The organism is Streptococcus pseudopneumoniae (assembly GCF_001074975.1).
Taxonomy (GTDB): Bacteria; Bacillota; Bacilli; order Lactobacillales; family Streptococcaceae; genus Streptococcus; species Streptococcus pseudopneumoniae_D.
In genome coordinates, this window is the sequence record NZ_JUUO01000133.1 from 1 (window position 1) to 57,671 (window position 57,671).

A 57,671-nucleotide genomic window follows, 5' to 3' on the forward strand; every position below is an offset into this window, starting at 1 on the left:
TACAACAAAGTAGGCTCCATAATATCCATAGGGGATTTACCCACTACAAATATTATAGAGCCTACTTAAATACTTTTTCCGGGCAATAATGTAACTGGTAAGAAGTAACCTGTTGTGGCGACTTCCTTGCCTTCGATCTTTTGTAAGAGAAGATCAACCGTTAGGCAGGCAATCTCTTCCAAGGGTTGCTTGATAGTAGCCAGTTGAGGGTAGTAATTCTCGATGAAGTAGGTACCATCATAGCCAATGACTTTAAGCTCTTCTGGGACAGAAATTCCTAACTCTTGAGCGATTTTAATGACCAGAATAGCTGTTAAGTCATCTGAAGCAAAGATGGCATCTGGTTTTTGTCGGGTCAAGATATTCTTGATTTCCATTTCTTTCCTGACTGGAGAAAAGTCACTGGAAACATTGATAATAGGAGCTTTGGGGAGTACGGATGCAAAACCAGCGTGGCGTAGTCCAGTTGGCGAATTAGAATTGTCATTCCCTGTAATCATGATGATAGACTGGGCGCCTGTCTTGACCAAGGTTTGGGCGGCTAGGACCCCACCAGCATAGTTGTCAGAGGAGACGACAGGAATGTCTGGTGACAGATTTCGGTCAAAGGAAATAATCGGTGCCGTCACACGATTGTAGTCTTCGATTCCCAAGTTGTGACTACCCGAAATGATGCCGTCCACCTGATTGGCTTCCAACATTTCGAGGTATTCACGTTCCTTCTCAGAATCGTGCTCACTGTTGCAGATGATGGTCTTGTAACCATTCTTGAAGAGTTGGTGTTCCAATTTATCAATCAATTCAGCATAGAAAACATTGGAAATATTTGGGAAAATCAAACCGATTAACTTAGCTGATTTTCCTTGCAGGCTACGAGCTAAATTGTTGGGCTTATAGCCCAATTCCCGCATGGCTTCATTGACTTTTTGGATGGTTTTCTCAGATAGATAACCTTTTTTATTGATAACCCGAGAAACGGTAGTAGGGCTGACGCCTGCAAGTTTGGCGACATCAGTTAGTTTTGCGACCATAATCTAATTCATAGTATCTTCCAGTTGGGTTTCCAGATTTGATGAGAATACCATTTTGGTCTGCATGTGGGAAGACACGACCAGAAAATACTTTTTCTCCTTTGTTGATGAAAATTTCAAAGACAGAGTTATCGATGAAAATCGTAGCAGTAGTGGCCTGATTGTCGATTGGGCAAGAACGAGTTGTACCAAATTCTTGGGCGTACTGTTCACCAGCTTGGCTACGATCCACTGTCACTTGACCATTTACAAGGTCAAAGTTGATGGAAAGTCCCTTGCCTTCTTTGTCAGCAAGTAAGACAATCTCGCTCTGGCTATTGGCTTCCAAGTTGAGTTCGAGTTCGTAAGTGTTATTGGTTTGAGCACGATTTGAAAACACCTCTTCAGAGGCACGAAGGTCCTTGATAGCTGCGACTGGGTATTGGTAGAGTTTGCCGTCTTTGATAGTGAGTTCCTTGACCAAAGAGAAGGTTCCTTGGTGGTCAAAACAGTCAGATGGATATGAAACATCAGGCAAGCCAAGCCAGCTAACAGCTAGAGCACGTCCATCAGGAGCGTTGAAGGCTTGAGTTGCATAGGCTTCGAAACCATAGTCCATATTTTGAAGTTGAGACACATCTACCATTTTGGCATTTTCAGGGTCAAAGGAAGCCCCAATCTTAAACATATTTGGATAGATATTGTCGTAGTCTAGAACTTTCTTATCCAATCCTTGTGGGCAGTAGAGAAGGACAGGTTGCTCCCCGAAAAAGACCAGATTTGGACATTCCATCATGTAGGCAGTACGGTCGTTAGCAAAGTCAAGGTCACCAACCTCCTGCCAGTTTGTGTAATCGTTGTCTACAGCCTTATAAAGACGAACGAAGCCTTTTTTCTCTAAGTCCTGACCACCGACGATAGCATAGTATTGACCTTTAAAGTTAAAAATTTGTGGGTCACGGAAGTGGTCAGTAGAGTCTGCTGGCTGGTCAATCAAGATCTTGTCAATCTTGGTAATCTTGCCATCCTTATCAATCAAAGCCCCAATCTGGTAAGGGTGACGGATCCAGTTTTCATCACGGACATTTCCTGTATAAAATAAGAACAAGTTATCACCAAACTGCATGGCAGAACCAGAGTAGGCACCGTGGCTATCTAATGGAGTGTCAGGCAAAACTTTGACTCCAGTTTCTCTAAAGTGAACCAAGTCATCACTTTCCAATTGTACCCAAGATTTTAAACCGTGGGCTGCACCGAAAGGAAAGTTCTGATAAAAAACAATCCACTTGCCATCAAAGTAAGAAAAGCCATTTGGGTCGTTTAGAAGTCCTGTTTTTGGCTCAACATGGTAATGAGTATGCCATGGAGATTGTACCATATTTTCCTTTATATGTTGAATTTCTTCTTGCGTCCAATCTTGATAAAGTCTGTAACGACGCTCAGTTGTCCATTCCATTCATTCATTCCTCCAATAATCTTATCACTTTTAATAGTAACCGTTTTCGGTAAAAAATGCAAGCCATTTATGTTAAAAAAGAGAAAAATCTGTCGAACGTTTATCATAAAAAGAAACCAGAAAATCAATCATCTATCTACATAAAATTGAAAGAAAGTGAAACAAAACCCTTTTTAACTCACATTTTAAACTATTTTTTTAAAGAATCTCTTAAGAAACCCTCAAAATCTATCAAAAAAAGACCTTACTCTAAGAAACAAATATTTTTTCTGCAAAACGCTTGACATATTTTTGAAAGATGATAAAATAATACTCGTAGGGCGAGTAAAATCGCTTTCATACAAGAATAAATTTTTTATAAGGAGATTTTTGCAAATGAACAATCAGGAAATTGCAAAAAAAGTCATCGAAGCCTTGGGCGGACGTGAGAATGTTAACAGTGTAGCTCACTGTGCAACTCGCCTCCGTGTTATGGTAAAAGATGAAGCGAAGATCAATAAGGATGCTATCGAGAACTTGGAAAAAGTTCAAGGTGCTTTCTTTAACTCAGGTCAATACCAAATCATCTTTGGTACAGGTACAGTTAACAAGATGTACGACGAAGTTGTAGCTCTTGGTTTGCCAACATCATCTAAGGATGAAATGAAGGCAGAAGCGGCTAAACAAGGAAATTGGTTCCAACGTGCCATCCGTACTTTCGGTGACGTCTTCGTTCCAATCATTCCAGTTATCGTAGCAACTGGTCTCTTCATGGGTGTTCGTGGTCTCTTGAATGCTCTTGGGGTGGCACTTCCAGAAGATGTGACAACTTACACTCAAATCTTGACTGACACAGCCTTCATCATCTTGCCAGGTTTGGTTGTGTGGTCAACCTTCCGTGTATTCGGTGGTAACCCAGCTGTTGGTATCGTTCTTGGTATGATGCTTGTTTCTGGCTCACTTCCAAACGCTTGGGCCGTTGCTTCTGGTGGTGAAGTGACTGCTATGAACTTCTTCGGATTTATCCCAGTTGTTGGTTTGCAAGGTTCCGTTCTTCCAGCTTTCATTATCGGGGTTGTCGGAGCTAAATTTGAAAAAGCTGTCCGCAAGGTTGTTCCAGATGTGATTGACCTCTTGGTAACACCATTCGTGACACTTTTGGTTATGTCTATCCTTGGACTATTTGTCATCGGACCAGTCTTCCACGTTGTTGAAAACTACATCCTTCTTGGAACAAAAGCTATTCTTAACTTGCCATTTGGTCTTGGCGGTTTCTTGATTGGTGGAGTTCACCAAGTTATCGTCGTATCAGGTGTTCACCACATCTTCAACTTGCTTGAAGTTCAATTGCTTGCTGCTGACCATGCTAACCCATTCAACGCTATCATCACAGCTGCTATGACTGCTCAAGGTGCTGCAACTGTAGCAGTTGGTGTGAAAACTAAAAATCCAAAACTTAAAACACTTGCTTTCCCAGCTGCTCTTTCTGCCTTCCTAGGTATTACTGAGCCTGCTATCTTCGGGGTTAACTTACGTTACCGTAAACCATTCTTCCTTTCATTGATCGCTGGTGCAATCGGTGGTGGATTGGCATCTATCCTTGGTCTTGCTGGTACTGGTAATGGTATCACAATCATCCCAGGTACAATGCTTTATCTTGGTAACGGACAACTTCCACAATACCTTCTTATGGTAGCTGTATCATTTGCCCTTGGTTTTGCCCTTACTTACATGTTTGGTTATGAAGATGAAACTGATGGAGAATCAACTGTAAAAAAGCCTGAAGTTAGCGAAGAAGTAGTAGAAACTGCATCTAAGCTAGCAGACCAAACAATCCAAACACCAATCGTTGGTGATGTAGTTGCCCTTTCAGATGTTAACGACCCAGTCTTTTCAAGCGGAGCTATGGGACAAGGTATTGCTGTGAAACCTAGTGAAGATGTTGTTTATGCACCAGCTGATGCTGAAGTGACAATCGTCTTCCCTACAGGTCATGCTTATGGATTGAGAACAGCAAACGGAGCTGAAATTTTGATCCACGTTGGTATCGACACTGTTTCAATGAACGGTGAAGGCTTCAACCAAAAAGTTGCTCAAGGTGACAAGGTTAAAGCTGGAGATGTTCTTGGAACATTTGACTCAGCTAAGATTGCTGCTGCAGGTCTTGATAACACAACTATGATTATCGTAACAAACACTGCAGACTTTTCTTCAGTAAATCCAGTTGCTTCTGGATCAGTTGCTAAGGGTGATGCAATCATCGAAGTTAAAGCTTAATAGATTCATAAAAACGAACAAATGTTATGTTTGTTCGTTTTTGCTTGAATGGTAAGATTTACAGAGGAAAATCTAAAAAATAGAGCCGTTTTCAATCTGAAAATATGCTATAATAAAGAAAAATAAATACAAGAGGTTTATCATGACAAAACTATACGGAAGCTTGGAAGCAGGCGGTACAAAATTTGTCTGTGCTGTCGGAGATGAAAACTTTAATGTTGTAGAAAAAACACAATTCCCAACAACAACACCTATCGAAACTATCGATAAAACCATCGAGTTCTTCTCAAAATTCGATAATCTTGCTGGTCTTGCAGTTGGTTCATTTGGTCCGATTGATATTGACAAAAACTCAAAAACTTATGGCTTTATCACAACGACTCCAAAACCAAACTGGGCAAATGTGGACTTGCTTGGTGCCCTTCGCCGCGCCCTCAACGTGCCAATGTACTTCACTACAGACGTAAACAGCTCTGCTTATGGTGAAGTGGTTGCCCGTAACAATGCTGGTGCTCGTATTGAAAACTTGGTTTACTACACAATCGGTACAGGTATCGGTGCAGGTGTCATCCAACGTGGTGAATTCATCGGTGGTGTGGGTCACCCTGAAATGGGTCATTATTATGTGGCTAGACACCCAATGGATATTGAAAAAGAATTTAAAGGTGTTTGTCCTTTCCATAATGGATGTCTGGAAGGTTATGCAGCTGGTCCAAGTTTGGAAGCTCGTACAGGTGTTCGTGGGGAAAATATCGAACTTAACAACTCTGTATGGGATGTTCAAGCCTACTATATCGCTCAAGCTGCAGTTAATGCTACAGTGACTTTCCGTCCAGACGTGATCGTCTTTGGTGGTGGGGTCATGGCTCAACAACACATGTTGGACCGTGTCCGTGAGAAATTTACAGCTCTTCTCAATGGTTACCTACCAGTACCAGATGTGCGTGACTACATCGTGACGCCAGCAGTCGCAGGAAATGGTTCTGCCACACTTGGGAACTTTGTCCTTGCAAAAGAAGTTTCAAAATAAAGCATAAAATCCGCTTGGGAAACCAAACGGATTTTTGTTTGAAGACAATGTTTTTTGAGCCTTTCCTTAAGTGATTACGGACGGTAGCGACTTTCTTCGAAATTCCATACCTAAACTTTGAGTCTAATGTCTCAAAGTTTCCGAACACCTGAAACCATTAGATTTCAGGTGTTTCTATCACGGCGGAAAGGCTAGGTGAATCCTCGCTTCACTATCGAAAAATAGGCATGATTTCCATACCAAAGTATATTCAGTATCAAGCTATAGTCAATCTACGCTCTAAAAATCCGCTTGGGAAACCAAACGAATTTTTTACGTGTCAAAGCATTTGCCAGAAAAAGTCGATAATATAGGTCAGACCGTAGGTATAAACCACGAGGGTAAAGGGCTTAGTCAGAATGATGATGGTCATATAGCGCTTGAAGCTCATCTTGGTCAAGGCAGCCAGCATACAGAGAAAATCAGCTGGGCTAATGGGCCAAATCATCATAAAGATAAAGAAACGGTCAAAACGATTGCCCTTATCCAACCAGCCGATATACTTGTCATAGGTGCGCTTGCTGACGACAGACTGGACAAAAGCAGCCCCATAGAGGCGCACCAGATAAAAGATAATGGCACAGCCAATCACGATTCCGATATAGTTGTAGATTGTCCCGATGATGTGACCGTAGATAAAGACCCCAGCCACTGAGGTCAAGGCACCAGGAATGATAGGGACGACCGTCTGTAAAATCTGTAAAAAGATGAAGAGAGGTGGTCCCCAGATACCTGCCTGCTGGATAAAGGCAGAGAGGGTTTCCTTAGACTGTAAAATCCCAGCCTGATAAGCCCAAATACAGAAAATCAAACTCCCAACCCCACCGACAATCGATGAGATATTGATAACTTGCTGTAGAAGGGGAGAAACAGCTTTCATTTGTTTATCCTGTGACATGTAAACTCCTCATAGATAGTATAACTCTACTATACCATATTTTGGAGGATAAAGGGGGAAGATTGCTTTTGCAATGGGAAGAGTGATGGATTTTGAGACTAAACATGCTATAATAAAGGGAGCAGACAAGTAGCAAAGGAGAGAGTATGATACAGGTAAAACCAGAACTGGAGATAGAAAAACAACTGATCAGCCAACTGGTAACTGGGGAAAGTCAATGGACATATAGAGAAGACCTCAAAACAGAAGAGCAATTATGGGAAAATTTCTTTGAAAAGCTAGCCCAGAACAATGTGGCTCTATTGGCAGATTATCCCCTGACAGAACAGGAAAAACGCCAGATAAAGAATCAACTGAACTTTGTTAGCTACTATGATGCAGCCAAGTGGTTGGTAGGCGAAAATGGCATTGCCAAGGTTGAGGTTCAGAGAGAAGATGCTAGTTTGGGGACTATCCGTTTATCTGTCATTTGGCGAGATAATATCGCAGCTGGCAAGTCTAGTTATGAAGTTATCAATCAAGTCGTGAGAGACAAAGTAACTCCTCAGGATCAAGACCGTAGGTTGGATGTGACCCTCTTGATCAATGGTCTTCCAATGATTCAAATCGAGCTTAAAAGTCCCCGAGTTGCTTTTTTAGATGCCTTTCATCAAATTAAAAAATATGACCGCGAAGGTAAGTTCCGTGGCATCTACTCTAGCTTACAGATGTTTGTTGTGACCAATAAGGTAGACACACGCTATATCGCTGCAGCTCGTGAAAATAAACTCAACAAGCAATTTCTAACCAAGTGGGTGGATAAGGATAACCAACCCTTAACGAGCTTGACCAGTTTTGCCCACGAAGTCCTTTCCATTCCTCGTGCCCACCAGATGGTTATGCAGTATTCTGTCCTTGATGATAGTAAGAAGGCTCTTATCCTTCTGCGTCCTTACCAGATCCACGCCATCGAAGCAGTGCAAGAAGCTTCTCGCCAGCAAGCATCAGGATATGTCTGGCACACGACAGGTTCAGGGAAGACCTTGACCTCCTATAAGGTAGCTCGGAATCTCCTCCAGATTCCATCCATCCAAAAGACGATTTTTGTCGTTGACCGCAGGGACTTGGACCAACAGACCACATCATCCTTCCTCTCTTATGCGACCAATGATGTCATCGATATCGATGAGACGGATAATACCCATGATTTGGTAAAGCGACTAGGAAGTAATGATAAGCGTGTGGTGGTAACTACTATCCAGAAAATCACCACCATGATGCGCAAGTTTGAGCAAGGACTTTACCAGCGTGATGCTGACAAAATCAAGGGTCTCCGAGTGGCCTTTGTCGTGGATGAATGCCATCGTGCCGTGACGCCACAAACACAAAAAGACATTAAGGTCTTTTTCCCACAATCTCTCTGGTATGGTTTTACAGGCACACCTATCTTTAAGGAAAATAAACGCCAGCAGGTCGGTGACCTAGCCCAAACCACCCAGCAACAGTACGGTGACCGTCTCCATGAGTATACGGTCAAGGAAGCCATCCATGATGGAGCAGTTTTGGGCTTTAAGGTGGATTATCGCAATACCCTCATCACGGATAAATCTGAAAATGACATACCAGATACTGTCTACGAGGATGAGGAACATATGCTGGAAGTCTTGGATGCCATTATCAATAAATCGCGTCAACAGTTAGGCTTCCAAAAAGGAGTTGGTAAGACCTACAATGCCATCCTAACCGTCAAATCCATCCCTCAAGCTCAAGCCTACTATGACCTCCTCAAACGAGTCAAGGCTGGGGAGACAAGAGTCAAGGTATCGGAAAGGGTCAAGCAGGTCCTTCCAGACTTTCCAAAAGCGACTATCACCTACTCGGTCACAGAAAATGAAGAAGACTCAAGAGCCAATCAAGACCACATGAAGCAGGTCTTAGAGGACTACAACCAAGAGTTTGATACCCACTTTACCATGGCGGATCTTCGTAGCTTTAATACGGATGTCAATAATCGTCTAGCTAGAAAGCAGGACAAATCCCTCTATCGCAAGGAGCAGTTGGACTTAGTTATCGTAGTCAATCGTCTCTTAACGGGATTTGATGCCCCTTGTCTATCGACTCTCTTTATTGACCGAAAACCCATGCAACCGCAGGACTTGATTCAGGCTTTTAGCCGAACCAACCGTATCTTTGATTCTAGTAAGACCTATGGTCATATCATCACCTTCCAAAAGCCCCTAGCTTTTAAGGAAGCAGTGGATAATGCACTCAAACTCTACTCAAATGGTGGAGAAAACGAGGTCCTAGCCCCAAGCTGGGAAGAAGAAAAGAGGAACTTTTTACGGAGTTGCAGTGATTTCAAAAATCTTGCTACTGATGACTATGTGAATGGTCTAGATTTTGAGCAAGTCTCTACGCCTGAGTTGAGGAAACTAGCTAAAACCTATCAAGCCTTTGATAAATACCTAGCCTCTATCCGAGTGTATAAAGAGTATGATGAGGAAGAGCTTTACAGTCATACGGGACTTGATGGAGAAAAGTTGGAAAGGTATCTGGGACTTTATCGAAATGTCCTTGCAGAATTAAAAAGTCGAGTAGAGGATGATGACGATGGAGAGCCGCTTGATATCCACTATGAACTGGAGTCTATCCAAGTGGACGAAATTAACTATGCCTATATCCTAACCTTGATCCAAAGTTTGATCCAAAGTTTGATTGAACAAGGTCAGAGTCAAGAAAAGAACCTAAGCGCTCAAGATAAGGAAGCCGTGGATAATTATATTCAGAGTCTTGAGAAGACCAATCCGAATCTTGCCCAGATCATCACTGAACTGTGGAGAGAGGTACAAGAACATCCAGAAAGCTATCGCGGTCAGTCTATCGTAAATATCTTGGATCAGATGATAGAGGCGGTTATCCAGCAACATATCCAAGTCTTTAGCAAGCGCTGGTATGTCGGAGAGGATGAACTCCGTTACTATGTCGAGCACTACCGTAAGGGAGCTAAAAAACAACTAGGAGAAAGCCAGCTAACCAAGAGCCAGCGCTATCAGGACTATAAGCTAGAGGTGGCGGATGCCCTCAATCCTCTCCTCTATAAAAAACAAATCAAGGAAGCCTATACCCAGCTAGTAGAGGAAGTTATTGAGCCATTGAGGGTTGGGAGATAGAATGTAATACGGAAAAATAATATGAAAATTAATAGTAATTCAATAAGAATTAAAGATGTTACAACTCATCTTGGAACATTTGATATTTCATCAAATAATAAACTAGAAGTTTTTTCTTTTATTATAAATGCAAATGATTTTGACTATAAAAACGCAACAGAACAATTATTAGAATCAGTTGCAGAGTTTGCTTTATCCAGAAAAATAAATAAAGAATATAAAGATAAGCCATTAGCTCTATCTAAAAAGGCTAGAGAAAAATTTAGGGATTATACAGAAAATAAAGGAGAGCTTGGAGAATTTTTTTTATATTGCTTTTTGGAAGGGCATCTTGGAGCGCCTAAAATTTTATCAAAGCTAGAACTTAAAACAGCTAAAAATATGTATGTAAATGGAGCTGACGGTTTACATTATTTAAAATTAGTTGATGGAAATTATCATTTAATTTTTGGAGAATCAAAGGTTGAGAAAAAATTAACCGATGGATTAAGACATGCTTTTGAGTCCATAAGTGATTTCAAAAAAGGTAAAAATAAAAAAGATAATGATAAAAGTGGAATAATGTTTGAGAGAGGGTTATTAAATTCAAATCTTGATAGAGAAATTGAAGATGAAAATGAGAAACTATTTTTAAAAAGTATTATTTATCCATCAACTAAGTCAGGTTTTTATGTAGATGATGCTTTTGGAATTTTTGTTGGATTTGAGTTTAACTATACTGATTTGCAAAAATTATCTAATAATGATTTTCGAGAAGTTATCAAAGACAAAATTATAGAAGTGACAAAAAAACAAATTAAAAATATTAACAAATATGTAGAAAATTATAAATTATTTGGACATACTTTTTACATTTATGTTTTACCTTTTGCTAATATTGAAGATGATAGGGAAATGATTTTAAAGGAGTTGTTAAGTTAATGAACTTTATAGAAGAGTTAACAGAAGAGGCACTTTGTGATGAATATTTAATTTATTTAATTACTAAAATTGAAAAGAGTTACGGTGAGTTTTTATTTAATAGTATTTGTAGTAGCAGTATAGATGAAAAAGAGTTTTATGATTTAATGCGATTCACTGATATTCTATCTAGAAGTAATAATTCGAAGGCAAAAAATTTAGTTTTGAAGATTATAGCGCTTTGTAATGAACTGCCCAATATAAAAGAAAATCCTGATTTTAAAACTTTTGCTTCAAGTGCTTTGATAAAAATGGGAAATTTTCCATCTCTAAATATAGTAAATCCAGAAGGTGAAATGAATGATGAAATTATTGTTGATAAAGTAATAAAGGAAGTTTTTCAAGAGTCACCTAAAGAAGGATATATCTTTACAGATGCTCAATATAAGTTGTTTGAGAACTTAAAAGATAGTAATCATTACAGCTTTTCTGGTTCGACATCTTTTGGAAAATCTTTTGTAATTGAGTCGTTTATTAAATATATTATAGATACTAAAAACTCCAGTGAAAATATGGCTATCGTAGTTCCGACCAGAGCATTAATACATCAAGTGACCTTGAAACTAAAAAACGAACTAGGAAATGATAGCTATGAAATTATTTCTTATCCGCAAATACCATTACTGTACAAGAAAAAAGATAAGCGTTATATCTTTGTATTTACTCCAGAGAGGTTAATTTCATATTTTGCTGAAGTTTCTAATCCTTCCATAGGATATTTATTTGTTGATGAAGCGCAAAAGTTGTTAAATGATGATACACGTGCACCACTACTATATCATTCTATTGCTCAAGCTAAAAGAAAAAGTGTTAACATCTATTTTGCTTCTCCTAATATTCTAAATGTAGAAGATTTTTTAAAACTTTTTGGTAGCAGTCAGGAAGAAAGTATGGCAATTGGTGAAAAATCAGTGACACAGAATAAATTTTTCATTGATTCATTTAATAAAAAATCTATAATGCTTTTAGAAGATCAAACAGAGTATGCCTTAGAAGGATTAAATTACTTTAAAACTGAAGATGCGAATATAAGAGAAATCCTTATAAAACTGGGAGGGAGTCATCAAAATATAGTATATTGTAACACTGTGAACTATACTTTAAAATTTTCAGTGAATTTTGCACAGAGTTTGCCAGATTTAAATAATGGGAAATTAGAAAAACTGATAAAAATAGTCTCTACAAGCATCCATAAAGAGTATTACTTGATAGATTGTTTACGCAAGGGGGTTGCTTATCATTTTGGAAATTTGCCACAGACAATTCGAGAAGGAATTGAGGAATTGTTCAAAGAAGGGGTTATAAAATATTTATTTTGTACATCAACACTTTTAGAGGGAGTGAATTTACCAGCCAAAAATATCTTTATTTTTTCCGAAAAAATAGGGCAACGAAAAATGGATGATATTGATTTCTGGAATTTGTCTGGTAGGGCTGGTAGATTGACTATAGATCTAAGTGGGAATATCTTCTGCTGTCATGTAGTTGATAAAAAAGGATATTGGAAAGATAGTGACTTTGCAATTTTAAAGAAAAGAACAATTGAACGAAAGACTCCTATATTATTAAAAAACAGCAATCGAAATCTCTATAAAAATATAAATAATGTATTGAATAATGCGCCGTTGACCAATAAGAATTTAACAGATTCTGAAAAGAAAATTTTGGAAATGTATTCGAATATACTTTTATACCAAGATATTGTTGAGAGTTCTTCAATATTAAAAGATAAATTCTTAGAGAAAATAGGCGATAATGGTAGAAAAACGTTAAAGAAAAAACGTTCAGAATTAGAAGTTCCTGAAAAAATTATAGAACAGAGTATTAATATTAACCTAGACTCGCAAAATAAAATTTTGACTAGCTCAGCTACTGCTTTTCCAAATAGTTTTGACTATGATGCATGTTTTGAAATATTGAAAATACTATGTCAAAAATATGATTGGCTTTATTTAGAAAGCGGTGGGAATCGTCCATTGTTAAAAAAAGAAAGTCAACTTAAATATTTAGCTGCATTGATGTCAAATTGGATTAGCGGTATATCGCTCAATCAAATTATTAATTATATGACAAATTACTACCATAACAAAGGGAATCCCAGAGAGATAGAGATAGAAAAAAATCTCTACATTACTTTTGATAAATTTAATAGAGAACATATAAATGCGTTGATTAATCAAATTATTGGTGACATAAATACTAAAATTCAATTTAAAATAAAAAATTATATAACGAATTATACTCTATTACTTATTGAGAAAGGCATAGAGATTGATAGTGAGTGGTCTAATTATTTAGAGTATGGGACTACTGATCGTCAAGTGGTAGAATTGCAAAATTTAGGTTTTTCTAGAGCAACCTCCTTACTTCTTAAAGAAGAATTTATTGATCAATTTGTTTATAATGAGATAGGAGAAATTGTAGAAATAAAAGAGGAAGAATTGAAAAACGCCTTGGATTCAGAAAGATTTTCTGAGGAACTTCATGAAATCAGTAAAATATTGAGATGGGAGAAATGAAAAAATGAGTGTTCCTAGAATCAGAGTAGATGGTTTTAACAAGAATTTTGAAAAAAAAATATTTGGTGAAATTGTAAGGTCAGAAAGTACAAGAATGTATATTAAAAGTGTTGTAAGTGATTTAGGGAAGTATGAAGTCATACAACAAGGGGATATACCAATTTTAGGTTATTCTGACGACCGACCATTTGAAAAATACAAAAGTGTTATTCTTTTTGGAGATCATACTTTATCATTATATCGACCTAAGGCCCCTTTTCTTCTAGCTACTGATGGAATAAAAATTTTGCAATCAACTATCTTGAAAAGAGATTATTTGTATTACCTAACTCAAAATTATATTCCAAAAAGTCAAGGCTATAAGAGGCATTTTTCGCTCCTTAAACAAGTTTTTGTTAATTATTCGCGAGACTCTTCCGAACAATCCGCCATAGGCTCCCTATTCCGCACCCTTGACGATCTGCTTGCCAGCTACAAGGACAATCTCGCCAACTATCAATCTTTTAAGGAGACCATGCTCTTCAAGATGTTTCCCAAAGCTGGTCAGACAGTCCCTGAGATTCGTTTGGATGGATTTGATGGTGAGTGGGAAAAGTCTAAATTAAAAGATGTCGCTCATCGTGTTCAGGGGAATGATGGAAGAATGGATTTGCCAACTTTAACAATTTCTGCATCAGGCGGTTGGATGGATCAAATTGACCGATTTTCTGCTAATATTGCTGGAAAAGAGCAAAAAAACTATACCCTGTTAAAAAAAGGAGAACTATCATATAACCATGGTAATTCAAAATTAGCAAAATATGGAGTTGTTTTTGAACTACAGGAATATGAAGAAGCACTTGTTCCAAAGGTTTATCACAGTTTTAGAGTTAATCAACTAGCCGATTCAAAGTTTATTGAAATTATGTTTTCAACAAAAATTCCAGATCGAGAATTAGGGAAACTCATTTCATCGGGTGCTAGAATGGATGGATTGTTAAATATTAGTTTTGATGATTTTATGAATATTTCAATTATTATTCCAACTATTAAAGAACAACAAGCCATCGGCTCCTATTTCTCAAATCTCGATAACCTCATCAATTCTCATCGAGAAAAAATTTCTCAGCTTGAGACTTTGAAAAAGAAACTCTTGCAGGATATGTTTATCTAGATGATTAGTGATAACTTTTAACAATTATATTTCAAAACTTAGAAAGAAAATTATGGAAACAACACAAACGTCCCAGTCGCTCTACCAAGCCCTGTGGAACTCAGCGGATGTTCTCCGCTCTAAGATGGATGCCAACGACTACAAGTCCTATCTCTTGGGGATGGTCTTTTATAAGTATCTGTCAGATAAGATGCTCTTTTTCGTGGCGGAGACTATGGAAGAGGGGAGTGAGAGTCTAGAGGCTGCCCTTGAGGTCTATCGTAACTACTACGAGGATGCGGACACCCACGAGGATCTTCTTGCAGTTATGAAGGACGAACTCAACTACAGTATCAAGCCTGAGTTGACCTTTACGGCTCTTGTAGCACGTGTCAATGAGGGGACCTTCCAGTTGGAAGATTTGGCTCAGGGTTTTCGTGATATTGAGCAGAGTGACGAACTCTATGAAAACCTCTTTGAAGATATTGACCTCTATTCTAAAAAGCTAGGGGCGACTCCGCAAAAGCAAAACCAAACGGTGGCGGCGGTCATGAAGGAGTTGGCTGTGCTAGATGTGGCTGGTCATGCTGGTGATATGCTGGGAGATGCTTATGAGTATCTGATTGGTCAGTTTGCGACTGACTCGGGTAAGAAGGCTGGTGAGTTCTATACACCTCAGCCTGTTGCCAAACTTATGACTCAGATTGCCTTTTTGGGTCGTGAGGACCAGCTAGGCTTTACTATCTATGATGCGACTATGGGCTCTGGCTCTCTCTTGCTCAATGCCAAGAAATACTCTCATAAACCGCAGACAGTGGTCTACTTTGGTCAGGAGCTCAATACTTCGACTTATAACTTGGCTCGGATGAACATGATTCTACACGGTGTTCCTGTTGAAAATCAATTTCTCCACAATGCCGATACACTAGATGAAGACTGGCCGACTCAAGAGCCGACTAACTTTGACGGTGTTCTGATGAACCCTCCCTACTCTGCCAAGTGGTCAGCGAGCTCTGGCTTTATGGCGGATCCTCGTTTCTCTCCATTTGGGAAACTGGCACCCCAGTCCAAGGCTGATTTTGCTTTTCTCTTACATGGTTACTACCATCTCAAGCAGGATAACGGAGTCATGGCTATCGTCCTTCCCCACGGTGTTCTTTTCCGTGGAAATGCGGAAGGAACTATTCGCAAGGCCTTGCTAGAAGAAGGAGCTATTGACACGGTTATCGGTCTTCCAGCAAATATCTTCTTTAACACCAGCATTCCGACCACGGTTATCATTCTCAAAAAGAACCGTACCAATCGTGATGTCTACTTTATCGATGCCTCTAAGGAGTTTGATAAGGGGAAAAATCAGAATATCATGACGGATGCTCATATCGAGAAGATTCTGGAAGCCTACAAGTCTCGTGAAGAGATTGACAAGTTTGCCCATCTAGCGAGCTATGAAGAAATCGTTGAAAATGACTACAATCTCAATATCCCTCGCTATGTAGATACCTTTGAGGAAGAGGAAGTTGAGCCCCTGACAGATATCGTCAGCAAGATCAACACGACAAATCAAGCAATCCAAAACCAAACCGCTTCTCTACTTGAAATGCTCGGTCAACTACACGGAACCACACCAGAAGCCGATGCTGAACTTAAAGAGTTTTTGAAAGAGTTTGAAGGGTGATGGGGAAATAGTTAGATACATCTATCAGATTTGAAATCCCAGCCAAATTAACTTTTGGCTGGTTTTTGTTTTCTAAAGATGATATAATTAAATTACCTAAAAGGTAATTTAATTATACAGAAAGGGACATATGAAGCTTATCTATACAAACAAAACTGTTAAAAAGCAGTGCACAGAGCTGAGGAGAGCGAAAAAGGATTTTTCGGAAAAGGTTGCGGTAAAGTTGCATCAGTTGATCAACTTTTTGGAAGCGGCGGATTCTTTGGCTAGTGTGACGGCTTTTCCTAAGTATCACTTTCACCAACTTAAGGGAAAGAGACAAGGACAGTTTGCTTTGGATATAGATGGTCGAAGGAGTTCCTATCGGTTGATTGTAGAATTTCGTGAGGAGGATTTAGAAAAGGTGTTTCCAAGTCCCGTTGAAATCGAAATCCTAAAAATAGAGGAGGTCAGCAATCACTATGAGTAATAAAATTGTTGAATACAAGAACCTGATTGCTTTTCATCCAGGTCAGTATGTCAGTGAGTTAATCGAAGATTATAATGTAACGCAGAAGGAATTTGCGGAGCGTTTGGGAGTTTCGGCAAAGACTGTCAGCAAGCTCGTCAATGCTGAGGAGTCCATCAGTAAAGAAACGGCTCATAAGTTAGCTAAGCTAAGCGGAGTTTCCATGCAAACTTGGCTCAATCTTCAGAATGCTTATGATGTAAAAGTGGCTGAGATTGCAGAGGAAAGAGAGCTTGAAGAAGGTAGCGAGAAAGAAATCTGTGAGATGATTGATTTCAAGTATTTTAGGGAAAAAGGCTACGTTCCAGACAAACGCTATAGCTTGAAGGAAAAGATTGTCGAGCTTCGCAAGATTCTAGGTGTGGCAAGTCTAGAAAATCTTACATCTTTTAATCATCTAGTCAGCTATCGGAATACGCGTAAGTTCACGACTAAAAGTATAGTGAATTCCAATATTATGTTGGAGTTGGCGTCTAAAAAAGCACGTGATACAACAACTATCAAGCTCAATCGTAGAAAGCTAGAAAGAAGCTTGCCTGCTTTGAGAAAGTTGACCAGACAAGATCCAGAAGAATTTACTCAACGTTTGTCTGATATTTTGTTAGACTGTGGTGTTGTCCTAGTCGGTCTACCTGCCTTACCAAATGCCAATCTGAATGGAGCGACTAAAAAATTCAGTAATGGCAGTGCCTTACTTTTACTCACGGATCGAAACAAAGTATCCGATATTTTCTGGTTTTCACTTTTCCATGAGATTGGACATATTTTACAAAATGACTTTTCATCTGATGATGGGAATAGCGCATCTTACCGACATTCTGAGGAACAGGCAGACCAGTTTGCAAAAGATTTCTTGATTAGACCGGAAGACTATCAAGCTTTTGTCAAAAAAGGAAAGTTTGATAAGTCAGATATTCTTCGCTTTTCTGAGGAGATAGACATTCATCCGAGCGTCGTTTTAGGCAGATTACAAAATGAAGGTATTCTAGGGTTTGACCGTTTCCGAGAACTAAAAGAGAATTATTACTTTGTTTCCTAAGAGTCAGGAAATTTTTAGAAGAAGAAAAAGTTTCATACAGTTAGTAATTATTATTTCTTTTTTGCTCATATTCCGCTCATTTTTAAGATACAACTTTGTTTCCATATTTCCTGGAAACTGATCAAAAGCAAGGAGAAAGATGGAACAAACTAATCAAAAATCTCAATGCCAGCAACTCTGGGCGAGAAACAAATACCTCGTTTTGAGCCATTCCAGCAATATTTACAATGAGATTCGCCAATACTTGAAGAATGAAGAGGTGGAGGTAAGTCATGTTCAAAAACTGATCGATCGTGCCAGTCAAATTCCTGAGCATAGAGGTCAGGTTTGCAATGCCTTTCAGCATATTTGGGGCTATTTTAAAAAGAAAGCGACAGATGCTGAGCGTGAGGACTATATGATCTTGCTGGATCGCTACCGCTATGGTCAGGTTTACAAGGAAGATGTGATTGCTAAGACGAGAGAGTTGCTTGAACGCTATCCCAATACCTACTTGCAACATTCGACTTTACTGAAAGAAGACTCCCATGAGACTTTGGCATGAGACTTTAATCGCACAACTTCCCCGTCCTCAACTTTTGGGGCAACATCGAGAGTGTTGCGCCCTGCGTGGCAATGGCTGGGACAGAAAGCATGCAACGGTGGACTATGTCTTTACCCACTCGCCCTATCGTCTCTATTCCTATCATGACTTGATTATGGAGGAGATGATTAAACGAGGCTTTAAGGTCAGTCCAGAGTGGCTGGACAAGAACTACCGAGGTAAGACCTGCGCTCCTTATTAAGACTCAGTAGAGGAAAAGCTGAGAAGTCCTATCTATAGTGAGCATGATGCTACCTACTATGAGGAGTGTCTGGCAAATCTACGAGAGAAGGGGATAGAGCTGGAATAATAGTAAGGATTGCCTTCAATTTATAACTCTTCCCATAATTTTTTCGAATCATAAAGATGAGACCTTTGGAATTTTTCTAAGGTCTTCTTTTTATGAGTGTTCAGATTTACTTTTAATAACTTTTGAGTTATAATTTTAAAAAAGCCAAGCGTGAACTGAAGGACTTAATAGAAAGAGGGTTAAGTGATGAAGAATAGTGCTATTGGGAGTAACTGGAAGGATGTCCGATCTGAACTCTTTACCAAGGAGGAAATCCTTGAAAGTGATATGCGAGTGGCTATCATGAGTGAGTTGATTGAGGCCAGACATGAGCAAGGAATCAGCCAGAAAAAGCTAGAGGAACTCAGTGGAGTGAGCCAGCCTGTCATAGCTAGGATGGAAACAGGCAAGACTAGCCCTCAGTTGGATACAGTCTTAAAAGTCTTAGCCAGTTTAGGAAAGACACTAGTAGTCGTCCCACTCGAACGGGAAAAGAGTTGATTAGAGTAGACTCATACTCAATGAAAATCAAAGAGCAAACTAGGAAACTAGCCGCAGGCTGTACTTGAGTACGGCAAGGCGACGTTGACGCGGTTTGAAGAGATTTTCGAAGAGTATTATAGTCTTTTCTAATAGCAATCCATAGTCACCTATAAGAATTACTAATAAGGCGTTTGAGTATTCTAACTGGAATACGGCTTTAAAACAAGCTACACAAATGATTTGAGGCATTTGTCTCAGGTCTTTTTCTTTTGTCTAAAACAGAGATATAGTTTCAAACTATATCAAAGCCTAATTTTTTACAATTATACAGATGATTTCTTTTCTGTTAAGATAGTTTCAACAACAATTTTTGGAGGACACATCATGTCAACTACAATCATCGGTTTCCCTCGTTTGGGTGAATTCCGCGAATTAAAATTTACAACTGAAAAATACTTTAGAAAAGAAATCTCAGAAGAAGAACTCTTGGCAGCAGCAAAAGACTTGCGTGCTAAACACTGGAACATTGTCAAAGAAAAAGGCATCACTGAAATTCCATCAAATGACTTTTCTCACTATGACAACTTCCTAGATGCAGCTTTCCTCTTTAACGTGGTACCTGCTTCAGTTCAAAACTTGGACTTGTCTGACCTTGAGCGCTACTTCGCTTTGGGTCGTGGTTACCAAGGAGAAAAAGGGGACGTGCGTGCCCTTCCGATGAAGAAATGGTTCAACACCAACTATCACTACATCGTTCCTAAATTTGAAAAAGACACTCAAGTGAAACTTGCAGGTCACAAGATCTTTGATGAGTTCCAAGAAGCAAAAGAACTTGGCCTTAACACTCGTCCAGTCCTTGTAGGACCATTCACTTTCCTTCAATTGTCAGACTTTGAAGAAGGCGTGAAAGCCGAAGACTTCGTAGACAGCTTAGTAGCTGCTTACCAAGAAGTTTTTGCAAAATTAGCTGAACTTGGTGCGACTCGTATCCAATTGGACGAAGCGGCTCTTGTAAAAGATTTGACAGCTGAAGAAAAAGCTCTTTTCTTGAACCTTTACAACAAACTTTTGGCTAATAAGAAAGGTCTTGAAGTCTTGCTTCAAACTTACTTCGGAGACGTTCGTGACGTTTACGCTGACCTTGTGAAATTGCCAGTAGATGCAATCGGTCTTGACTTCGTTGAAGGTAAGAAAACTCTTGAACTCGTTAAAGGTGGCTTCCCAGCTGACAAGACTCTTTATGCAGGTATTGTCAATGGTAAAAACATCTGGCGCAACAACTACGAAAAGAGCTTAGCTGTTCTTGAGCAAATCCCAGCTGAAAACATTGTCTTGACAAGCTCATGCTCACTTCTTCATGTGCCATTTACAACTGCTAATGAAGAATTTGAACCAGCTATCTTGAACCACTTTGCATTTGCGGTTGAAAAATTAGATGAGATCCGTGACTTGGATGCTATTCGCAACGGTCAAGGTGAAGAAGCGCTTGCTGCTAACAAAGAACTCTTTGCGACTGAGCGTGTTGGTGAAAATGCTGAACTTCGTGCTCGTATCGCTGGATTGACTGACGCAGACTACACTCGTTTGCCAGCCTTTGCAGAACGTGAAGCAATCCAAGAAGAAGCTTTCAAACTTCCAGCACTTCCAACAACAACGATCGGTTCATTCCCTCAAACTAAGGAAGTTCGTGCTAAACGTTTGGCCTTCCGTAAGGGTGAATTGTCACAAGAAGAATACGATGCCTTCCTTGCTGAAACCATCGACGAATGGATCAAATGGCAAGAAGAAGTTGGATTTGACGTGCTTGTACACGGTGAATTCGAGCGTAATGACATGGTTGAGTACTTCGGTCAAAACTTGTCAGGTTACCTCTTCTCTAAGAACGGTTGGGTACAATCATACGGTATGCGTGGGGTTAAACCACCAATCATCTGGGGCGATGTTACTCGTCTCAACCCAATCACTGTTAAATGGTCTAGCTACGCACAAAGCCGTACGGACAAACCTGTTAAAGGTATGTTGACTGGACCTGTTACTATCCTTAACTGGTCATTCCCACGTGAAGACATCTCTATCAAGGATTCGACTCTTCAAATCGCCCTTGCCATCAAGGATGAAGTTCTTGACCTTGAAGCTGCTGGTGTGAAAATCATCCAAATCGACGAGGCTGCTCTTCGTGAGAAATTGCCACTCCGCCGTAGTGACTGGTACGAAGACTACCTTGACTGGGCAATTCCTGCCTTCCGCTTGGTACACTCAACTGTAGCGCCAGATACTCAAATCCACACTCACATGTGTTACTCAGAATTTACAGATATCATCCCAGCCATCGATAACTTGGATGCGGACGTTATTTCCTTTGAAGCTAGCCGTTCAAACCTTGAAATCTTGGACGAACTCAAAGCGAAAAACTTCCAGACAGAAGTGGGTCCTGGGGTTTACGATATCCACTCACCTCGTGTGCCTAACGAAGGCGAAATCGACCACACAATCGAAGCTATCCTTGCCAAAGTGCCAAGCAAGAAAGTTTGGATCAACCCTGACTGTGGTTTGAAAACACGTGGTATTCCAGAAACTAAAGAAAGCTTGATCCGCCTTGTAGAAGCTGCAAAAGCTGCGCGTGAGAAATTGTAAGATTCGATTTCTCCCTACAATGGTTGCTCAAAAAGAAATCAACTAGAAAAGGTTCGTATATATGTCACGTCAAACACCGTCACTCTCATTTGAAGTTTTCCCTCCAAATCCAGCAGTAGGCAATGATAAAATTATTGCAGCTCTTCAAGATATGCAGGAGCTAGCACCACACTTTATCAGTGTAACTGCCAGCAATAATAAATTTAATATCAAGGAAACGACGGTCCGTTTGGCTGACTTTATCCAAAATGATTTGGCGATTCCGACCATTGCCCACTTGCCAGCTATCTATTTGACTAAGGACAAGGTTGCTGAAACTATTGCTGACTTGGACAAGGTTGGGGTGCAGAAAATCTTGGCTCTTCGTGGAGATATTATCCCTGATGTGGAGCCGCAAAAGGATTTCCGCTATGCAACCGACTTGATTGAGTTCATCAAGGAACAAGCTCCTCACTTTGATATTATTGGAGCTTGCTATCCAGAAGGGCATCCAGATTCGCCAAATCAGATTTCAGATATCCAAAACCTTAAGAAGAAAGTAGATGCAGGCTGTTCTAGCCTTGTAACTCAGCTTTTCTTTGACAATGAGCGCTTCTATGATTTCCAAGACAAGTGCATCTTAGCTGGGATTGATGTCCCCATTCATGCAGGGATTATGCCAATCCTGAATCGAAATCAGGCTCTCCGTCTCTTGAAGACTTGTGAGAATATCCATCTTCCACGCAAATTTAAAGCCATCTTAGACAAGTATGAGCATGACCCTGAGTCGCTCAGAGCAGCAGGACTTGCCTATGCCGTGGACCAAATCGTGGACTTGGTAACTCAGGATGTGGCTGGTGTTCATCTCTATACCATGAACAATGCCGAAACAGCAAAATACATCCACCAAGCAACACATGCTTTGTTTAATCATCAACCTCAAGGATCATAAACAATAAACCATTCCTCTTTTTCATGTAGTAATGGGCTAAACTCCCAAACTAAGTTCCACCGCTAGTAAAAGTGGAACTTAGTCTGATAAAAATTGTAAAAACCAGTGGAATTCCGTGTTAGGGTATGTTCCACTGGTTTTAATAATGCTTGATTTTATAGTGTTTCCTTTCTCACTAGTAGGTATTGAGAGTATTCTTTTCTTGTATGACTTGGAGTCTGATTAAAGTATTGTTTATAAGCTTTCGAAAAATGGAGTGGATCTGAAAAACCTACCGAGCATGCAATTACCTTGATAGACTCTTGGGTATTCTCGAGAAGTTGTTTAGCTCGGTGCATTCGAACATAGAGTAGGTATTCTTTGGGGGATAAGGTGTTAAATTCTTTGAATACGCTTGATAAGTAGCTTCTGTGAACGGATAGTTCTTTTGCTAAATCTTGAATTGTAAGTGATTGAGGATAGTGGCTATCAATTAATCGTTTGCATTCAAGATAGAGTTGGTAGGTTGATGAAATATTCTTTTTTTTCTGATTGGGAGCAATAGTTCCCAGATGAAACATCAGTTCATGGAGTTGTCCCATGATATGGAGTTGAGCTAATTCATTTGATTTTGTAATCTGAGCGAAGCGAACAATGTCTGAGATGAGTTTTGCAGTAGTCTGAGTATGACAAGTTTCAGATTGGATGAGATAGGATTGGTCAGAAATTTGAGAAAGAGCAAAATAGTCAGGAGCTTTCCCTCCAGTGATTCCTAACCAGTAGTAGGCCCAAGGTTTTTCACTATCAGCTTGATAAAAGGTTAGTTCATCTGGTTTTAATAGAAAGAAATCTCCTTCTTTTAAATCAACAATTTTACCCTTGTAATGAAATTTTCCTTGTCCTTTACTAATATAATGTAAAACGTATGTATCACGAATGGCTGGTCCAAAAGAGTAATTAGGTGTGCATTCCTCATATCCATAAAACCTTAGGGAAAGATCAATTGTTCCAGTCTGGTATTCTGAAAAAACTAGCATGTGCTACCTCCTACCTAACATTTTACCATATTCTTGATACATTTTTCTATTTTAGAAAGCGATTTCAGATGATAAAATAGAAGCAAGAAATCGAAGAGGTAAAGTAAATGGGAATTAGGATAGAGAATAATCTATTTTATGTTGAGAGTAAAAATCTAAGTTTGATTATTGAAAATCGTGATGGGTACTTACTACTGAAACATTTAGGAAAGACTATTAAGAACTATAAAGGTTCCAATAGTGTTTATGAACGAGATCATGCCTTTTCAGGAAATCCAACGGCTAATAATCGAACCTTTAGTTTGGATACACAACGTCAGATTTTCGGACAACATGGCTTAGGAGATTTTAGAAAACCAACCTTACAGGTTCAGCATGATGCAACTGAAGTAACAGACTTTCGATTTGTAGAAGCAAAGATTTTAAAAGGTCAGAATGGTCCACAGGGCTTACCTTCTCCACATAGCATGGACGATACAGAGACGCTTGCCTTGATTTTAGAAGATCCTAAGGCTCAACTTAGTCTGACTTTGTATTATACAGCTTTTGATAATGTTGCGACAATTGCTAGCTACAGTAAATTGGAGAATAATAGTAATCAGGAGGTTGTCATCCATAAAGATTTTTCTTTTATGGCTGATTTTCCAGCAACAGCTTACGAAATAGTAACTCTGCAGGGTGCTTATGCTCGTGAAAAGACTGTCAGACGTCAACAGGTAGAACAAGGAATCTTTTCGATTAGTTCGAACCGTGGAGCTTCTGGGCATGCTCAAACACCAGCTCTTCTACTATGCGAACAAGGAGTCACAGAGGATGCTGGGAATGTGTTTGCTATTCAACTAATGTATAGTGGCAACTTTGAAGCTTTTGTTCAAAAAAATCAATTGAATGAAATTCGGCTGGCTATTGGGATTAATCCGGAAAACTTTTTTTGGAAGTTAGACCCTGAGGAATACTTTGAAACACCGGTAGCTTTAATGACCTATTCAGATCAGGGATTAACTGGTGTTAGTCAGGAAAGTCAGAATTTTGTACTGAAGCACATTATTCCAAGTAAATTTTCTAAAAAAGAACGTCCAATTCTAATCAATAACTGGGAAGCTACTTACTTTGACTTTCAGAGAGAAAAACTGTTAGAGTTAGCAGATGAAGCTAAGAAAGTTGGCATTGAACTTTTTGTATTAGATGATGGGTGGTTTGGCAATCGCTTTGATGATAATCGTGCTTTAGGTGACTGGGTTGTTAATGAGGAAAAACTGGGTGGAAGTCTAGAAAGTCTGATTTCAGATATCCACGAAAGAGGTTTGCAGTTTGGACTTTGGTTAGAACCTGAGATGATTTCTGTTGATAGTGATTTGTATCGTAAACATCCTGACTGGGCTATTCAGGTTCCAGGATATGAGCATACCTATTCTCGAAATCAATTAGTACTGAATCTTGCCAATCCTCAGGTAGTAGAATATTTGAAAAATGTTTTAGATGAACTCCTCTCTCATCATAAAATTGACTACATCAAATGGGATATGAACCGCAATATAACTAATCTGGGGAATGGTTCAGCCTACTTGGAAACCCAGATGCAGTCTCATCAGTATATGTTGGGGCTTTACGAACTCGTTTCTTATCTGACAGAGAAACACAGTCATATTCTCTTTGAGTCCTGTTCTGGTGGTGGTGGACGAAATGATCTTGGTATGATGCGCTATTTCCCACAAGTCTGGGCTAGTGATAATACTGATGCCATTGCACGTTTACCAATTCAATACGGGTCATCTTATCTCTATCCAACCATTTCTATGGGGGCTCATGTGTCAGCAGTACCGAATCATCAGATGGGACGAAAGACACCGTTAGAAACACGTGGTCATGTGGCAATGATGGGAAATTTGGGCTATGAGCTTGATTTGACAAGTTTATCCGATGAAGAGAAAGCTACGATTGCTAATCAGGTGAACTTGTATAAAGAATTACGACCAGTAGTTCAGTTTGGACAACAGTATAGACTAATTAATCCCGATAATGAATCCAACGAAGCAGCTGTACAGTTCACTTATCAAGACCGTACGGTTGTAACCTATGTACGGGTCTTATCAACGGTTGAGGAGATCGAGCCGACCCTGAAGCTCAAAGGCTTGGAAGAAGATGCACTCTATAGCTTAGAAGAGACCAACCAAGTCTATTCAGGAGCTGAGCTCATGTATGCTGGCTTAACCGTCGTTCTTCCTCAGGGAGATTTCCTCACTAAACAATATGTTTTTGTCAAAAAATAAAAGGAGACAGCCAAATGAAATGGTATAAAAAAATCGGACTTCTTGCAACTACAGGTTTAGCTTTGTTTGGGCTCGGTGCTTGCTCCAACTATGGTAAATCTGCGGATGGCACAGTGACCATCGAGTATTTCAACCAGAAAAAAGAAATGACCAAAACGTTGGAAGAAATCGCTCGTGATTTTGAGAAGGAAAACTCTAAAATCAAGGTCAAAGTCGTCAATGTACCAAGTGCTGGTGAAGTATTGAAGACACGTGTTCTCGCAGGAGATGTGCCTGATGTGGTCAATATTTACCCACAGTCCATCGAACTGCAAGAATGGGCAAAAGCAGGAGTCTTTGAAGATTTGAGCAAGAAAGACTACCTGAAACGCGTGAAAAATGGCTACGCTGAAAAATATGCTGTAAACGAAAAAGTTTACAATGTTCCTTTTACAGCTAATGCTTATGGAATTTACTACAACAAAGATAAATTTGAAGAACTGGGCTTGAAGGTTCCTGAAACCTGGGATGAATTTGAACAGTTAGTCAAAGACATCGTTGCTAAAGGACAAACACCATTTGGAATTGCAGGTGCAGATGCTTGGACACTCAATGGTTACAATCAATTAGCCTTTGCGACAGCAACAGGTGGAGGAAAAGAAGCCAATCAATACCTTCGTTATTCTCAACCAAATGCCATTAAATTGTCTGATCCGATCATGAAAGATGATATCAAGGTCATGGATATCCTTCGCATTGATGGTTCTAAACAAAAGAACTGGGAAGGTGCTGGCTATACCGATGTTATCGGAGCCTTCGCACGTGGGGATGTCCTCATGACACCAAATGGGTCTTGGGCGATCACAGCGATTAATGAACAAAAACCGAACTTTAAGGTTGGGACCTTCATGATTCCAGGAAAAGAAAAAGGACAAAGCTTAACCGTTGGTGCGGGAGACTTGGCATGGTCTATCTCAGCCACCACCAAACATCCAAAAGAAGCCAATGCCTTTGTGGAATATATGACCCGTCCAGAAGTCATGCAAAAATACTACGATGTGGACGGATCTCCAACAGCGATCGAAGGGGTCAAACAAGCAGGAGAAGATTCACCGCTTGCTGGTATGACCGAATATGCCTTTACGGATCGTCACTTGGTCTGGTTGCAACAATACTGGACCAGTGAAGCAGACTTCCATACCTTGACCATGAACTATGTCTTGACCGGTGATAAACAAGGTATGGTCAATGATTTGAATGCCTTCTTTAACCCGATGAAAGCGGATGTGGATTAGGAGTAGAGAGACTATGAAAAAAGTATTACAAAAATATTGGGCATGGGCTTTTGTGGTCATCCCCCTCTTGTTACAAGCAATTTTCTTCTATGTGCCGATGTTTCAAGGAGCCTTTTATAGTTTTACCAACTGGACAGGATTGACTTATAACTACAAATTTGTCGGCTTAAACAACTTTAAGCTCCTCTTCATGGATCCAAAATTCATGAATGCGATTGGCTTTACCGCAATCATTACGATTGCCATGGTGGTTGGTGAGATTGCACTCGGGATCTTCATTGCGCGTGTCTTGAACTCTAAAATTAAAGGCCAAACCTTTTTCCGTGCTTGGTTCTTCTTCCCAGCTGTTTTGTCTGGTTTGACAGTGGCTTTGATCTTCAAGCAAGTCTTCAACTACGGTCTTCCAGCGATTGGGAATGCCCTTCGTATTGAATTTCTCCAAACCAGTCTTTTAGGGACTAAGTGGGGAGCGATCTTTGCGGCTGTCTTTGTCCTTCTTTGGCAAGGGGTAGCTATGCCCATCATCATCTTCCTAGCTGGTTTGCAATCTATTCCAACTGAGATTACAGAGGCAGCAAGGATTGATGGCGCGACTAGCAAGCAAGTTTTCTGGAACATTGAATTGCCTTACTTGCTACCAAGTGTCTCTATGGTCTTTATCCTAGCCCTAAAAGGTGGGCTGACTGCCTTTGACCAAGTCTTTGCCATGACCGGTGGTGGTCCAAACAATGCGACAACCTCACTTGGGCTCTTGGTTTATAACTATGCCTTTAAAAACAACCAATTCGGTTATGCCAATGCCATTGCCGTAATCTTGTTCTTCTTAATTGTAGTGATTTCGATCATCCAATTGAGAGTATCTAAGAAATTTGAAATTTAAGAGGAGAAGCATGATGAAACAAGATGAAAGAAAAGCCTTGATTGGCAAATACATTCTATTGGTTCTAGGATCGGTTCTGATTTTAGTGCCGCTCCTTGCTACCCTCTTTAGTTCCTTCAAACCCACTAAGGATATTGTAGATAATTTCTTTGGCTTTCCAACCAACTTCACATGGGACAACTTTAGCCGTCTCTTAGCTGATGGGATCGGAGGCTATTATTGGAACTCTGTCGTCATCACTGTCTTGTCTTTACTTGCAGTAATGATCTTTATCCCTATGGCAGCCTACTCCATCGCTCGCAATATGAGTAAAAGAAAAGCCTTTACCATCATGTATACCCTCTTAATCCTCGGAATCTTCGTCCCATTCCAGGTTATCATGATTCCGATTACGGTTATGATGAGTAAACTCGGTTTGGCTAATACCTTTGGTTTGATCTTGCTCTACTTGACCTATGCGATTCCACAGACTCTCTTTCTCTATGTCGGTTATATCAAAATCTCGATCCCAGAAAGTCTGGATGAAGCAGCTGAGATCGATGGTGCTAATAAATTTACAACCTATTTCCGCATCATCTTCCCAATGATGAAACCGATGCATGCGACAACCATGATTATCAATGCCCTTTGGTTCTGGAATGACTTCATGTTGCCACTCCTTGTCTTGAACCGGGATTCCAAAATGTGGACTTTGCCTTTGTTCCAATACAACTACGCAGGCCAATATTTCAATGACTACGGACCAAGCTTTGCTTCATACGTTGTCGGCATTATCAGTATCACTATTGTATATCTCTTCTTCCAACGCCATATCATCGCAGGAATGAGCAACGGCGCAGTGAAATAAGATACAAAGGGACGATTCAGCTTGCTGAAAATTTCTGTAGAAAAATAGGAAATCGACGTAGTGTGCTTGCACACAAGAAGGTTTATCTTTTTTCCTAAGAAATTAGTTCCGTGTTCAATTATAGATACAAGGGGGCGATTCAGCTTGCTGATTTCAATCGTATCCTATGAAGCAATTCTTAAAATACATAAACTCATAAAAGCCAGGTCTCTTCAGACTTGGCTTTCAAATAAGAAAAGGAGACCATATGCCAATTCAAAATAAGACCATGTTAATTACTTACTCAGACAGCTTGGGAAATAACCTCAAGGACCTCTATGAAAATCTGGAGAAACACTTTGGAGATGCTATTGGAGGAGTTCACCTTCTACCATTTTTCCCATCAACTGGCGATCGTGGATTTGCGCCAGTTGACTATGACGAAGTGGATTCAGCTTTTGGTGATTGGGAGGACGTTAGGCGTTTAGGTGAGAAATATTATCTTATGTTTGACTTTATGATTAATCATATTTCTCGTCAATCTAAGTATTATAAGGACTATCAAGAAAAACATGAAGCCAGTGAATTTAAAGATCTCTTTTTAAACTGGGATAAGTTTTGGCCAGAAAACCGTCCGACACAGTCTGATGTAGATTTAATTTACAAGCGTAAGGATCGTGCACCAAAGCAAGAGATTGTTTTTGCAGATGGTTCAGTGGAACATTTGTGGAATACCTTTGGTGAGGAGCAGATTGATCTTGATGTGACCAAAGAAGTAACGATGGTATTCATCCGTAAGACCATTCAGCACTTAGCAAGTAATGGGTGTGATTTGATTCGTCTAGATGCCTTTGCTTATGCAGTGAAGAAATTGGATACTAATGATTTCTTTGTGGAACCAGATATTTGGGATTTATTGGACAAAGTTCGAGATATCGCTGCTGAGTATGGGACAGAGCTCTTACCTGAGATTCATGAGCACTATTCGATTCAGTTTAAAATAGCGGACCATGATTACTATGTTTATGATTTTGCTCTTCCAATGGTGACACTTTATACTCTTTACAGTTCTAGAACAGAGCGTTTGGCCAAATGGTTGAAGATGAGCCCGATGAAGCAATTTACGACGCTAGATACCCATGATGGGATTGGAGTAGTAGATGTCAAGGATATCCTGACAGATGAGGAGATTGACTATGCTTCCAATGAACTCTATAAGGTTGGAGCTAATGTCAAACGTAAGTACTCTAGTGCAGAGTATAATAATTTAGATATTTACCAAATCAATTCAACTTACTATTCGGCACTTGGGGATGATGATGTTAAGTATTTCCTTGCACGCTTAATTCAAGCTTTTGCCCCAGGTATTCCTCAGGTTTACTATGTGGGTCTATTAGCAGGCAAGAATGACTTGAAATTATTAGAAGAAACTAAAGAAGGTCGCAATATTAATCGTCATTACTATAGCAATGAGGAAATAGCAGAAGAAGTCCAACGTCCTGTGGTGAAGGCACTTCTCAATTTATTTTCTTTCCGTAACCGTTCAGAAGCCTTTGATCTAGAAGGGACTATTGAGATAGAGACACCAACAGCTCATAGCATTGTAATCAAACGTCAAAATAAAGACAAGTCCGTAACAGCAGTAGCAGAAATTGATCTGCAAAGTAAGACTTATCGAGTAATTGAGAATGAAGTTGAAATAGCATTTTGAAGCCTTGATATGGTTGATAAAATAGGGTTTGCTAAATTCCCAAACTAAGTTCCACCGCTAGTACAAGTGGAAGTTAGGATGGTAAATTATTCCATTCCTCCATGAAAAGAGGAATGGTTTTTTTGATAGAAAAGACCGCACTTTTTAAGAAAAATATGATAAAATAGACTCTGTACGTACTTGATACAAAGATGAGGGTATTAAATAATACAATGCATTCAAACTGCAAGGTTTAGCGATACAATCGAGTCAAATCGATATTATTTGACGAGAGAGTTAGTCAAGCATTTAGCTAATCGCCTGATAGCAATTAGCGTGAAGGGTTTAGATGCTTTAGTATCAAACCTTTCTAATGATTTGTATCTTGAGAATTGAACACGCCTACAACTCTCTGGAAAAAGATAAATCTCCCTAGGAGCAGTCGCTCCGTCGTTCGATTTCCTATTTTCCTTTGAGTTGCTGAATGGCTTAGTATCTTGAGAATTGAACACGGGCTAAATCCCTAGTGAAAAAGATAGATTTCCTGGTGTACATGGTACACTGCGTCAATCTCCTATTTTCATACGGGATTCTTCACGCCCTTAGTATCTTGATGAATTGAATTTTGGTCTCATTTCTTAGGAAAAAAGATAAGCTTCCTAGCACTCATCGAGTGCGGCGTCACCTTCCTATTTTTCTACAGAAATGTTCGGCAAGCCGAACCGTCCAAAATATCTTGATCTTTGTAGGCAAGGCGTATAATTTCATCAATCCAAAGGGGATTAAAATGACAAAACAAGTGTTTCAAACGACTTTTGCGGGTCGTGAGTTAATTGTAGAGACTGGTCAGGTTGCCAAGCAGGCAAATGGCTCTGTTGTCGTTCGTTACGGTGAGTCAACTGTCTTGACTGCAGCCGTTATGTCTAAGAAGATGGCAACTGGGGATTTCTTCCCTCTTCAAGTCAACTACGAAGAAAAAATGTATGCGGCTGGGAAGTTTCCTGGTGGCTTTATGAAACGTGAAGGACGTCCTTCAACAGATGCGACTTTGACAGCGCGTTTGATTGACCGTCCAATCCGTCCAATGTTTGCGGAAGGTTTCCGTAATGAAGTGCAAGTGATCAACACCGTGCTTTCTTATGATGAAAATGCTTCTGCACCTATGGCAGCTATGTTTGGTTCATCCTTGGCGCTTTCTATCTCAGATATTCCATTTGACGGACCAATTGCTGGAGTACAAGTGGGCTATGTAGATGGTCAAATCATCATCAACCCAAGTCAAGAACAAGCAGAGCAATCGCTTCTTGAATTGACAGTAGCAGGTACCAAGCACGCCATCAACATGGTTGAGTCTGGTGCTAAAGAATTGTCAGAAGAAATCATGTTGGAAGCCCTTCTTAAAGGACACGAAGCAGTCAAAGAATTGATTGCCTTCCAAGAAGAAATCGTTGCTGCTGTCGGGAAAGAAAAAGCAGAAGTAGAATTGCTTCATGTAGATGCTGACTTGCAAGCTGAAATCATTGCAGCCTACAACAGTGACCTCCAAAAAGCGGTCCAAGTAGAAGAAAAATTGGCTCGTGAAGCTGCAACTCAAGCAGTTAAGGACCAAGTTACTGCCGTTTACGAAGAAAAATATGCGGACCACGAAGAATTTGACCGTATCATGCGTGATGTGGCTGAAATCTTGGAACAAATGGAACACGCTGAAGTGCGCCGTTTGATCACAGAAGACAAGGTTCGTCCTGACGGCCGTAAGGTCGATGAAATCCGTCCTTTGGATGCGGTTGTTGACTTCCTTCCTCGTGTGCACGGTTCAGGTCTCTTTACTCGTGGGCAAACTCAGGCTCTTTCAGTCTTGACATTGGCACCGATGGGAGAAACTCAAATCATCGATGGTTTGGATCCAGAGTACAAGAAACGCTTTATGCACCACTATAACTTCCCTCAATACTCTGTAGGGGAAACTGGACGCTACGGTGCGCCAGGTCGTCGTGAGATTGGTCATGGTGCTCTTGGTGAGCGTGCCCTTGCTCAAGTCTTGCCAAGCTTGGAAGAATTCCCATACGCTATCCGTCTGGTAGCAGAAGTCTTGGAATCAAACGGTTCTTCTTCTCAAGCCTCTATCTGTGCGGGAACTCTTGCCCTTATGGCTGGTGGTGTGCCAATCAAGGCTCCAGTAGCGGGTATTGCCATGGGACTTATATCAGATGGTAATAACTACACAGTTTTGACAGATATCCAAGGTTTGGAAGACCACTTTGGAGATATGGACTTTAAGGTTGCAGGTACGCGTGACGGGATTACAGCCCTTCAAATGGATATCAAGATTCAAGGGATTACTGCAGAAATCTTAGCAGAAGCCCTTGCTCAAGCCAAGAAAGCTCGTTTTGAAATCCTTGATGTGATTGAAGCAACCATTCCAGAAGTTCGTCCAGAATTGGCTCCAACTGCTCCGAAAATTGATACCATCAAGATTGAAGTTGACAAGATCAAGATTGTCATCGGTAAAGGTGGAGAAACCATCGACAAGATTATCGCTGAAACAGGCGTTAAGATTGATATCGACGAAGAAGGTAATGTGTCTATCTACTCTAGCGATCAAGATGCTATTAACCGTGCCAAAGAAATCATTGCTGGCTTGGTTCGTGAAGCTAAAGTGGATGAAGTTTACCATGCTAAGGTTGTTCGTATCGAGAAATTTGGTGCCTTTGTCAACCTCTTTGACAAGACAGATGCCCTTGTCCATATCTCAGAAATGGCTTGGACCCGTACTAATAATGTCGAAGACTTGGTAGCTATCGGAGACGAAGTCGATGTTAAGGTTATCAAGATTGATGAAAAAGGACGTGTGGATGCTTCTATGAAAGCTCTTCTTCCTCGTCCTCCAAAACCTGAACGTGATGAAAAAGGTGAGAAGTCTGAGCGTCCTCACCGTCCACGTCATCACAAGGACCACAAACCTAAGAAAGAATATACAGAAACACCAAAAGATTCAGAATAAGAAAAGGAGAAATGTATGAGATGGTGGCGCGAAACCATTGATATCGTAAAAGAAAATGATCCAGCGGCCCGCACCACTTTGGAGGTTTTGCTGACTTACCCAGGTGTTAAGGCCTTGGCGGCCCACCGTCTCTCGCATTTTCTATGGAAGCATGGCTTCAAACTTCTTGCTCGTATGCATAGTCAGTTTTGGCGCTTTTGGACTCAGATTGAGATTCATCCAGGTGCCCAGATTGACTCTGGAGTCTTTATTGACCACGGTTCAGGCTTGGTGATTGGAGAGACAGCGATTGTTGAAAAAGGTGTTATGCTTTACCACGGAGTAACTCTTGGTGGGACAGGAAAAGACTGTGGTAAACGCCATCCGACGGTTCGTAAGGGAGCACTCATATCAGCCCATGCCCAAGTTATTGGACCAGTGGAAATTGGTGAAAATGCTAAGGTGGGAGCAGCCGCGGTTGTTGTGGCAGACGTACCTAGTGATGTGACGGTTGTTGGCATCCCCGCAAAGATTGTCCGTGTTCATGGTAAGAAAGATGAGCCGATTATTCACGAAGTTGAAGAAAAACGGGAGTACTATGTCAATAAACTGGAACAGGCTAAAGATGCCAGTCACAGATCGTCTGGTTTGTAGAGGATATCTATATGATTCAAGCAAGAAACAAGTTAAGCCAAGAGGAGTTATCTGAGGCGAAAAAACTAATTAACTGTTGCCAAGCCTATGATGGAACTTATCGTGATCCCTATCTCTCTAACATGCTTAATTTTGACCCAAACATGCCCGCCTTTTTCCTTTATTATGAAAAAGGCGAACTTGTTGGTTTATTAACTGTCTATGCAGATGACCAGGATGTAGAAGTGACGATACTGGTTCATCCAAATCATCGCCGTCAGGGAATTGCGCGTGTATTGTTTACTAGTTTTGAGAGAGAAACAGCTTCTTTTCCTATTCGTTCAGTTACTTTTCAGACAGAGCGTGTTTTTCTAGACCGCCATCCTGATTTTGTCAGCAATTGGGGACTGGTTGAGGATGAAGAGACAGAAACCTGGTTAGGTAAGGATAGAAGCCCTTATCCGTTAGCAAAACTTTCCAATCTTGAAGTTTTGTTAGCAGATAGTTCGTATCAGAATCAAATTAGTCAATTAAAATTTCAGGCATTCTCAGAGGAACATGAATCTAGAGAAGTTGTGGATAGATATGTCGCTGAAGCTCTGAAAGATCCAGAAAGTCGCCTATATATTTTATTGAAAGATGATCAGGTTATTGGAACGTGCACGGTTGATTTATCGAGCGATACGAATTACTTCTATGGTTTAGCAATATCGGAACCTGAACGTGGGAAAGGCTATGGAAGCTACTTAGCAAAATCCCTTGTCAACCAACTAATTGAGCAAAATGAAAAGGAATTTCAGATTGCAGTAGAAGATAGCAATGTAGGTGCCAAGCGCTTGTATGAAAAAATTGGCTTTGTCAAACAGACTCAAGTGGTTTATCTAAATGAGAAAGGAGCAAGGGATTCCGAAATGTAGAGATATTCGGACTAAAATTCAATTGAACTCTTAGTGATGAAACTAACTGTTCTTGGATTTTAGTTTTCCTGATTATGATTTATGATTAAAATCTATGACACTATGTCTCGTGATTTGCGAAATTTTGTCCCGATTGAGGACGGCAAGGTCAAAATGTATGTTTGTGGGCCAACAGTGTATAACTATATCCACGTGGGAAATGCCCGTTCGACGGTAGCTTTTGATACCATTCGACGTTACTTCGAATACCGTGGTTACGAGGTTGCCTATATTTCCAATTTTACGGATGTGGATGATAAGATTATCAACCGTGCTAAGGAAGAAGACATCACACCTCAGGAAGTAGCGGACAAGTACATCGCTGCCTTTCGTGAGGATGTGACGGCCTTGGGTGTCAAGCCTGCGACTCGCCATCCCCGTGTGGTGGAGTTTATGGCTGATATCATCCGCTTTGTGGAAGACTTGATTGAAAAAGGCTTTGCCTACGAGAGTCAAGGAGATGTCTACTTCCGTGTGGAAAAATCCCACAACTATGCTAAATTGGCTAATAAATCCTTGGAAGATTTGGAGCTGGGTGCCTCAGGTCGAACAGATGAAGAAACGGCTCGTAAGGAAAATCCTGTGGACTTTGCCCTCTGGAAAGCTGCCAAACCAGGTGAGATTTCTTGGGACAGTCCTTGGGGACCTGGTCGTCCAGGCTGGCATATCGAGTGTTCAGTTATGTCAACAGAGATTTTGGGCGATACCATTGATATTCACGGTGGTGGTGCTGACCTTGAGTTTCCTCACCATACCAACGAAATTGCCCAGTCGGAAGCCAAAACAGGCAAGACCTTTGCCAACTACTGGATGCACAACGGCTTTGTCAATATCGACAATGTCAAGATGTCCAAGTCTTTGGGTAACTTTATCACTGTGCATGATGCCCTCAAAACCCTTGACGGTCAAGTGCTTCGTTTCTTCTTTGCGACTCAACACTACCGTAAGCCTATCAACTTTACAGAAAAAGCAGTGCGGGATGCCGAGACCAATCTCAAGTATCTAAAGAACACCTATGAACAACCATTTACTGGAAATGTAGATACTCAAGAATTGCAAGCTTTCCAAGATAAGTTCGTGGCTGCAATGGATGAGGATTTCAATACAGCAAATGGTATCACAGTAGTCTTTGAAATGGCCAAATGGATTAACTCTGGCAACTATGATGCAAGTGTTAAGGAAGCTCTTGCAGCTATGTTAGAAGTTTTTGGAATTGTCTTTGTTGAGGAAGTTTTGGACGCTGAGATCGAAGCTTTAATCCAAAAACGCCAAGAGGCGCGTGCTAATCGTGACTTTGCGACAGCAGATCAAATCCGTGACCAATTAGCTGCTCAAGGAATTAAGCTCCTTGACACCAAGGATGGAGTGAGGTGGACACGTGATTGATGTCAATCTCATTAACGGGATTGCGCTAGCCTTTGAAGGTGATGCGGTGTATTCTATGTATATTCGCCGTCATCTCATTCTTAAAGGTATGACCAAACCCAACAAACTCCACCAAGAAGCGACCAAGTATGTGTCAGCCAAGGCTCAGGCTCGCCTGATTTCTATGATGTTAGAGGAGCAAGTCCTGACGGAAAAAGAAGAAGAAATCTACAAACGTGGTCGTAATACCAATAGCCACACCAAGGCCAAAAATGCCGATGTGGTGACTTACCGTATGTCCACAGGTTTTGAAGCCGTCATGGGCTATCTTCATATGACTGAAAATCTAGAACGTCTTGAGAGCTTGATTTCGTGGTGCATCCAAAAAGTGGAGGGCTAGGACATGATAGCAAAAGAACTACAAGACTGGTTTCCTGAGGCTCAGATTTCAGACCAACCAGTAGAGAAAGAGGGCTATCTCACTCTCCCTTTAGCTTCTCAGCAGTGGATTTTGCTGGAGGAAGCTGGGCTCAGCGAGCGTGAAAAGCAGTTGGTTGCCCTTTTGACCCAGCAGGAGCAGGCTCGTTCGCTCAATCCTTGGTATTCCTATCTGATTGAGGGCAAGGGACAGGCACCACAAACTTTTAAAAAGATTCAGTTGGTTTATTGTCATCTTTCCTATTTTCAGCAGGAAAATCTGGCTTCTTGGTTGGATATGATGCGAACTCTATTTCCTAACTGTCAGACAGTGCTTCAAGTCGGAGCGCAGGACTATGTTTTCGTACTTCAACAAGACAAATACACCTCTGTACGAGCTATTTTAAGTGATACGATTGAAGCGGTTGAGTATGACTTTGGACTGCGTCTCTCTATCATGTTGGGTCAGGTTTGGTCTCAGACAGGACATCAAGCCCTATCAGACTTAATCAAAGCGGAGCGGGATTTGTTTAAGACTTGGTGGCGTCAGGGTCATCAAGGTGTTCATACTTTTTCACAACTCTATCTCTGGAGTCTTGGGGAAGGGCTGGTTGACCATAGAATTATCAAAGAATACTTTCGTCAGTTGATTCTGGATCAAGACCAGATTCAGGAAATCATTCTCTCCCTTTGGGGAAATAGTGCTGTTCTTACTAAAACAGCCCAGCAACTCTATCTGCACCGCAATTCTCTCCAATACAAGATTGATAAATGGGAAGAATTGACAGGGCTTCAGTTGAAGGAGTTGACCGACCTGACTTTGTGTTATCAGTTGATTTTACCAGATATTCTCTAAAGTTTTGTGCAAGTTGCACAGAACTTTTTTATTTTTTTGGTCATCTTGCCATAGAAAAGTAAAGCGTTTTCATCTATAATATAATTATCAAAATACAAAAGGAGTTCACCTCATGGTAGAATTAAATCTTAAAAATATTTACAAAAAATATCCAAACAGCGAACACTACTCAGTTGAAGACTTCAACTTGAACATCAAAGACAAAGAGTTCATCGTTTTCGTAGGGCCTTCAGGGTGTGGTAAATCAACTACTCTCCGTATGATTGCTGGTCTTGAAGACATCACAGAAGGTACTGCATCTATTGATGGCGTGGTTGTCAACGACGTAGCTCCTAAAGACCGTGACATCGCCATGGTATTCCAAAACTACGCTCTTTACCCACACATGACTGTTTATGACAACATGGCTTTCGGTTTGAAATTGCGTAAATACAGCAAAGAAGACATCGACAAACGTGTGCAAGAAGCAGCTGAAATCCTTGGATTGAAAGAATTCTTGGAACGTAAACCAGCTGACCTTTCAGGTGGTCAACGTCAACGTGTGGCCATGGGTCGTGCAATCGTCCGTGATGCAAAAGTATTCTTGATGGACGAACCTTTGTCAAACTTGGATGCTAAACTTCGTGTATCAATGCGTGCTGAAATCGCTAAAATCCACCGTCGTATCGGAGCTACAACTATCTACGTAACTCACGACCAAACAGAAGCGATGACACTTGCAGACCGTATCGTTATCATGTCAGCAACTAAAAACCCTGCTGGTACAGGTACTATCGGACGTGTTGAACAAATCGGTACTCCTCAAGAAGTTTACAAAAACCCAGTTAACAAATTCGTAGCAGGATTTATCGGAAGCCCAGCTATGAACTTCATCAACGTTAAATTGAACGGTGACCACATCGTTGCTGATGGATTTAACTTGAAAGTTCCAGAAGGTGCTCTGAAAGTTCTTCGTGAAAAAGGCTACGAAGGTAAAGAATTGATCTTCGGTATCCGTCCAGAAGATGTGAATGCAGAACCTGCTTTCCTTGAAACATTCCCAGAATCAGTTGTTAAAGCAACGATCTCTGTATCAGAATTGCTTGGTTCAGAATCTCACCTATACTGCCAAGTTGGTAAAGATGAGTTTGTTGCAAAAGTTGATGCACGTGACTACTTGCAAGCAGGTGCAACAGTTGAACTTGGCTTTGACTTGAACAAAGCTCACTTCTTCGACGTAGAAACTGAAAGAACAGTTTACTAAGATAAATGAAAATCAAAGCACTGCTAGAAATCTGGCAGTGCTTTTTGAGGTTGAGCAGAAAAAACTCCTGAGAAATCCCAGGAGAGTTTGATCTGTTTGGGGAGAGTGGCTGTTTATTCTGCAGCTTGTTGCCAACGTTTGGCCAGCATATGTGACAGGCTAGAAATGGCTAGGTTAAAGCTGAAGTAGATGAGGGCAATCAGGATATACAGACTGAAGACCTGCTCTGGTTCGAAATAACGGCCCATGAGAATTTGGCTGGCTCCAAAGAGTTCTTGTAGGGCGATAACAGAGTAGAGAAGACTGGTATCCTTAATCACGGTTACAAACTGAGAAATGATGGCTGGCAGCATTTTACGGATAGCTTGTGGGAGAATGATGTGGTAGAGGATTTGGTCTGATGTAAATCCTTGCGACATTCCTGCTTCGTACTGCCCCTTGTCTACGGCATTGAGACCGCCTCGAATAATCTCAGCCAAGGCTGCTGAGGTAAAGAGAGTGAAGGCTGTAATACCTGCTGGAGTGGACTTCATCTTAAAAACTAAAAAAATAGTGAAAATCCAGAGGAGGTTGGGAACGTTGCGCACAAACTCGATGTAAATGCTGGAGATGATGCGCAAGACAGGATTTTTGCCGTTTCTCATGACGGCTAGAACCGTTCCGATAAGGGTAGAGAGGACGATTGCAATCAGAGAAATGTAGAGGGTCAAGCCAAATCCTTTAAAGATAAAGACTAGGTTATCTGGGGTCAAAACTTCTAAAATGGATTCCATAGTAACCTCCTAAAGTGAATAGGCTTTTTTGTTGGCTTGCTCCATCTTGCGACCAAACTGGGCAACAGGGAAGCATAGAGAAAAGTAGAGAAGGGCAGCACCTAGAAAGGCTGGGATATAGTTTCCGTTAAGAGCCGACCAAGACTTGGTCACAAACATCAAGTCCACTCCAGAGATGATAGCGACTGTAGAGGTGTTTTTGATGAGGTTGACGATTTGGTTGGTCAAAGGAGGGAGAATGATACGGAAGGCCTGAGGCAAGATAATCAAGCGCATGGCATTGATATAGGTAAAACCTTGCGACAAGGAGGCCTCCATCTGACCGCTAGGAATAGACTGAATACCTGAGCGAATGACCTCAGCGATATAGGCACCGTGATAGAGTCCCACGCAGAGTACAGCCGTCCAATAAATCGGAATCATGATGATATGGTCACTGATAAGAGGCAAACCATAAAAAACGATAACAAACTGCACCAAGAGGGGAGTGTTTTGATAAAATTCTACAAAGATACGAGCTAAAATGCGCAAAATTGGACGTTTACTGGTTGACATAGCTCCGAAGAAGATGCCTAAAACCATGGCTAGGATAAAGGATCCAATCGCTAGGGCAAGGGTGAAGAGGAAACCATTGAAAAATTGTCCAAAATCCTGAAAATAGGCTGTCCAAGATGATAAATCTGTCATGGGGTGTCCTCCTTAATCTGCGGTATGGCTAGATGGTTTGAGCTTGTAACGGCCATAAAGTTTCTGCAAACTACCATCCTTGCTCCATTTGGTGATCAAGTTATCGAGATAGTCGTTGAGCTCAGTATTTGATTTCTTGGTAACGATACCGTAGTCAGATGGTTTGAAACTATCATCTAGTAGTACTGTGCGTTTGCTGATGTAGCCAGACAGAATCGAGCGGTCAACGGAAAAGGCATCAATACGGTGAGCATGAAGGGAAGTAATCAATTCTGGGTAGGAACCAAGTTCGACGAATTTAAAGGTCAAGCCTTTCTTTTTACCCAGTTCAGTAATCAGGTGCTGAGTAATGGAACCTTGGGCAACACCGATGGTTTTTCCGTTTAGGTCCTCAATGCTTTTGATTTTGGCAGACTTATTGACCAAAAAGCCAGATGCGTCCGTGTAGTAGGGGCTGGTGAAGTTGTAGAGTTTTTTCCGTTCGTCTGTGATGGTAAAGGTCGCGATATCCATATCGACCTGTTCATTGTCTAGGAGCGGTCCACGGGTTTGTGCGGTAACAGGCACATAGCGAACCTTGACCTTGAGCTCATCAGCTACCATTTTTGCCAAGTCAGTTTCGATACCAGAATAGGTTCCTGTCTTAGGATCCTTGTAGCCAAAATTGGGAACGTCTTGTTTGACACCGACAACTAGCTCGCCTCTTTTTTGAATATCTGCGACACTGGTATCAGCCTGCACTGGTTTTGTAACAGCAAGGCCGAAAAGGCTAATCAATAATGCGGATAAAAAGAATTTCTTTTTCATAGATGCCTCCTTATTTTACTTTGTCACTTTCGTGGTTGATGATTTTGCTGAGGAATTGTCGGGCACGAGGTTCGCTTGGATTGTCGAAAAAGTCATCAACATCTGTCGTATCCACCAAAACTTCTCCATCAGCCATAAAGATGATGCGGTCCGCAACTTCACGGGCAAAGCCCATTTCATGGGTAACGACAATCATATTCATACCATCGTGGGCCAATTTTTGCATAACTGCCAGAACATCGCCGATGGTTTCAGGGTCAAGAGCAGATGTTGGCTCATCAAAGAGGAGGAGTTCAGGATGCATAGCGAGTCCACGTGCGATGGCAATCCGTTGTTTTTGTCCACCAGAAAGCATGGCTGGATAAGAATCTTTCTTGTCCCACATATTTACAAATTCCAGATATTTTTGGGCTGTTTTTTCAGCTTCTTTTTTATCAATTCCTAGAACTTTTACGGGCGCAAGTGTTACGTTTTCTAACACTGTTTTGTGTGGATAGAGGTTGAAATGCTGGAAAACCATACCGACTTCCTTGCGAAGCGGTACTAAATCTTTCTGGCTGGCACCAGCAACTTGGTGACCATTTACTAGAAGACTTCCCTTGTCGATAGCCTCTAAACCATTAATCGTACGGATAAGAGTGGACTTCCCAGAACCAGAAGGTCCAAGGAGGACAACGACTTGCCCTTTTTCAAAACGGAGATTGATGTCGCGGAGTGCATGGTAGTCTCCGTAATATTTTTCGACGTGTTCAAATTCTACTAAAGCCATAAGGAATCTCCTTTGTGTTAGATTTTATAACATGATTCTACACCAAAAGATTTTTCTTGTCAAATCATATCAGAAAAAAGTTAGTAAAATTTTTGTAGAAAGCAATCAGGATAGAGAAAAAGCCTAAATCATGTTATAATGAAGCAATAGAATTCTTAGAAAGAGTGGATGTCTTTTTGATAACACCTACTTATGAATGGCAGTTTGCCCCGCAAGTAGAAGATGCGGATTTTACAAAGATAGCCAAGAAGGCTGGGCTGGGTCCTGAGGTGGCTCGGTTATTATTTGAAAGAGGGATTCAGGACCAAGAAAGTCTGAAGAAGTTTTTAGAACCTTCCTTGGAGGACTTGCACGACCCTTATCTGCTCCATGATATGGACAAGGCAGTGGAACGGATTCGTCAGGCCATTGAAGAAGGGGAAAATATCCTCGTTTACGGTGATTATGATGCGGATGGTATGACTTCGGCTTCTATTGTTAAGGAAAGTTTGGAACAGCTTGGTGCTGAGTGCCGGGTTTATCTGCCCAATCGTTTTACCGACGGTTATGGACCTAATGCCAGTGTTTATAAATACTTTATCGAGCAAGAAGGAATTTCCTTGATTGTGACGGTGGATAATGGGGTTGCGGGTCACGAGGCTATTGAATTGGCCCAGTCTATGGGAGTAGATGTCATTGTGACTGACCACCATTCCATGCCTGAAACCCTGCCTGATGCCTATGCCATCGTTCATCCTGAACATCCAGATGCGAACTATCCTTTCAAATATTTGGCTGGTTGTGGAGTTGCTTTCAAGCTGGCTTGTGCCCTGTTAGAAGAAGTACAAGTGGAATTGCTTGATTTGGTCGCTATTGGTACCATTGCTGATATGGTGAGTTTGACAGATGAGAACCGTATATTAGTTCAATATGGTCTGGAAATGTTGGGGCACACTCAGCGCATTGGTCTACAAGAAATGCTGGACATGGCTGGGATTGCTGCTAACGAGGTGACAGAAGAGACAGTTGGTTTCCAGATTGCCCCTCGTTTGAATGCCTTGGGTCGCTTGGATGATCCTAATCCTGCCATTGATTTGCTGACTGGATTTGACGACGAGGAGGCGCATGAGATTGCCCTTATGATTCATCAGAAAAACGAAGAGCGCAAGGAAATCGTCCAGTCTATCTATGAAGAAGCTAAGACCATGGTGGATCCTGAGAAGAAGGTCCAGGTTTTGGCCAAGGAAGGCTGGAATCCTGGGGTTCTAGGTATCGTGGCTGGTCGTTTGTTGGAAGAACTAGGGCAGACAGTCATCGTTCTCAATATAGAGGACGGTCGTGCCAAGGGTAGTGCTCGTAGCGTGGAAGCGGTCGATATTTTTGAGGCTCTGGATCCTCATAGAGACCTCTTCATAGCCTTTGGCGGCCATGCTGGTGCAGCGGGTATGACGCTGGAAGTTGAGAAACTTTCAGATTTATCTCAGGTCTTGGAAGATTATGTCCGTGAAAAAGGTGCAGATGTTAGTGGCAAGAATAAGTTAAACTTAGATGAAGAGCTGGATTTGGAGACTTTGAGTCTTGAAACAGTCAAGAATTTTGAACGTTTAGCTCCCTTTGGAATGGACAATCAGAAACCAGTCTTTTATATTAAGGATTTTCAGGTTGAAAGTGCCCGTACCATGGGGGCAGGCAATGCCCATCTCAAGCTGAAAATCTCTAAGGGGGAAGCGAGTTTTGAAGTGGTAGCCTTCGGTCAAGGCAGATGGGCGACAGAGTTTTCTCAAACCAAGAATCTAGAGCTGGCAGTCAAATTGTCTGTCAATCAATGGAATGGCCAAACTGCCCTGCAGTTGATGATGGTGGATGCGCGTGTGGAGGGTGTTCAACTTTTTAACATCCGTGGGAAAAATGCAGTCTTGCCAGAAGGGGTTCCAGTCTTGGATTTTGCTGGAGAACTGCCAAATCTGGCGGCTAGTGAAGCTATTGTCGTAAAAACTATTCCTGAAGATATTACTCAGCTGAAGACCATTTTTCAGGAACAGAATTTCTCTGCTGTCTATTTCAAAAATGATATTGACAAGGCCTACTATCTGACGGGGTATGGGACTAGAGAGCAGTTTGCTAAATTGTACAAGACCATCTACCAGTTCCCAGAGTTTGATATTCGCTACAAGCTGAAAGATTTGGCAGCTTATCTCAACATTCAACAAATCTTGCTGGTCAAGATGATTCAAGTATTTGAAGAACTAGGCTTTGTGACGATCAAAGATGGGGGCATGACAGTCAATAAAGAGGCACCGAAGCGGGAAATCGGAGAAAGTCAGATTTACCAAAATCTCAAACAAACCGTCAAAGATCAAGAAATGATGGCGCTAGGTACCGTGCAAGAAATTTATGACTTTTTAATGGAAAAAGAGTAGACGTAGGAAAGAGTTGGGCAACCAGCTCTTTTTTGAAAACGAATCTTCATTTTGAAAATCATCAAAAAAATGGTATAATGGTAGGAAAAGATTCGGCTAAAAGTAATAGTGCTTTTAGAATAAAAATAAAAGGGTAAGTAACCCTATAATCAAGATAAATTAAGCTTTCGGAGGAAAAATGAGTAATATCAGTTTAACAACACTTGGTGGTGTACGTGAAAACGGGAAAAATATGTATATCGCTGAAATCAATGGGTCTATTTTCGTTTTGGATGCAGGTCTGAAATACCCTGAAAATGAACAACTAGGGGTGGACGTAGTCATTCCCAATATGGACTACCTTTTTGAAAATAGTGACCGTATCGCAGGGGTCTTCTTGACCCACGGCCATGCGGATGCCATTGGTGCTCTGCCTTATCTCTTGGCTGAAGCCAAGGTACCTGTATTTGGCTCTGAATTGACCATTGAGTTGGCCAAACTCTTTGTCAAAGGAAATGACACAGTTAAGAAATTCAATGATTTCCATGTCATCGATGAGGATACGGAGATTGATTTTGGAGGAACTGTGGTGTCCTTCTTCCGTACGACCCACTCTATCCCAGAAAGTTTGGGTGTTGTCTTGAAGACAGCTGAAGGTAGTATCGTTTATACAGGTGACTTCAAATTTGACCAGACAGCTAGTGAATCTTATGCGACAGACTTCGCTCGTTTGGCAGAAATCGGTCGTGACGGAGTTCTAGCTCTGCTCAGCGATTCAGCCAATGCAGATAGCAATATCCAAGTGGCTAGCGAAAGTGAAGTTGGGGACGAGATCACTCAAACCATTTCGGACTGGGATGGTCGTATCATTGTTGCAGCAGTAGCCAGCAACCTATCTCGTATTCAGCAGGTGTTTGACGCTGCGGATGCAACAGGTCGTCGTGTGGTCTTGACAGGATTTGATATTGAAAATATCGTCCGTACTGCTATTCGCCTCAAGAAATTGTCTCTAGCTAACGAAAGTCTTTTGATTAAGCCAAAAGATATGTCTCGTTTTGAGGACCATGAGTTGATTATTCTTGAGACAGGTCGTATGGGTGAGCCAATCAATGGTCTTCGTAAGATGTCGATTGGTCGCCACCGTTATGTGGAAATCAAGGACGGTGACTTGGTCTATATCGTAACCACTCCGTCTATCGCTAAAGAAGCAGTCATGGCGCGTGTGGAAAACATGATTTACCAAGCTGGAGGTGTTGTCAAACTGATCACTCAAAGCTTGCGTGTGTCAGGCCATGGGAATGCGCGTGACTTGCAGTTGATGATTAATCTCTTGCAACCCAAGTATCTCTTCCCAATTCAAGGGGAATACCGTGAGTTGGATGCCCATGCTAAGGCTGCTATGGCAGTTGGGATGTTGCCAGAACGCATTTTCATCCCTAAAAAGGGAACCAGCATGGCTTATGAGAATGGGGACTTTGTCCCAGCTGGCGCGGTTTCGGCAGGGGATGTCTTGATTGACGGGAATGCCATTGGTGATGTTGGTAATGTGGTTCTTCGTGACCGTAAGGTCTTGTCAGAGGACGGTATTTTCATCGTAGCAATTACCGTTAATCGTCGTGAGAAGAAAATTGTGGCCAAGGCTCGTGTTCATACGCGCGGATTTGTTTATCTCAAGAAGAGTCGCGATATTCTCCGTGAAAGTTCAGAATTGATTAACCAGACGGTAGAAGACTATCTTCAAGGAGATGACTTTGACTGGGCAGATCTCAAAGGGAAGGTTCGTGATAATCTTACCAAGTATCTCTTTGACCAAACCAAACGTCGTCCAGCTATTTTACCAGTGGTGATGGAAGCGAAATAATCTTTGAAATAAACAGAGAGAAAGTCGAATTTCGGCTTTTTCTTGTCGGAAAATAGAAGGAGAAAATCATGGCAGTAATGAAAATTGAGTATTACTCACAAGTATTGGATATGGAGTGGGGAGTGAATGTCCTCTACCCTGATGCCAATCGAGTGGAAGATCCAGAATGTAAAGATATCCCTGTCTTGTATCTTTTGCATGGGATGTCTGGTAATCATAATAGCTGGCTCAAGCGGACCAACGTAGAACGATTGCTTCGAGGAACTAATCTCGTCGTTGTCATGCCCAATACCAGCAATGGTTGGTATACCGATACCCAATATGGTTTTGACTACTACACGGCTCTAGCAGAGGAATTGCCACAGATTCTGCAACGCTTCTTCCCTAATATAACTAGCAAGCGTGAAAAGACCTTTATCGCTGGCCTCTCTATGGGAGGTTATGGCTGTTTCAAATTGGCTCTTGCTACAAATCGTTTCTCTCACGCAGCTAGTTTTTCAGGCGCCCTGAGCTTTCAAGATTTTTCTCCTGAAAGCCAAAATTTGGGAACGCCAGCTTATTGGAGAGGTGTGTTTGGGGAGATTAAAGATTGGACAGCTAGCCCTTATTCTCTTGAAAGTTTGGCTAAAACATCGGATAAAAAGACCAAGCTATGGGCTTGGTGTGGCGAGCAGGATTTCTTGTATGAAGCCAATAATCTAGCAGTGAAAAATCTTAAAGGACTGGGCTTTGATGTGACCTATAGCCATAGCTCTGGAACTCACGAGTGGTACTACTGGGAAAAACAATTGGAACGGTTTTTAAAAACTCTACCGATTGATTTCAAATTAGAAGAGAGATTGAGCTAATTTTTTATAAATAAACCACCATTTATAGTTATTCTTGGCTTAAAAACATTGATGAAAGTCTATTTTCGCTAGACTTTTTAATCGAAAATAGTAAAATAGTAGAGAGATACTAGTTGAAAGAGAGAAAAATATGTATCGTTATCAGCTTGGGATACCACTATCAGAGTATGATGGTTTTGTAAAAGAACATCCCATGGTTAATCTATTACAAAGCAGTGCTTGGGAAAAAGTGAAATCTGATTGGAATCATGAGAGATTTGGGGTTTATGAAGGGGAAAAATTACTGGCTGTGGCTAGTATTCTCATAAAGTCTCTGCCTTTGGGGTATAAAATGTTTTATATTCCAAGAGGTCCCATATTGGATTACAGGGATACAGAACTTTTAAAGTTTGTCCTGCAGTCTATTAAGTCTTATGCTCGCAGTAAGAAAGCTATCTTTGTGACTTTTGACCCAAGTATTTGTCAATCTCAACATTTGGTCAATCAAGATAAAACAGAATATCCTGAAAATCTTGCTCTTGTTGAGACTTTAGGGCAACTAGGAGTGAAATGGTCTGGGCAGACAGCCGAGATGGATGATACTATTCAACCTCGTATTCAGGCGAAAATATACAAGGAAAATTTTGAAGAAGATAAACTTTCTAAGTCAACAAAACAAGCTATCCGAACGGCTCGAAACAAAGGGCTTGAGGTTCAATATGGTGGACTGGAACTATTAGATTCATTTTCGGAGTTGATGAAAAAAACTGAGAAGCGCAAAGAGATTCATTTAAGAAACGAAGCCTATTATAAAAAATTATTAGATAACTTCAAAGAAGATTCCTATATCACGCTAACGAGTTTGGATGTTTCTAAGCGTTTAAGAGAATTAGAAGAACAGTTAGAAAAAAATAGAGTAGTTGCAGAAAAATTTAATGATGCAACCAAACCTTCAAAAGTTCAGGAAAATATAAAAGAAAAAGAACGTTTAGAAGAGGAAATAGATTTCTTGCAGGGATATATGAATATGGGAAAATCAAACATTCCTTTAGCGGCTACTTTGAGTTTGGAATTTGGTACTACCTCTGTCAATCTATATGCTGGTATGGATGATGATTTTAAACGTTACAATGCACCAATTTTAACTTGGTATGAAACGGCTCGCTATGCCTTTGAGCGAGGTATGGTGTGGCAAAATTTAGGTGGTGTTGAAAACTCTCTCAATGGTGGACTTTATCAGTTTAAGGAAAAATTTAATCCAACGATTGAAGAATATTTGGGTGAATTTACAATGCCCACTCATCCTCTCTATCCTCTGTTAAGACTTGCTCTTGATTTCCGTAAAACATTAAGAAAAAAACATAGAAAGTAAGTATATGGCACTAACTACACTCACGAAAAAAGAGTTTCGTACTTATTCTGATCAGGTTTCTTCTCGTTCCTTTATGCAATCTGTCCAGATGGGGGACTTATTAGAAAAAAGAGGGGCTCGAATTGTTTACCTTGCTTTGAAACAAGAAGGAGAAATTCAAGTTGCAGCTCTGGTTTATAGCTTGCCCATGCTAGGTGGTCTGCGTATGGAGCTCAATTCGGGGCCTATTTATACTCAACAAGATGCTCTTCCAGTTTTTTATGCGGAGTTAAAAGAATATGCCAAGCAAAATGGTGTATTAGAGTTGCTTGTAAAACCTTATGAAACTTATCAAACTTTTGATAGTGAAGGTGATCCAATAGATGTTGAGAAAAAAAGTATTATTCAAGGTTTAACTGATTTGGGTTATCAATTTGATGGTTTGACGACAGGATATCCAGGTGGGGAACCGAATTGGTTATATTATAAGGATTTGACTGATTTAACTGAAAAGAATTTGCTTAAAAGTTTTAGCAAAAAGGGTAAACCCTTGGTGAAAAAGGCTGAAACGTTTGGCATTCGGTTGAAAAAGTTAAAACGTGAAGAACTATCGATTTTTAAGAATATCACAAAAGAAACCTCTGAACGTAGAGAATATAGTGATAAAAGTTTAGAATATTATGAGCACTTTTATGATTCATTTGGAGAACAGGCGGAGTTTCTCATAGCAAGCTTAAATTTTTCGGAGTATATGAGCAAATTGCAAGGTGAACAAAGTAAACTAGAAGAAATCTTGGACAAGTTGCGACTTGATTTGAGTAAAAATCCTCATTCTGAGAAAAAACAAAATCAACTGAGAGAATATTCTAGTCAATTTGAAACTTTTGAAGTTCGAAAAGCAGAAGCGAGAGACTTGATTGAAAAATATGGAGAAGAAGATATTGTTTTAGCCGGGAGTTTATTTGTTTATATGCCTCAGGAAACGACTTACCTCTTTAGTGGTTCCTACACTGAATTTAATAAGTTCTATGCCCCTGCGCTACTTCAAAAATATGTTATGTTGGAAAGTATAAAACGTGGAATACCTAAATACAACTTCCTAGGCATTCAAGGGATTTTTGATGGTAGTGATGGTGTTTTGCGTTTTAAACAGAATTTTAATGGCTACATTGTACGAAAAGCAGGTACTTTCCGTTACCATCCATCGCCTTTAAAATACAAGGCTATTCAATTACTCAAAAAAATATTAGGACGTTAATACTCTTCGAAAATCTCTTCAAACCACGTCAGCGTCCATCTGCAACCTCAAAACAGTGTTTTGAGCTGACTTCGTCAGTCTTATCTACAACCTCAAAGCAGTACTTTGAGCAACTTGCGGCTAGCTTCCTAGTTTGCTCTTTGATTTTTATTGAGTATAAGATAAAAAAGTCAGTATTTAGCTTTCTTTCAGCTTGTTTTAGTAAAATATTCTTTATTTGCTAGAAAGGTGGAAGAATATGCGCTGGCTTTTTCGTTTGATAGGGGCTTTCTTTTCTTTTGTGTGGCGTTTGTTTTGGCGCCTGGTTTGGACAGTTGTTCTCTTATGTGCTCTTGCTTTTGGTTTTCTCTGGTATGTGAACGGGGATTTTCAAGAAGCGCTAAAGCAAGCAGAGCGGTCAGTAAAAATTGGTCAACAAAGCATTGACCAATGGGAAAGAACAGGGCAACTGCCTAAGTTGAACCAGACAGATAGTCACCAGCATTCTGAAGGAAGGTGGCCGCAGGCCTCTGCTCGTATTTACTTGGATCCTTATATGGATTCACGCTTTCAAGAGGCTTATGTAGAAGCAATTCAGAACTGGAATCAAACTGGTGCTTTTAATTTTGAAATTGTCACCGAGTCCAGCAAGGCAGATATCTTGGCTACTGAGATGAATGACGGAGGCACCCCTGTGGCAGGAGAGGCGGAAAGTCAGACCAATCTCTTAACAGGGCAATTCTTATCCGTAACGGTACGTCTGAATCACTATTATCTGTCCAATCCGGATTATGGCTATTCCTATGAGCGCATTGTCCATACAGCAGAACATGAGTTGGGTCATGCGATTGGCTTGGACCATACAGATGAGAAGTCGGTGATGCAACCTGCAGGTTCTTTTTATGGTATCCAGGAAGAGGATGTTGCAAACCTTCGAAAAATATATGAGACCAATGAGTAGGGAACTATCTTTCCCTACTTTTTTGCTATAATGGAACTATGAATAACTTGATTAAATCAAAACTAGAGCTCTTGCCGACCAACCCTGGTTGCTACATTCATAAGGATAAAAACGGGACTATTATCTATGTAGGAAAGGCTAAAAATCTGCGTAACCGCGTGAGGTCTTATTTCCGTGGGAGTCATGATACCAAGACAGAGGCCTTGGTGTCTGAAATTGTGGATTTTGAATTTATCGTTACTGAGTCTAATATTGAGGCACTTCTCCTAGAAATCAATCTCATCAAGGAAAATAAACCCAAGTACAATATCATGCTCAAGGATGATAAGTCTTATCCTTTCATCAAAATCACCAATGAGCGCTATCCGCGCTTGATTATCACCCGTCAGGTCAAGAAGGACGGAGGTCTTTATTTTGGACCTTATCCCGATGTGGGGGCGGCCAATGAGATCAAGCGGCTACTGGATCGGATTTTTCCTTTTCGGAAATGTACCAATCCACCGTCTAAGGTTTGTTTCTATTACCATATCGGCCAATGTATGGCCCATACTATCTGTAAGAAGGATGAGGACTATTTCAAGTCCATGGCTCAGGAGGTTTCTGATTTCCTAAAAGGGCAGGATGACAAGATTATCGATGGTCTCAAAGAAAAGATGACTACTGCAGCCCAGACTATGGAATTTGAACGGGCGGCGGAATATCGTGACTTGATTCAGGCCATTGGAACGCTTCGAACCAAGCAACGGGTCATGGCTAAGGATCTCCAAAATCGCGATGTCTTTGGCTACTATGTGGACAAGGGCTGGATGTGTGTTCAGGTTTTCTTTGTCCGTCAGGGCAAGCTCATTGAGCGCGATGTCAATCTCTTCCCCTACTACAATGATCCGGATGAGGATTTTCTGACCTACGTAGGACAATTTTATCAAGAAAAATCTCACCTGGTTCCCAATGAAGTGTTGATACCGCAGGATATTGATGAAGAAGCCGTCAAGGTCTTGGTAGATACTAAGATTCTCAAACCCCAGCGTGGAGAGAAAAAACAGCTGGTCAATCTGGCTATAAAGAATGCCCGTGTTAGTCTGGAGCAGAAATTCAACCTGCTAGAGAAATCAGTCGAAAAGACCCAGGGAGCCATCGAGAACCTGGGACGCTTGCTCCAAATTCCAACCCCAGTTCGTATTGAGTCCTTCGATAACTCCAACATCATGGGAACTAGCCCTGTTTCAGCCATGGTCGTCTTTGTCAACGGCAAACCAAGTAAAAAAGATTACCGTAAGTATAAAATCAAGACTGTGGTTGGACCGGACGATTATGCCAGTATGAGAGAAGTCATTCGCAGGCGCTATGGTCGAGTACAGCGTGACGGTTTGACTCCTCCAGATTTGATTGTCATCGATGGGGGACAAGGTCAAGTCAATATCGCTAAGCTAGTCATCCAAGAGGAACTGGGTTTGGATATTCCCATTGCAGGTCTGCAAAAGAATGACAAACACCAAACCCATGAGCTGCTCTTTGGAGATCCGCTTGAGGTGGTGGAGTTGTCTCGCAATTCTCAGGAATTTTTCCTCCTCCAACGCATTCAAGATGAGGTGCACCGCTTTGCCATTACTTTCCACCGCCAACTGCGCTCAAAAAATTCCTTTTCATCACAACTGGATGGAATTGAAGGTCTGGGACCTAAACGCAAGCAAAATCTCATGAAGCATTTCAAGTCTCTGACAAAAATCAAGGAAGCCAGTGTGGATGAGATTGTCGAAGTTGGGGTGCCAAGACTTGTCGCAGAAGCTGTGCAAAGAAAGTTGAAACCGCAGGAAGAAGTGGAATTAGCTCAAGTGGTGGAAGAAAGAGTAGATTATCAAACAGAAGGAGACCATCATGAACCATAAAATCGCAGTTTTATCAGATATTCATGGCAATGCGACGGCCTTAGAAGCAGTGATTGCAGATGCTAAAAATCAAGGAGTCAGGGAATACTGGCTTCTGGGAGATATTTTTCTTCCTGGTCCAGGTGCAAATGACTTGGTAACCCTGCTAAAGGATCTTCCTATCACGGCAAGTGTTCGAGGTAATTGGGATGATTGTGTCCTTGAGGCTTTAGATGGGCAATATGGCTTAGAAGACCCACAGGAAGTCCAGCTCATGCGATTGACCCAGTTTTTGATGGAGCGAATGGATCCTGCAACGATTGTCTGGCTACGAAGCTTGCCTATGCTGGAAAAGAAAGAAGTTGAGGGACTGCGTTTTTCTCTCTCTCATAATTTACCTGACAAAAATTATGGAGGTGACTTGTTGGTTGAGAATGATACGGAGAAATTTGACCAACTGCTAGATGAGGAAACGGACGTGGCAGTCTATGGTCATGTTCACAAGCAATTGCTTCGTTATGGCAGTCAAGGGCAACAAATCATCAATCCAGGGTCGATTGGCATGCCCTATTTTAATTGGGAGGCGTTAAAAAATCACCGTGCCCAGTATGCCGTGATAGGAGTTGAAGATGGGGAATTGGTGAATATCCTATTTCGTAAAGTCGCTTATGATTATGAAGCGGAGTTAGAACTGGCCAAGTCCAAGGGACTTCCCTTTATCGAAATGTATGAAGAGCTACGAAGAGAAGACAACTATCAGGGGCACAATCTGGAACTTTTAGCCAGCTTAATAGAAAAGCATGGGTATGTAGAGGATGTGAAGGATTATTTTGATTTTTTGTAAGAGTTTCCTAAAATAACCAATGCAAACTAAAAACGATTGGCTGGTCCAATCGTTTTTAGTTTATCTTATTGTAACTGAGATTGATCTGGGAGATAAGAACCACCTAGATAGGTATTGCTGAGTTTTTCAAGTGTTCCGTCTTGATAGAGTTCTTTGAGAGCTTTATCAAATTGCTCTTTAAACTCTTTTTGGTCGCTTGAGAAAACGATATAATTGTTGGGGCTATCGGCAGAAGGTAAATCAACGACTGAGAGGTCTAAGCCACGGTCCTTGATAATTTTTTGAACTGATACCTTGTCAAAGACTAGGAAATCAAATTCGCCGTTAGAGAGGTCTAAGATTCGTTTACCGATATCCTCTCCGGAAAAATCGATAGTAGCGGGATTGTCAGTGTGTTTCTGATTCCAGTTATTGATGAATTGAGCGTTTGAAGTTCCGGTATCCTCTTGCGTTGTTTTGCCAGCGATTTGGTCAAGTGAAGTCAGAGGATTTTTCTTGTTGCTGACAAGGACGAGGGGATTGTTCGAAATTGGAAGTGAGTAAAGGTATTTTTCAGCACGCTCTTTTGTGTAACTCAAGTTATTGGCTGCAGCCTGATAGTGACCAGAATCAAGTCCTGGAAAGATACTCTCCCAGGCGGTTCTTTGAAATTGAATTTCGTAGTCGCTGAGTTTTTCATCTACTGCTTTTAGAACTTCAATATCGAATCCTGTCAGATTGCCCTTGTCTTCGTAGTCAAATGGCGGCACATCACCAGCTGTAGCAACGACGATTGTTTTTTGAGAGCTGGTTTCTTTAGGTGTAGCTTGATTTCCACAGGCAACCAAAAATGGTAGGATGGCTAGTAATAGGCTAAATTTCTTCATAATGTCTCCATTCAAATGTAAAGTTATCTATTAGTTTATCAGAAACTTTCCCGATGAACCAATATATATTTTTTATGGCTGTGATAAAAAAACTTAATCATGAAAAATCCCTGCAAGCTCTTTCAAATTATGGTAGAATGGAAGCAGTAGAATTAGAAAAGGAAATCGATTATGAAATTTCTTGAATTAAATAAAAAACGTCATGCGACCAAGCATTTCACTGATAAGCCAGTGGATCCCAAAGATGTGCGTACGGCTATCGAAATTGCAACCTTGGCTCCAAGTGCCCATAACAGCCAGCCTTGGAAATTTGTGGTCGTTCGTGAGAAAAATGCTGAACTGGCAAAATTGGCTTACGGTTCCAACTTTGAGCAGGTATCATCAGCACCTGTAACCATTGCCTTGTTTACAGATACAGATTTGGCCAAACGTGCTCGCAAGATCGCCCGTGTCGGTGGAGCAAAGAATTTCTCAGAAGAACAATTACAATACTTCATGAAAAATTTGCCAGCTGAATTTGCGCGCTACAATGAACAGCAGGTCAGTGACTACCTAGCCCTCAATGCAGGTTTGGTTGCCATGAACTTGGTTCTAGCTCTTACAGACCAAGGAATTGGTTCCAACATTATCCTTGGTTTTGACAAATCAAAAGCCAACCAAGTTTTGGAAATCGAAGACCGTTTCCGCCCAGAACTCTTGATTACGGTAGGTTACACGGACGAGAAATTAGAACCAAGCTACCGCTTGCCAGTAGATGAAATCATCGAGAAAAGATAGAAGGAAGATAATATGACAGCAATTGATTTTACAGCAGAAGTAGAAAAACGCAAAGAAGACCTCTTGGCTGACTTGTTTAGCCTTTTGGAAATTAACTCTGAACGTGATGATAGCAAGGTTGATGCCCAGCATCCATTTGGACCTGGTCCAGTAAAAGCCTTGAAAAAATTCCTTGAAATCGCAGATCGTGATGGTTACCCAACAAAAAATGTTGACAACTATGCAGGACATTTTGAGTTTGGTGAAGGGGAAGAAGTTCTTGGAATCTTTGCCCACATGGACGTTGTGCCAGCAGGTAGCGGTTGGGATACGGATCCTTACACTCCAACTATTAAAGACGGCCGTCTCTACGCGCGTGGTGCTTCTGATGATAAAGGACCAACTACAGCATGTTACTATGGTTTGAAAATCATCAAAGAGCTTGGTCTTCCAACTTCTAAAAAAGTTCGCTTTATTGTCGGGACTGATGAAGAATCAGGCTGGGCAGATATGGACTACTACTTTGACCATGTAGGACTTGCGAAGCCAGACTTTGGTTTCTCTCCAGATGCTGAATTCCCAATCATCAATGGTGAAAAAGGAAATATCACAGAATATCTCCACTTTGCCGGTGAAAACAAGGGGGCAGCTCGTCTTCACAGCTTCTCAGGTGGTTTACGTGAAAACATGGTACCTGAGTCAGCAACTGCAGTCGTTTCAGGAGACTTGGCTGACTTGCAAGCTAAACTAGATGCTTTTGTTGCAGAGCACAGGCTTAGAGGAGAAATCCAAGAAGAAAATGGTCAGTATAAGGTTACGATTATCGGTAAATCAGCCCACGGTGCTATGCCTGCTTCAGGTGTCAATGGTGCGACTTACCTAGCCCTCTTCCTTAGCCAGTTTGACTTTGCTGCTTCAGCCAAAGACTACCTTGACATTGCTGGTAAGATTCTCTTAAATGACCATGAAGGTAAAAACTTAAAAGTGGCTCATGTGGATGAAAAGATGGGTGCTCTTTCTATGAATGCTGGTGTCTTCCGCTTTGACGAAGCAAGTGCTGATAATACCATTGCCCTCAACTTCCGTTATCCAAAAGGAACAAGTCCAGAACAAATCAAGTCAATCCTTGAAAACTTGCCAGTTGTTTCTGTTAGCTTATCAGAACATGGTCACACACCTCACTATGTACCAATGGAAGATCCACTTGTACAAACCTTGTTGAGCGTTTATGAGAAACAAACAGGTCTTCAAGGTCATGAGCAAGTCATCGGTGGTGGAACCTTTGGACGTCTATTGGAACGTGGTGTAGCCTATGGTGCCATGTTCCCAGACTCTATTGATACTATGCACCAAGCCAACGAATTTATCGCCTTGGAGGATCTTTTCCGTGCAGCAGCCATCTATGCTGAAGCGATTTACGAATTGATTAAATAATGCCATAGAAGTCTGAGATTTTATGCTTGGACTTCTTTTTGGAGGGGAAACAAATGTCTCAAATCGAAAGAATCAAGCAAGCCATCATGGTGGACCCACAAAATGAGAGTTATACGAAACAAGGAATAGAGCCTCTCTTTGCAGCCCCAAAGACCGCCCGTATCAATATCATTGGGCAGGCACCTGGTCTCAAAACCCAAGAAGCTGGACTTTACTGGAAGGATAAAAGTGGTGATCGCTTGCGGGAGTGGCTAGGTGTAGATGAAGATACCTTTTACAACTCAGGTTACTTTGCAGTCATGCCCATGGATTTCTATTTTCCAGGACATGGCAAGTCTGGAGATTTACCGCCTCGAGCAGACTTTGCTGAAAAATGGCATCCGCAGCTCTTGCAAGAATTGCCTGATATCCAATTGACCCTCTTGATTGGGCAATATGCTCAGGCTTACTATTTAAAGGAGAAAGTCAGTGGCAAGGTGACAGAACGGGTAAGACATTACCAGAACTACTTGCCAGCCTATTTTCCACTGGTACACCCCTCACCACGCAATCAAATCTGGATGGCCAAAAATCCTTGGTTTGAGTCAGAAGTGGTGCCAGAATTGCAAGCATTAGTAAATAAGATTATTCATCAATAAAGGAGAAAATTTATGGATGCTTACCAACAAGTAGCCAAAAAGTTGCAAGAGTTGGGGATTACATATAATGTGGTAGATCATCCACCTGTATTCACGACAGAGCAGGCAGATAGCTATATTAAAGATCTGGAAGGAGTTCGGACCAAATCTATGTTTTTGACTAACAAAAAGAAAACCCAGTACTATCTGCTGATCATGGATGATAAGAAGCGATTGGATATGGATGACTTTAAAGTGCAAGTGGGAGCTGATCGGATTCGCATGGCCTCATTGGACTCCTTGGCTGAGAAAATGAACCTACCAGCAGGAACGGTATCTCCTTTTGGTTTGTTAAATAATGAAGAAAAAGATATTCATGTCTATTTTGATAAGGACATTATTTCAGATGATGCCATGACTTTCCATCCTAATACCAATGAAAAAACTATCTTTATCAAAAGCAAAGACTTGTTCCGATTTTTAAAGTCGATTGGATTTACCTATGAGATATTAATCTTGCCTTAATGGCATCAAAGAGGAGAAAAAGAATGAAAGAAATAGCCTTTGACGCATTTTACCAGCTTTACCAAAACGACCAACTTTCTCTAGTGGACGTGAGAGAAGTAGAAGAGTTTGAAGCT

The 57,671-nt window shown here is 40.9% G+C and carries 46 protein-coding genes and 3 pseudogenes (1 of these 49 running past the window's edge); 40 read left to right on the forward strand and 9 right to left on the reverse strand.

What is annotated here, in order from left to right; genetic code table 11:
* Positions 1–65 precede the first annotated feature (65 nt).
* The gene (locus ADI86_RS09505) at positions 66–1,031 is read right to left on the reverse strand and encodes a LacI family DNA-binding transcriptional regulator (RefSeq protein ID WP_049532768.1); all 966 of its coding nucleotides are present in this window, start codon (positions 1,029–1,031) and stop codon (positions 66–68) included.
* Entirely contained in the window at positions 1,012–2,466 is a 1,455-nt protein-coding gene (locus tag ADI86_RS09510; RefSeq protein ID WP_049532769.1) for a sucrose-6-phosphate hydrolase, read from the reverse strand. The genes ADI86_RS09505 and ADI86_RS09510 overlap by 20 nt, the downstream gene beginning before the upstream one ends.
* A 375-nt stretch (positions 2,467–2,841) precedes the next feature.
* On the opposite strand from ADI86_RS09510, the pseudogene ADI86_RS09520 reads away from it, so the two are divergent.
* The 3 genes and pseudogenes from ADI86_RS09520 to scrK all read left to right on the forward strand — a co-directional run.
* Positions 2,842–4,201: pseudogene (locus tag ADI86_RS09520) on the forward strand (sucrose-specific PTS transporter subunit IIBC); the annotation flags it as partial.
* Positions 4,202–4,275: 74 nt separating this feature from the next.
* A pseudogene (locus tag ADI86_RS12585) lies at positions 4,276–4,722 on the forward strand (PTS sugar transporter subunit IIA); the annotation flags it as partial.
* A gap of 142 nt (positions 4,723–4,864) precedes the next feature.
* On the forward strand, positions 4,865–5,752 hold the full coding sequence (scrK, locus tag ADI86_RS09525; RefSeq protein ID WP_049532774.1) for a fructokinase ScrK: 888 nt from the start codon (positions 4,865–4,867) through the stop codon (positions 5,750–5,752).
* 319 nt (positions 5,753–6,071) lie between these two features.
* Here the strand turns inward: scrK and ADI86_RS09530 are convergent, their stop codons facing one another.
* On the reverse strand, positions 6,072–6,689 hold the full coding sequence (locus ADI86_RS09530) for a TVP38/TMEM64 family protein (RefSeq protein WP_000076168.1): 618 nt from the start codon (positions 6,687–6,689) through the stop codon (positions 6,072–6,074).
* A 146-nt stretch (positions 6,690–6,835) separates the two neighbouring features.
* Here ADI86_RS09530 and ADI86_RS09535 point away from each other — a divergent pair, with 146 nt between their 5' ends.
* The 12 genes and pseudogenes from ADI86_RS09535 to metF all read left to right on the forward strand — a co-directional run bounded on the left by ADI86_RS09535 (position 6,836) and on the right by metF (position 22,591).
* The gene (locus ADI86_RS09535; RefSeq protein ID WP_049532775.1) at positions 6,836–9,838 is read left to right on the forward strand and encodes a type I restriction endonuclease subunit R; all 3,003 of its coding nucleotides are present in this window, start codon (positions 6,836–6,838) and stop codon (positions 9,836–9,838) included.
* A gap of 21 nt (positions 9,839–9,859) precedes the next feature.
* A complete protein-coding gene (locus ADI86_RS09540) occupies positions 9,860–10,759 on the forward strand; it encodes a HamA C-terminal domain-containing protein (RefSeq protein ID WP_049511035.1) in 900 nt (299 codons plus the stop codon).
* Positions 10,759–13,317: a DEAD/DEAH box helicase gene (locus ADI86_RS09545; protein WP_049532776.1), complete on the forward strand. Its 2,559-nt coding sequence runs from the start codon at positions 10,759–10,761 to the stop codon at positions 13,315–13,317. Before ADI86_RS09540 ends, ADI86_RS09545 begins: the two co-directional genes overlap by 1 nt.
* 4 nt (positions 13,318–13,321) lie before the next feature.
* Positions 13,322–14,470: a restriction endonuclease subunit S gene (locus ADI86_RS09550; RefSeq protein ID WP_049532779.1), complete on the forward strand. Its 1,149-nt coding sequence runs from the start codon at positions 13,322–13,324 to the stop codon at positions 14,468–14,470.
* Between the two features lie 52 nt (positions 14,471–14,522).
* Positions 14,523–16,124 (forward strand): type I restriction-modification system subunit M, encoded by a 1,602-nt coding sequence (locus ADI86_RS09555; protein ID WP_049532780.1) that lies wholly within the window; start codon positions 14,523–14,525, stop codon positions 16,122–16,124.
* Between the two features lie 130 nt (positions 16,125–16,254).
* The gene (locus ADI86_RS09560; RefSeq protein WP_049532781.1) at positions 16,255–16,593 is read left to right on the forward strand and encodes a type II toxin-antitoxin system RelE/ParE family toxin; all 339 of its coding nucleotides are present in this window, start codon (positions 16,255–16,257) and stop codon (positions 16,591–16,593) included.
* On the forward strand, positions 16,586–17,671 hold the full coding sequence (locus ADI86_RS09565; RefSeq protein WP_049532782.1) for a HigA family addiction module antitoxin: 1,086 nt from the start codon (positions 16,586–16,588) through the stop codon (positions 17,669–17,671). The genes ADI86_RS09560 and ADI86_RS09565 overlap by 8 nt, the downstream gene beginning before the upstream one ends.
* Before the next feature lie 139 nt (positions 17,672–17,810).
* Entirely contained in the window at positions 17,811–18,215 is a 405-nt protein-coding gene (locus tag ADI86_RS09570) for a YbgA family protein (RefSeq protein WP_049532784.1), read from the forward strand.
* A pseudogene (locus ADI86_RS09575) lies at positions 18,199–18,564 on the forward strand (TIGR02328 family protein). The gene ADI86_RS09570 and the pseudogene ADI86_RS09575 overlap by 17 nt, the downstream one beginning before the upstream one ends.
* A gap of 186 nt (positions 18,565–18,750) precedes the next feature.
* Positions 18,751–19,044, forward strand: a complete 294-nt coding sequence (locus tag ADI86_RS09580) for a helix-turn-helix domain-containing protein (RefSeq protein ID WP_049532786.1) — start codon at positions 18,751–18,753, stop codon at positions 19,042–19,044.
* 366 nt (positions 19,045–19,410) lie between these two features.
* Entirely contained in the window at positions 19,411–21,660 is a 2,250-nt protein-coding gene (gene metE, locus ADI86_RS09585; protein WP_049532787.1) for a 5-methyltetrahydropteroyltriglutamate--homocysteine S-methyltransferase, read from the forward strand.
* A 61-nt stretch (positions 21,661–21,721) separates the two neighbouring features.
* On the forward strand, positions 21,722–22,591 hold the full coding sequence (gene metF, locus ADI86_RS09590; protein ID WP_049532788.1) for a methylenetetrahydrofolate reductase [NAD(P)H]: 870 nt from the start codon (positions 21,722–21,724) through the stop codon (positions 22,589–22,591).
* A gap of 155 nt (positions 22,592–22,746) precedes the next feature.
* On the opposite strand, the gene ADI86_RS09595 is transcribed toward metF, so the two are convergent.
* Positions 22,747–23,607, reverse strand: coding sequence for an AraC family transcriptional regulator (locus tag ADI86_RS09595; RefSeq protein WP_049532789.1), 861 nt, complete (start codon positions 23,605–23,607; stop codon positions 22,747–22,749).
* A gap of 107 nt (positions 23,608–23,714) precedes the next feature.
* Here ADI86_RS09595 and ADI86_RS09600 point away from each other — a divergent pair, with 107 nt between their 5' ends.
* The 12 genes from ADI86_RS09600 (at position 23,715) to ADI86_RS09655 (ending at position 38,997) form a co-directional block, all read left to right on the forward strand.
* Positions 23,715–25,877: an alpha-galactosidase gene (locus tag ADI86_RS09600; RefSeq protein ID WP_049532790.1), complete on the forward strand. Its 2,163-nt coding sequence runs from the start codon at positions 23,715–23,717 to the stop codon at positions 25,875–25,877.
* A 14-nt stretch (positions 25,878–25,891) separates the two neighbouring features.
* Positions 25,892–27,151 (forward strand): extracellular solute-binding protein, encoded by a 1,260-nt coding sequence (locus tag ADI86_RS09605; protein ID WP_049532792.1) that lies wholly within the window; start codon positions 25,892–25,894, stop codon positions 27,149–27,151.
* A 13-nt stretch (positions 27,152–27,164) separates the two neighbouring features.
* On the forward strand, positions 27,165–28,031 hold the full coding sequence (locus ADI86_RS09610) for a carbohydrate ABC transporter permease (protein WP_049532794.1): 867 nt from the start codon (positions 27,165–27,167) through the stop codon (positions 28,029–28,031).
* A 13-nt stretch (positions 28,032–28,044) separates the two neighbouring features.
* On the forward strand, positions 28,045–28,878 hold the full coding sequence (locus tag ADI86_RS09615) for a carbohydrate ABC transporter permease (protein ID WP_049532795.1): 834 nt from the start codon (positions 28,045–28,047) through the stop codon (positions 28,876–28,878).
* A gap of 247 nt (positions 28,879–29,125) precedes the next feature.
* Positions 29,126–30,568 (forward strand): sucrose phosphorylase, encoded by a 1,443-nt coding sequence (gtfA, locus tag ADI86_RS09620; RefSeq protein ID WP_049532797.1) that lies wholly within the window; start codon positions 29,126–29,128, stop codon positions 30,566–30,568.
* 766 nt (positions 30,569–31,334) lie between these two features.
* Positions 31,335–33,548 carry a polyribonucleotide nucleotidyltransferase gene (gene pnp, locus ADI86_RS09625; protein ID WP_049532798.1) on the forward strand — a complete coding sequence of 738 codons (2,214 nt, stop codon included), beginning with the start codon at positions 31,335–31,337 and terminating at the stop codon, positions 33,546–33,548.
* Between the two features lie 15 nt (positions 33,549–33,563).
* Complete coding sequence (cysE, locus tag ADI86_RS09630; protein WP_049532800.1) at positions 33,564–34,181, forward strand: serine O-acetyltransferase; 618 nt, start codon at positions 33,564–33,566, stop codon at positions 34,179–34,181.
* A gap of 11 nt (positions 34,182–34,192) precedes the next feature.
* Positions 34,193–35,077: a GNAT family N-acetyltransferase gene (locus ADI86_RS09635; RefSeq protein ID WP_049532802.1), complete on the forward strand. Its 885-nt coding sequence runs from the start codon at positions 34,193–34,195 to the stop codon at positions 35,075–35,077.
* 81 nt (positions 35,078–35,158) lie between these two features.
* A complete protein-coding gene (gene cysS, locus ADI86_RS09640; RefSeq protein WP_049532804.1) occupies positions 35,159–36,502 on the forward strand; it encodes a cysteine--tRNA ligase in 1,344 nt (447 codons plus the stop codon).
* Entirely contained in the window at positions 36,495–36,881 is a 387-nt protein-coding gene (locus tag ADI86_RS09645; RefSeq protein WP_049532805.1) for a Mini-ribonuclease 3, read from the forward strand. The genes cysS and ADI86_RS09645 overlap by 8 nt, the downstream gene beginning before the upstream one ends.
* A 3-nt stretch (positions 36,882–36,884) precedes the next feature.
* Positions 36,885–37,754, forward strand: a complete 870-nt coding sequence (locus ADI86_RS09650) for a helix-turn-helix domain-containing protein (RefSeq protein ID WP_049532806.1) — start codon at positions 36,885–36,887, stop codon at positions 37,752–37,754.
* Positions 37,755–37,866: 112 nt separating this feature from the next.
* Positions 37,867–38,997 (forward strand): ABC transporter ATP-binding protein, encoded by a 1,131-nt coding sequence (locus ADI86_RS09655; protein WP_049532807.1) that lies wholly within the window; start codon positions 37,867–37,869, stop codon positions 38,995–38,997.
* 113 nt (positions 38,998–39,110) lie between these two features.
* Here ADI86_RS09655 and ADI86_RS09660 read toward each other — a convergent pair whose 3' ends face one another.
* From ADI86_RS09660 to ADI86_RS09675, 4 genes are read right to left on the reverse strand one after another with little or no spacing between them, the layout of a single operon-like run.
* Complete coding sequence (locus ADI86_RS09660; protein ID WP_049532809.1) at positions 39,111–39,770, reverse strand: amino acid ABC transporter permease; 660 nt, start codon at positions 39,768–39,770, stop codon at positions 39,111–39,113.
* Positions 39,771–39,779: 9 nt separating this feature from the next.
* Positions 39,780–40,457 (reverse strand): amino acid ABC transporter permease, encoded by a 678-nt coding sequence (locus ADI86_RS09665; RefSeq protein ID WP_049532811.1) that lies wholly within the window; start codon positions 40,455–40,457, stop codon positions 39,780–39,782.
* Positions 40,458–40,469: 12 nt separating this feature from the next.
* A complete protein-coding gene (locus tag ADI86_RS09670; RefSeq protein WP_080983227.1) occupies positions 40,470–41,264 on the reverse strand; it encodes a transporter substrate-binding domain-containing protein in 795 nt (264 codons plus the stop codon).
* A gap of 10 nt (positions 41,265–41,274) precedes the next feature.
* Positions 41,275–42,033 (reverse strand): amino acid ABC transporter ATP-binding protein, encoded by a 759-nt coding sequence (locus tag ADI86_RS09675; RefSeq protein ID WP_049532812.1) that lies wholly within the window; start codon positions 42,031–42,033, stop codon positions 41,275–41,277.
* Between the two features lie 176 nt (positions 42,034–42,209).
* On the opposite strand from ADI86_RS09675, the gene recJ reads away from it, so the two are divergent.
* From recJ to ADI86_RS09715, 8 genes are all read left to right on the forward strand, one after another.
* Entirely contained in the window at positions 42,210–44,432 is a 2,223-nt protein-coding gene (gene recJ, locus ADI86_RS09680) for a single-stranded-DNA-specific exonuclease RecJ (RefSeq protein WP_049532833.1), read from the forward strand.
* A 178-nt stretch (positions 44,433–44,610) separates the two neighbouring features.
* Complete coding sequence (locus ADI86_RS09685; RefSeq protein ID WP_049532814.1) at positions 44,611–46,272, forward strand: ribonuclease J; 1,662 nt, start codon at positions 44,611–44,613, stop codon at positions 46,270–46,272.
* Positions 46,273–46,340: 68 nt separating this feature from the next.
* The gene (locus ADI86_RS09690; RefSeq protein WP_049532817.1) at positions 46,341–47,120 is read left to right on the forward strand and encodes an alpha/beta hydrolase; all 780 of its coding nucleotides are present in this window, start codon (positions 46,341–46,343) and stop codon (positions 47,118–47,120) included.
* 130 nt (positions 47,121–47,250) lie between these two features.
* On the forward strand, positions 47,251–48,471 hold the full coding sequence (locus ADI86_RS09695; RefSeq protein WP_049532819.1) for an aminoacyltransferase: 1,221 nt from the start codon (positions 47,251–47,253) through the stop codon (positions 48,469–48,471).
* Between the two features lie 4 nt (positions 48,472–48,475).
* Positions 48,476–49,708 carry a peptidoglycan bridge formation alanyltransferase MurN gene (gene murN, locus ADI86_RS09700; protein ID WP_049532821.1) on the forward strand — a complete coding sequence of 411 codons (1,233 nt, stop codon included), beginning with the start codon at positions 48,476–48,478 and terminating at the stop codon, positions 49,706–49,708.
* A 238-nt stretch (positions 49,709–49,946) separates the two neighbouring features.
* On the forward strand, positions 49,947–50,648 hold the full coding sequence (locus ADI86_RS09705; protein ID WP_049532822.1) for a M57 family metalloprotease: 702 nt from the start codon (positions 49,947–49,949) through the stop codon (positions 50,646–50,648).
* Between the two features lie 38 nt (positions 50,649–50,686).
* Positions 50,687–52,534, forward strand: coding sequence for an excinuclease ABC subunit UvrC (gene uvrC, locus ADI86_RS09710; RefSeq protein ID WP_049532823.1), 1,848 nt, complete (start codon positions 50,687–50,689; stop codon positions 52,532–52,534).
* The gene (locus ADI86_RS09715) at positions 52,524–53,357 is read left to right on the forward strand and encodes a metallophosphoesterase family protein (protein ID WP_049532824.1); all 834 of its coding nucleotides are present in this window, start codon (positions 52,524–52,526) and stop codon (positions 53,355–53,357) included. Before uvrC ends, ADI86_RS09715 begins: the two co-directional genes overlap by 11 nt.
* Before the next feature lie 65 nt (positions 53,358–53,422).
* On the opposite strand, the gene ADI86_RS09720 is transcribed toward ADI86_RS09715, so the two are convergent.
* Positions 53,423–54,223 (reverse strand): amino acid ABC transporter substrate-binding protein, encoded by an 801-nt coding sequence (locus ADI86_RS09720; RefSeq protein WP_049532825.1) that lies wholly within the window; start codon positions 54,221–54,223, stop codon positions 53,423–53,425.
* Between the two features lie 171 nt (positions 54,224–54,394).
* On the opposite strand from ADI86_RS09720, the gene ADI86_RS09725 reads away from it, so the two are divergent.
* The 5 genes in view from ADI86_RS09725 to ADI86_RS09745 are tightly spaced (at most 53 nt apart) and all read left to right on the forward strand, a layout consistent with a single transcriptional unit that may run on beyond the window.
* Entirely contained in the window at positions 54,395–55,000 is a 606-nt protein-coding gene (locus ADI86_RS09725) for a nitroreductase family protein (protein ID WP_049532826.1), read from the forward strand.
* Between the two features lie 12 nt (positions 55,001–55,012).
* Positions 55,013–56,413, forward strand: coding sequence for a dipeptidase PepV (gene pepV, locus ADI86_RS09730; protein WP_049532827.1), 1,401 nt, complete (start codon positions 55,013–55,015; stop codon positions 56,411–56,413).
* Positions 56,414–56,466: 53 nt separating this feature from the next.
* Positions 56,467–57,051 (forward strand): uracil-DNA glycosylase family protein, encoded by a 585-nt coding sequence (locus ADI86_RS09735; RefSeq protein WP_049532828.1) that lies wholly within the window; start codon positions 56,467–56,469, stop codon positions 57,049–57,051.
* Positions 57,052–57,063: 12 nt separating this feature from the next.
* Entirely contained in the window at positions 57,064–57,555 is a 492-nt protein-coding gene (locus tag ADI86_RS09740) for a prolyl-tRNA synthetase associated domain-containing protein (protein WP_049532829.1), read from the forward strand.
* Between the two features lie 23 nt (positions 57,556–57,578).
* Positions 57,579–57,671: the 5' end (the start) of a rhodanese-like domain-containing protein gene (locus tag ADI86_RS09745; RefSeq protein ID WP_049532830.1), read on the forward strand. Its footprint extends 195 nt past the window's final position; 93 of the gene's 288 nt are visible here — the first part of the coding sequence; the start codon lies at positions 57,579–57,581; its stop codon lies beyond the right edge, outside the window.

Bases quoted from the DNA above. Each gene is read 5' to 3' on its own strand.
- ADI86_RS09505 (WP_049532768.1), bottom strand. From the start codon at position 1,031: ATGGTCGCAAAACTAACTGATGTCGCCAAACTTGCAGGCGTCAGCCCT.
- ADI86_RS09510 (WP_049532769.1), bottom strand. From the start codon at position 2,466: ATGGAATGGACAACTGAGCGTCGTTACAGACTTTATCAAGATTGGACG.
- scrK (WP_049532774.1), top strand. From the start codon at position 4,865: ATGACAAAACTATACGGAAGCTTGGAAGCAGGCGGTACAAAATTTGTC.
- ADI86_RS09530 (WP_000076168.1), bottom strand. From the start codon at position 6,689: ATGTCACAGGATAAACAAATGAAAGCTGTTTCTCCCCTTCTACAGCAA.
- ADI86_RS09535 (WP_049532775.1), top strand. From the start codon at position 6,836: ATGATACAGGTAAAACCAGAACTGGAGATAGAAAAACAACTGATCAGC.
- ADI86_RS09540 (WP_049511035.1), top strand. From the start codon at position 9,860: ATGAAAATTAATAGTAATTCAATAAGAATTAAAGATGTTACAACTCAT.
- ADI86_RS09545 (WP_049532776.1), top strand. From the start codon at position 10,759: ATGAACTTTATAGAAGAGTTAACAGAAGAGGCACTTTGTGATGAATAT.
- ADI86_RS09550 (WP_049532779.1), top strand. From the start codon at position 13,322: ATGAGTGTTCCTAGAATCAGAGTAGATGGTTTTAACAAGAATTTTGAA.
- ADI86_RS09555 (WP_049532780.1), top strand. From the start codon at position 14,523: ATGGAAACAACACAAACGTCCCAGTCGCTCTACCAAGCCCTGTGGAAC.
- ADI86_RS09560 (WP_049532781.1), top strand. From the start codon at position 16,255: ATGAAGCTTATCTATACAAACAAAACTGTTAAAAAGCAGTGCACAGAG.
- ADI86_RS09565 (WP_049532782.1), top strand. From the start codon at position 16,586: ATGAGTAATAAAATTGTTGAATACAAGAACCTGATTGCTTTTCATCCA.
- ADI86_RS09570 (WP_049532784.1), top strand. From the start codon at position 17,811: ATGGAACAAACTAATCAAAAATCTCAATGCCAGCAACTCTGGGCGAGA.
- ADI86_RS09580 (WP_049532786.1), top strand. From the start codon at position 18,751: ATGAAGAATAGTGCTATTGGGAGTAACTGGAAGGATGTCCGATCTGAA.
- metE (WP_049532787.1), top strand. From the start codon at position 19,411: ATGTCAACTACAATCATCGGTTTCCCTCGTTTGGGTGAATTCCGCGAA.
- metF (WP_049532788.1), top strand. From the start codon at position 21,722: ATGTCACGTCAAACACCGTCACTCTCATTTGAAGTTTTCCCTCCAAAT.
- ADI86_RS09595 (WP_049532789.1), bottom strand. From the start codon at position 23,607: ATGCTAGTTTTTTCAGAATACCAGACTGGAACAATTGATCTTTCCCTA.
- ADI86_RS09600 (WP_049532790.1), top strand. From the start codon at position 23,715: ATGGGAATTAGGATAGAGAATAATCTATTTTATGTTGAGAGTAAAAAT.
- ADI86_RS09605 (WP_049532792.1), top strand. From the start codon at position 25,892: ATGAAATGGTATAAAAAAATCGGACTTCTTGCAACTACAGGTTTAGCT.
- ADI86_RS09610 (WP_049532794.1), top strand. From the start codon at position 27,165: ATGAAAAAAGTATTACAAAAATATTGGGCATGGGCTTTTGTGGTCATC.
- ADI86_RS09615 (WP_049532795.1), top strand. From the start codon at position 28,045: ATGAAACAAGATGAAAGAAAAGCCTTGATTGGCAAATACATTCTATTG.
- gtfA (WP_049532797.1), top strand. From the start codon at position 29,126: ATGCCAATTCAAAATAAGACCATGTTAATTACTTACTCAGACAGCTTG.
- pnp (WP_049532798.1), top strand. From the start codon at position 31,335: ATGACAAAACAAGTGTTTCAAACGACTTTTGCGGGTCGTGAGTTAATT.
- cysE (WP_049532800.1), top strand. From the start codon at position 33,564: ATGAGATGGTGGCGCGAAACCATTGATATCGTAAAAGAAAATGATCCA.
- ADI86_RS09635 (WP_049532802.1), top strand. From the start codon at position 34,193: ATGATTCAAGCAAGAAACAAGTTAAGCCAAGAGGAGTTATCTGAGGCG.
- cysS (WP_049532804.1), top strand. From the start codon at position 35,159: ATGATTAAAATCTATGACACTATGTCTCGTGATTTGCGAAATTTTGTC.
- ADI86_RS09650 (WP_049532806.1), top strand. From the start codon at position 36,885: ATGATAGCAAAAGAACTACAAGACTGGTTTCCTGAGGCTCAGATTTCA.
- ADI86_RS09655 (WP_049532807.1), top strand. From the start codon at position 37,867: ATGGTAGAATTAAATCTTAAAAATATTTACAAAAAATATCCAAACAGC.
- ADI86_RS09660 (WP_049532809.1), bottom strand. From the start codon at position 39,770: ATGGAATCCATTTTAGAAGTTTTGACCCCAGATAACCTAGTCTTTATC.
- ADI86_RS09665 (WP_049532811.1), bottom strand. From the start codon at position 40,457: ATGACAGATTTATCATCTTGGACAGCCTATTTTCAGGATTTTGGACAA.
- ADI86_RS09670 (WP_080983227.1), bottom strand. From the start codon at position 41,264: ATGAAAAAGAAATTCTTTTTATCCGCATTATTGATTAGCCTTTTCGGC.
- ADI86_RS09675 (WP_049532812.1), bottom strand. From the start codon at position 42,033: ATGGCTTTAGTAGAATTTGAACACGTCGAAAAATATTACGGAGACTAC.
- ADI86_RS09685 (WP_049532814.1), top strand. From the start codon at position 44,611: ATGAGTAATATCAGTTTAACAACACTTGGTGGTGTACGTGAAAACGGG.
- ADI86_RS09690 (WP_049532817.1), top strand. From the start codon at position 46,341: ATGGCAGTAATGAAAATTGAGTATTACTCACAAGTATTGGATATGGAG.
- ADI86_RS09695 (WP_049532819.1), top strand. From the start codon at position 47,251: ATGTATCGTTATCAGCTTGGGATACCACTATCAGAGTATGATGGTTTT.
- murN (WP_049532821.1), top strand. From the start codon at position 48,476: ATGGCACTAACTACACTCACGAAAAAAGAGTTTCGTACTTATTCTGAT.
- ADI86_RS09705 (WP_049532822.1), top strand. From the start codon at position 49,947: ATGCGCTGGCTTTTTCGTTTGATAGGGGCTTTCTTTTCTTTTGTGTGG.
- uvrC (WP_049532823.1), top strand. From the start codon at position 50,687: ATGAATAACTTGATTAAATCAAAACTAGAGCTCTTGCCGACCAACCCT.
- ADI86_RS09715 (WP_049532824.1), top strand. From the start codon at position 52,524: ATGAACCATAAAATCGCAGTTTTATCAGATATTCATGGCAATGCGACG.
- ADI86_RS09720 (WP_049532825.1), bottom strand. From the start codon at position 54,223: ATGAAGAAATTTAGCCTATTACTAGCCATCCTACCATTTTTGGTTGCC.
- ADI86_RS09725 (WP_049532826.1), top strand. From the start codon at position 54,395: ATGAAATTTCTTGAATTAAATAAAAAACGTCATGCGACCAAGCATTTC.
- pepV (WP_049532827.1), top strand. From the start codon at position 55,013: ATGACAGCAATTGATTTTACAGCAGAAGTAGAAAAACGCAAAGAAGAC.
- ADI86_RS09735 (WP_049532828.1), top strand. From the start codon at position 56,467: ATGTCTCAAATCGAAAGAATCAAGCAAGCCATCATGGTGGACCCACAA.
- ADI86_RS09740 (WP_049532829.1), top strand. From the start codon at position 57,064: ATGGATGCTTACCAACAAGTAGCCAAAAAGTTGCAAGAGTTGGGGATT.